The organism is Paenibacillus sp. FSL R7-0216 (assembly GCF_037969915.1).
GTDB classification, from domain to species: Bacteria; Bacillota; Bacilli; order Paenibacillales; family Paenibacillaceae; genus Fontibacillus; species Fontibacillus rhizolycopersici.
The window spans coordinates 4,702,650-4,760,320 of record NZ_CP150222.1 but is presented as its reverse complement, the minus strand read 5'-3'; the positions used below and the strand labels follow the sequence as shown (position 1 = coordinate 4,760,320).

General features: G+C 53.5%; 52 protein-coding genes and 1 pseudogene (2 of these 53 cut by a window edge). 34 read left to right on the top strand and 19 right to left on the bottom strand.

The features are described from left to right. Positions 1 to 528: the 5' portion of a nitroreductase family protein gene (locus MKZ15_RS21900; protein ID WP_213622261.1), read on the bottom strand. The gene continues 123 nt to the left of window position 1, outside the view; the window shows 528 of its 651 coding nt (coding positions 1-528); its start codon is at positions 526 to 528; the stop codon falls past the left edge of the window. A gap of 180 nt (positions 529 to 708) precedes the next feature. On the opposite strand from MKZ15_RS21900, the gene MKZ15_RS21895 reads away from it, so the two are divergent. The 3 genes from MKZ15_RS21895 (at position 709) to MKZ15_RS21885 (ending at position 4,879) form a co-directional block, all read left to right on the top strand. Further along, the gene (locus tag MKZ15_RS21895) at positions 709 to 1,686 is read left to right on the top strand and encodes a Gfo/Idh/MocA family oxidoreductase (RefSeq protein ID WP_339818139.1); all 978 of its coding nucleotides are present in this window, start codon (positions 709 to 711) and stop codon (positions 1,684 to 1,686) included. Between the two features lie 136 nt (positions 1,687 to 1,822). After that, the gene (locus MKZ15_RS21890) at positions 1,823 to 4,132 is read left to right on the top strand and encodes a nitric-oxide reductase large subunit (RefSeq protein WP_193417053.1); all 2,310 of its coding nucleotides are present in this window, start codon (positions 1,823 to 1,825) and stop codon (positions 4,130 to 4,132) included. 12 nt (positions 4,133 to 4,144) lie between these two features. Next, positions 4,145 to 4,879: a Crp/Fnr family transcriptional regulator gene (locus MKZ15_RS21885; protein ID WP_155604883.1), complete on the top strand. Its 735-nt coding sequence runs from the start codon at positions 4,145 to 4,147 to the stop codon at positions 4,877 to 4,879. A gap of 312 nt (positions 4,880 to 5,191) precedes the next feature. Here the strand turns inward: MKZ15_RS21885 and MKZ15_RS21880 are convergent, their stop codons facing one another. The 4 genes from MKZ15_RS21880 to MKZ15_RS21865 form a co-directional block, all read right to left on the bottom strand. Next, on the bottom strand, positions 5,192 to 6,610 hold the full coding sequence (locus tag MKZ15_RS21880; RefSeq protein WP_339818135.1) for a copper amine oxidase N-terminal domain-containing protein: 1,419 nt from the start codon (positions 6,608 to 6,610) through the stop codon (positions 5,192 to 5,194). 30 nt (positions 6,611 to 6,640) lie between these two features. Continuing rightward, on the bottom strand, positions 6,641 to 8,029 hold the full coding sequence (locus MKZ15_RS21875; protein WP_193417056.1) for an MBOAT family protein: 1,389 nt from the start codon (positions 8,027 to 8,029) through the stop codon (positions 6,641 to 6,643). Positions 8,030 to 8,202: 173 nt separating this feature from the next. Continuing rightward, positions 8,203 to 8,886, bottom strand: a complete 684-nt coding sequence (locus MKZ15_RS21870; protein ID WP_155604886.1) for a CidB/LrgB family autolysis modulator — start codon at positions 8,884 to 8,886, stop codon at positions 8,203 to 8,205. Continuing rightward, the gene (locus MKZ15_RS21865) at positions 8,883 to 9,263 is read right to left on the bottom strand and encodes a CidA/LrgA family holin-like protein (RefSeq protein WP_339818133.1); all 381 of its coding nucleotides are present in this window, start codon (positions 9,261 to 9,263) and stop codon (positions 8,883 to 8,885) included. Before MKZ15_RS21865 ends, MKZ15_RS21870 begins: the two co-directional genes overlap by 4 nt. Positions 9,264 to 9,395: 132 nt before the next feature. On the opposite strand from MKZ15_RS21865, the gene MKZ15_RS21860 reads away from it, so the two are divergent. The 6 genes from MKZ15_RS21860 to MKZ15_RS21835 all read left to right on the top strand — a co-directional run bounded on the left by MKZ15_RS21860 (position 9,396) and on the right by MKZ15_RS21835 (position 17,000). Next, entirely contained in the window at positions 9,396 to 10,289 is an 894-nt protein-coding gene (locus MKZ15_RS21860; RefSeq protein WP_155604888.1) for a LysR family transcriptional regulator, read from the top strand. A gap of 121 nt (positions 10,290 to 10,410) precedes the next feature. Further along, complete coding sequence (locus tag MKZ15_RS21855) at positions 10,411 to 11,808, top strand: amino acid permease (RefSeq protein ID WP_213622257.1); 1,398 nt, start codon at positions 10,411 to 10,413, stop codon at positions 11,806 to 11,808. Positions 11,809 to 11,909: 101 nt separating this feature from the next. After that, positions 11,910 to 12,701, top strand: a complete 792-nt coding sequence (pdaA, locus tag MKZ15_RS21850) for a delta-lactam-biosynthetic de-N-acetylase (protein ID WP_339818130.1) — start codon at positions 11,910 to 11,912, stop codon at positions 12,699 to 12,701. A 172-nt stretch (positions 12,702 to 12,873) separates the two neighbouring features. Beyond that, entirely contained in the window at positions 12,874 to 13,344 is a 471-nt protein-coding gene (locus MKZ15_RS21845; RefSeq protein ID WP_213622256.1) for a MarR family transcriptional regulator, read from the top strand. A gap of 30 nt (positions 13,345 to 13,374) precedes the next feature. Continuing rightward, on the top strand, positions 13,375 to 15,102 hold the full coding sequence (locus MKZ15_RS21840; RefSeq protein ID WP_339818126.1) for an ABC transporter ATP-binding protein: 1,728 nt from the start codon (positions 13,375 to 13,377) through the stop codon (positions 15,100 to 15,102). Beyond that, complete coding sequence (locus tag MKZ15_RS21835) at positions 15,099 to 17,000, top strand: ABC transporter ATP-binding protein (RefSeq protein ID WP_339818123.1); 1,902 nt, start codon at positions 15,099 to 15,101, stop codon at positions 16,998 to 17,000. The genes MKZ15_RS21840 and MKZ15_RS21835 overlap by 4 nt, the downstream gene beginning before the upstream one ends. A 269-nt stretch (positions 17,001 to 17,269) precedes the next feature. Here MKZ15_RS21835 and MKZ15_RS21830 read toward each other — a convergent pair whose 3' ends face one another. Next, positions 17,270 to 17,980, bottom strand: coding sequence for a Crp/Fnr family transcriptional regulator (locus MKZ15_RS21830; protein WP_155604893.1), 711 nt, complete (start codon positions 17,978 to 17,980; stop codon positions 17,270 to 17,272). Between the two features lie 195 nt (positions 17,981 to 18,175). Here MKZ15_RS21830 and MKZ15_RS21825 point away from each other — a divergent pair, with 195 nt between their 5' ends. Both MKZ15_RS21825 and MKZ15_RS21820 read left to right on the top strand, forming a co-directional pair. Next, positions 18,176 to 18,628 carry a V4R domain-containing protein gene (locus MKZ15_RS21825; protein ID WP_155604894.1) on the top strand — a complete coding sequence of 151 codons (453 nt, stop codon included), beginning with the start codon at positions 18,176 to 18,178 and terminating at the stop codon, positions 18,626 to 18,628. Between the two features lie 121 nt (positions 18,629 to 18,749). Then, positions 18,750 to 20,240: a methyl-accepting chemotaxis protein gene (locus MKZ15_RS21820; protein WP_193417064.1), complete on the top strand. Its 1,491-nt coding sequence runs from the start codon at positions 18,750 to 18,752 to the stop codon at positions 20,238 to 20,240. 62 nt (positions 20,241 to 20,302) lie between these two features. Here MKZ15_RS21820 and MKZ15_RS21815 read toward each other — a convergent pair whose 3' ends face one another. From MKZ15_RS21815 to MKZ15_RS21790, 6 genes are all read right to left on the bottom strand, one after another. Beyond that, positions 20,303 to 20,647 (bottom strand): EamA family transporter, encoded by a 345-nt coding sequence (locus MKZ15_RS21815; RefSeq protein ID WP_155604896.1) that lies wholly within the window; start codon positions 20,645 to 20,647, stop codon positions 20,303 to 20,305. Further along, complete coding sequence (locus tag MKZ15_RS21810) at positions 20,631 to 20,984, bottom strand: DUF2304 domain-containing protein (protein WP_193417065.1); 354 nt, start codon at positions 20,982 to 20,984, stop codon at positions 20,631 to 20,633. Before MKZ15_RS21810 ends, MKZ15_RS21815 begins: the two co-directional genes overlap by 17 nt. Then, positions 20,985 to 21,710, bottom strand: coding sequence for a glycosyltransferase family 2 protein (locus MKZ15_RS21805; RefSeq protein ID WP_339818110.1), 726 nt, complete (start codon positions 21,708 to 21,710; stop codon positions 20,985 to 20,987). It lies immediately after the preceding gene. After that, on the bottom strand, positions 21,707 to 23,005 hold the full coding sequence (locus tag MKZ15_RS21800) for a glycosyltransferase family 39 protein (RefSeq protein ID WP_339818107.1): 1,299 nt from the start codon (positions 23,003 to 23,005) through the stop codon (positions 21,707 to 21,709). Before MKZ15_RS21800 ends, MKZ15_RS21805 begins: the two co-directional genes overlap by 4 nt. Before the next feature lie 96 nt (positions 23,006 to 23,101). Beyond that, the gene (locus tag MKZ15_RS21795; RefSeq protein ID WP_339818104.1) at positions 23,102 to 23,782 is read right to left on the bottom strand and encodes a DNA-3-methyladenine glycosylase; all 681 of its coding nucleotides are present in this window, start codon (positions 23,780 to 23,782) and stop codon (positions 23,102 to 23,104) included. Positions 23,783 to 23,795: 13 nt separating this feature from the next. Further along, positions 23,796 to 25,814, bottom strand: coding sequence for an ABC-F family ATP-binding cassette domain-containing protein (locus MKZ15_RS21790; protein ID WP_339818101.1), 2,019 nt, complete (start codon positions 25,812 to 25,814; stop codon positions 23,796 to 23,798). 436 nt (positions 25,815 to 26,250) lie between these two features. Between MKZ15_RS21790 and MKZ15_RS21785 the strand changes: the two genes are divergently transcribed. From MKZ15_RS21785 to MKZ15_RS21775, 3 genes are all read left to right on the top strand, one after another. Further along, a complete protein-coding gene (locus MKZ15_RS21785; RefSeq protein WP_339818099.1) occupies positions 26,251 to 27,108 on the top strand; it encodes an amino acid ABC transporter substrate-binding protein in 858 nt (285 codons plus the stop codon). Positions 27,109 to 27,169: 61 nt separating this feature from the next. Then, the gene (locus MKZ15_RS21780; protein ID WP_193417071.1) at positions 27,170 to 27,838 is read left to right on the top strand and encodes an amino acid ABC transporter permease; all 669 of its coding nucleotides are present in this window, start codon (positions 27,170 to 27,172) and stop codon (positions 27,836 to 27,838) included. A 15-nt stretch (positions 27,839 to 27,853) separates the two neighbouring features. After that, positions 27,854 to 28,609 (top strand): amino acid ABC transporter ATP-binding protein, encoded by a 756-nt coding sequence (locus tag MKZ15_RS21775; RefSeq protein WP_213622244.1) that lies wholly within the window; start codon positions 27,854 to 27,856, stop codon positions 28,607 to 28,609. Between the two features lie 47 nt (positions 28,610 to 28,656). On the opposite strand, the gene MKZ15_RS21770 is transcribed toward MKZ15_RS21775, so the two are convergent. The 4 genes from MKZ15_RS21770 to MKZ15_RS21755 all read right to left on the bottom strand — a co-directional run bounded on the left by MKZ15_RS21770 (position 28,657) and on the right by MKZ15_RS21755 (position 32,394). Then, positions 28,657 to 29,607 carry a DUF4097 family beta strand repeat-containing protein gene (locus MKZ15_RS21770; protein WP_155608872.1) on the bottom strand — a complete coding sequence of 317 codons (951 nt, stop codon included), beginning with the start codon at positions 29,605 to 29,607 and terminating at the stop codon, positions 28,657 to 28,659. Positions 29,608 to 29,609: 2 nt separating this feature from the next. Next, on the bottom strand, positions 29,610 to 30,239 hold the full coding sequence (locus MKZ15_RS21765; RefSeq protein ID WP_193417073.1) for a DUF1700 domain-containing protein: 630 nt from the start codon (positions 30,237 to 30,239) through the stop codon (positions 29,610 to 29,612). After that, positions 30,236 to 30,562 (bottom strand): PadR family transcriptional regulator, encoded by a 327-nt coding sequence (locus MKZ15_RS21760; protein WP_155608870.1) that lies wholly within the window; start codon positions 30,560 to 30,562, stop codon positions 30,236 to 30,238. The genes MKZ15_RS21765 and MKZ15_RS21760 overlap by 4 nt, the downstream gene beginning before the upstream one ends. Positions 30,563 to 30,825: 263 nt before the next feature. Further along, complete coding sequence (locus MKZ15_RS21755; RefSeq protein ID WP_339818091.1) at positions 30,826 to 32,394, bottom strand: FAD-dependent oxidoreductase; 1,569 nt, start codon at positions 32,392 to 32,394, stop codon at positions 30,826 to 30,828. 184 nt (positions 32,395 to 32,578) lie between these two features. Here MKZ15_RS21755 and MKZ15_RS21750 point away from each other — a divergent pair, with 184 nt between their 5' ends. From MKZ15_RS21750 to MKZ15_RS21740, 3 genes are read left to right on the top strand one after another with little or no spacing between them, the layout of a single operon-like run. Then, a complete protein-coding gene (locus tag MKZ15_RS21750) occupies positions 32,579 to 34,258 on the top strand; it encodes a spore germination protein (RefSeq protein ID WP_339818089.1) in 1,680 nt (559 codons plus the stop codon). Then, positions 34,248 to 35,456 (top strand): Ger(x)C family spore germination protein, encoded by a 1,209-nt coding sequence (locus tag MKZ15_RS21745; RefSeq protein ID WP_213622241.1) that lies wholly within the window; start codon positions 34,248 to 34,250, stop codon positions 35,454 to 35,456. Before MKZ15_RS21750 ends, MKZ15_RS21745 begins: the two co-directional genes overlap by 11 nt. 13 nt (positions 35,457 to 35,469) lie before the next feature. Continuing rightward, complete coding sequence (locus tag MKZ15_RS21740) at positions 35,470 to 36,573, top strand: GerAB/ArcD/ProY family transporter (RefSeq protein ID WP_339818086.1); 1,104 nt, start codon at positions 35,470 to 35,472, stop codon at positions 36,571 to 36,573. Here the strand turns inward: MKZ15_RS21740 and MKZ15_RS21735 are convergent. Next, positions 36,490 to 36,879 carry a hypothetical protein gene (locus MKZ15_RS21735; protein WP_339818083.1) on the bottom strand — a complete coding sequence of 130 codons (390 nt, stop codon included), beginning with the start codon at positions 36,877 to 36,879 and terminating at the stop codon, positions 36,490 to 36,492. The two genes, MKZ15_RS21740 and MKZ15_RS21735, sit on opposite strands and share 84 nt — an antisense overlap. Positions 36,880 to 37,035: 156 nt before the next feature. Between MKZ15_RS21735 and MKZ15_RS21730 the strand changes: the two genes are divergently transcribed. The 16 genes from MKZ15_RS21730 to MKZ15_RS21655 all read left to right on the top strand — a co-directional run bounded on the left by MKZ15_RS21730 (position 37,036) and on the right by MKZ15_RS21655 (position 53,894). Continuing rightward, positions 37,036 to 37,425, top strand: a complete 390-nt coding sequence (locus MKZ15_RS21730) for a transcriptional repressor (RefSeq protein ID WP_155608864.1) — start codon at positions 37,036 to 37,038, stop codon at positions 37,423 to 37,425. After that, on the top strand, positions 37,407 to 38,222 hold the full coding sequence (locus MKZ15_RS21725) for a winged helix-turn-helix domain-containing protein (protein ID WP_155608863.1): 816 nt from the start codon (positions 37,407 to 37,409) through the stop codon (positions 38,220 to 38,222). The genes MKZ15_RS21730 and MKZ15_RS21725 overlap by 19 nt, the downstream gene beginning before the upstream one ends. A 126-nt stretch (positions 38,223 to 38,348) precedes the next feature. Then, positions 38,349 to 39,599 (top strand): methyl-accepting chemotaxis protein, encoded by a 1,251-nt coding sequence (locus MKZ15_RS21720; protein WP_155608862.1) that lies wholly within the window; start codon positions 38,349 to 38,351, stop codon positions 39,597 to 39,599. Between the two features lie 130 nt (positions 39,600 to 39,729). Further along, the gene (locus MKZ15_RS21715) at positions 39,730 to 41,253 is read left to right on the top strand and encodes a spore germination protein (RefSeq protein WP_339818081.1); all 1,524 of its coding nucleotides are present in this window, start codon (positions 39,730 to 39,732) and stop codon (positions 41,251 to 41,253) included. Beyond that, entirely contained in the window at positions 41,240 to 42,433 is a 1,194-nt protein-coding gene (locus MKZ15_RS21710; protein WP_339818079.1) for a Ger(x)C family spore germination protein, read from the top strand. The genes MKZ15_RS21715 and MKZ15_RS21710 overlap by 14 nt, the downstream gene beginning before the upstream one ends. After that, on the top strand, positions 42,426 to 42,647 hold the full coding sequence (locus tag MKZ15_RS21705) for a hypothetical protein (RefSeq protein WP_155608858.1): 222 nt from the start codon (positions 42,426 to 42,428) through the stop codon (positions 42,645 to 42,647). Before MKZ15_RS21710 ends, MKZ15_RS21705 begins: the two co-directional genes overlap by 8 nt. Before the next feature lie 37 nt (positions 42,648 to 42,684). Further along, positions 42,685 to 43,761, top strand: coding sequence for an endospore germination permease (locus MKZ15_RS21700; protein ID WP_193417079.1), 1,077 nt, complete (start codon positions 42,685 to 42,687; stop codon positions 43,759 to 43,761). 74 nt (positions 43,762 to 43,835) lie between these two features. Next, positions 43,836 to 44,675, top strand: coding sequence for a uroporphyrinogen-III synthase (locus MKZ15_RS21695; protein ID WP_339818075.1), 840 nt, complete (start codon positions 43,836 to 43,838; stop codon positions 44,673 to 44,675). Positions 44,676 to 44,752: 77 nt separating this feature from the next. Next, positions 44,753 to 45,061: a phasin family protein gene (locus MKZ15_RS21690; protein ID WP_339818073.1), complete on the top strand. Its 309-nt coding sequence runs from the start codon at positions 44,753 to 44,755 to the stop codon at positions 45,059 to 45,061. A gap of 4 nt (positions 45,062 to 45,065) precedes the next feature. Further along, positions 45,066 to 46,736, top strand: coding sequence for an AarF/ABC1/UbiB kinase family protein (locus MKZ15_RS21685; RefSeq protein WP_339818071.1), 1,671 nt, complete (start codon positions 45,066 to 45,068; stop codon positions 46,734 to 46,736). Between the two features lie 45 nt (positions 46,737 to 46,781). Then, positions 46,782 to 48,230 carry a DEAD/DEAH box helicase gene (locus tag MKZ15_RS21680; RefSeq protein WP_213622233.1) on the top strand — a complete coding sequence of 483 codons (1,449 nt, stop codon included), beginning with the start codon at positions 46,782 to 46,784 and terminating at the stop codon, positions 48,228 to 48,230. Positions 48,231 to 48,362: 132 nt separating this feature from the next. Beyond that, on the top strand, positions 48,363 to 49,256 hold the full coding sequence (locus tag MKZ15_RS21675) for a M15 family metallopeptidase (RefSeq protein WP_213622232.1): 894 nt from the start codon (positions 48,363 to 48,365) through the stop codon (positions 49,254 to 49,256). Between the two features lie 204 nt (positions 49,257 to 49,460). Next, positions 49,461 to 50,324 carry an ABC transporter ATP-binding protein gene (locus tag MKZ15_RS21670; RefSeq protein WP_155607620.1) on the top strand — a complete coding sequence of 288 codons (864 nt, stop codon included), beginning with the start codon at positions 49,461 to 49,463 and terminating at the stop codon, positions 50,322 to 50,324. A 14-nt stretch (positions 50,325 to 50,338) separates the two neighbouring features. Beyond that, complete coding sequence (locus tag MKZ15_RS21665) at positions 50,339 to 51,142, top strand: (2Fe-2S)-binding protein (protein ID WP_339818068.1); 804 nt, start codon at positions 50,339 to 50,341, stop codon at positions 51,140 to 51,142. A gap of 360 nt (positions 51,143 to 51,502) precedes the next feature. Further along, positions 51,503 to 52,864, top strand: a complete 1,362-nt coding sequence (locus MKZ15_RS21660) for an FAD-dependent oxidoreductase (protein ID WP_213622231.1) — start codon at positions 51,503 to 51,505, stop codon at positions 52,862 to 52,864. Positions 52,865 to 53,054: 190 nt separating this feature from the next. Beyond that, complete coding sequence (locus MKZ15_RS21655) at positions 53,055 to 53,894, top strand: formate/nitrite transporter family protein (protein WP_339818065.1); 840 nt, start codon at positions 53,055 to 53,057, stop codon at positions 53,892 to 53,894. A 510-nt stretch (positions 53,895 to 54,404) separates the two neighbouring features. Here the strand turns inward: MKZ15_RS21655 and MKZ15_RS21650 are convergent. Beyond that, a complete protein-coding gene (locus tag MKZ15_RS21650) occupies positions 54,405 to 55,070 on the bottom strand; it encodes a hypothetical protein (RefSeq protein ID WP_339822585.1) in 666 nt (221 codons plus the stop codon). Positions 55,071 to 55,127: 57 nt separating this feature from the next. Then, positions 55,128 to 55,307 (bottom strand): annotated as a pseudogene (locus tag MKZ15_RS21645) (transposase); the annotation flags it as partial. Positions 55,308 to 55,796: 489 nt separating this feature from the next. Between MKZ15_RS21645 and MKZ15_RS21640 the strand changes: the two are divergent. Then, positions 55,797 to 57,671, top strand: the 5' portion of a protein-coding gene (locus MKZ15_RS21640) for a molybdopterin oxidoreductase family protein (RefSeq protein WP_213622227.1). The gene runs 195 nt beyond the window's last position; 1,875 of the gene's 2,070 nt are visible here — the first part of the coding sequence; the start codon lies at positions 55,797 to 55,799; its stop codon lies beyond the right edge, outside the window.

Here is a 57,671-nt window from a genome sequence, read left to right as displayed (position 1 = left end):
GAAAGCTTCAACGAATTTTTCGGCGTTATATCCGCCCATTGGAACCGTATCGTAGCCTTTGGCTTTGGCGATCAGCATCAACTGCATCGACACCAATCCGGCGTCCAGTAAGTTGATTTGGTGCAATCGTTCCGGGCCCATGCCGCCATAACCTTTGTGCAGACGCTCGACAAAATTGGTTTTGATCTCTTCCGTCATGGCGCCAAGCTTAACGGCCTCGGCGTAGATTTCCTCGGCGCGCTCGTAGGATTGGAGATCGCCCAGTACGGCAATCACGGCCGCGGAATCAACGACCTGCTGCTGATTGTTGGCGATCGGGAGCAGCTTTTGCTTCAGCTCAGGCTCATCGATAATCAGAAAACGCCAAGGTTGCAGATTGGATGAGGACGGAGCGGACAAGGATAGCTCTACGATTTCCTTCAGCTCTTCCTTGGAAATTTTCACGGATGGGTCGTAAACGCGAACGGAATGTCTTTCCTGCAGTACGGTATAAAAATCATTTAAATCAACTTGATTGAGCGTGCTCATTTTCAGGCTCCACCCTTTCTATATTTCATTCTTCATGTGATCAGTATAATTCTCAACTGTTATAAACACAAGTACAGTTAGAAGTGAATGAAGGATTCGAAACTTGTGGTTAGTTAGGATAACCATTATCTTAAAGAGGTAGTTCATCGACTTTGAAATTTATTTCCAGGGAGGTTTCACATGACATTGCAGATCGGAATCGTAGGTACGGGTTGGTTTAGCAAGGTGCATGGTGACATATTGGCAGGAATGGACGGCGTCCGGGTGACGGCCGTTACCGGAACGACGGCAACCAAAGCGCAGGCCCTCGCCGACCGTTATCCGGGGGCGATCGGATTTGGCAGTTTAACGGATATGCTGGACTCGCAGAAGCTGGATGCCGTCTATCTTTGTATCCCGCCTATGGCGCACGGAGACATCGAAGCCGAGTTGATCGAACGAGGCATTCCCTTCTTCGTGGAAAAGCCGCTTGCTGCGGACCTGGCCACACCTCAGGGAATTCTTGCGCGTTTAGAGCAAAAGCCGCTCGTCCACGCGGTAGGCTATCATTTTCGTTATAAAGAATCGATACGCAGGTTAAAGGAATCGCTGGAGGGCCGGACGATTGGTATGGCGCTGGGAGCATGGATGGGCGATATGCCGCAGGTGGCCTGGTGGCGAAGCCAAGAGGGCTCAGGCGGGCAGTTCGTGGAGCAGACGACCCATATCGTTGACCTGCTTCGCTATACAGCTGGAGAGGTTACGGAGGTTTATGCCGCCTATGGGAATCGCGTTGTACAGGAACACTTTGATAACGTGACCGTGCCGGACGTCGGTACCGTCACGATGAAACTTCAAAGCGGGGCGGTGGCCACGATCTCCAATACCTGCATCTTACCGGGGGGCGTATCCGAAGTAGGGCTGCATCTATATACGGATTCTGGCATTCTGGCCTGGAGCCCAGAGCGGTTGGAGATCCATCTCCCGGGAACCAAGACGGCCTACACCGGACAGGATAATCCCTATGTAGCTGAGACCGAGGCGTTTATCCATGGCCTGCGTACCGGCGACACCTCGCGGATCTTGTCTGATTATGCCGATGCCGTGAAAACTCAGCGGATCACCTGCGCCGCCTTGGAGTCGGCTCGGACGGGGAATCCCGTATCTATTCACGAGTAAAAAGAAAATTTGAACTAAATGTGATTTTTTTCGTTGTGGAAAGATAAAGAATTACGCAATTGTAATCCGAATCACAATTCCCCTCGTGCCAAAATCTTATCCTGAGTCTGTCTAGAAGGAAAGGAGAGACGAGGGGATGAAGAGAAATCAAGCCCAAAACTCATTTTTGAAAGGGATTCTAATCTGTGTCCTTTTACTAAGCTTCACGGTGCTCATTGCCGGAGGATATTGGATTTTTAAATCGCAAGCGCCTACGCCGCTTAAAGTCGTGAATACCGCAGGCGAGGTATTGACGACCCAGGAGCAGATAACCGGCGGGCAAGCGGTATTTCAGAAGTATGGCCTGATGGATTACGCCACCGTGCTAGGACACGGTTCGTATTTGGGACCGGATTACACGGCCCAATCGCTGAAAATGGTCACGGACGCCATGCACGATCAACATGCGCAAGCGGAGTACGGTACGACTTACGCCGAACTGGATCCGGAGCAGCAATCGTTGATTTTTGAGAAGGTTAAGGCGGAGATGAAGCAGAACCGCTACGACAAGAACGCCAAGACCTTGGTGTTGACCGATGGCCAGGCCGAAGGGTTGGAGCGAGTCCGCGCCTATTATGACCAGGTCTTCACGGAAGGTGACGGACGCGGCATCCAGCCGAATTTGTTCGAAAACGAAACGATGCCGGAGGAAGGGCGCGCTTATGTGGCGCCGGGGGATATGCGCAAGCAAATCGCCGACTTCTTCTTCTGGACCGCTTGGTTATCCGGTACAGAGCGGCCGGGCGACACGATTACGTATACGAATAACTGGCCGTATTTCGAAGATGCGGGCAACACGATGAGTTATTCCGCCGTTCTTTGGAGCGGCATCAGTATGACGCTTTTCGTTTTGGTGCTCGGATTGGTGTTGTATTTCTACAACCGTTATAAGCTGCACATGCATGAAGCCTATGAACCGGGCAAATTCCCGGTGTTGGACCTGAACCGCATGCCGGTGACGGCTAGCCAGGTGAAGACGGCAAAATATTTTCTCGTTGTCGTGCTGCTATTTCTGATTCAAGTTGGTTTCGGCGCGCTGCTGGCGCATTATTACGTTGAACCCAACAGCTTCTTCGGGTTGGACTGGATCGTCAAACTATTCCCGTTCAATATCGCTAAATCCTATCATTTGCAACTGGTTATCCTTTGGGTAGCGACGGCTTGGCTGGGGATGGGGATTTATGTAGCACCGCTCGTTGGCGGCAAGGAACCGAAACATCAGGGGTTACTGGTGGATATCCTGTTCTGGGCGCTGGTAGTGCTTACAGCGGGGAGTACAATCGGCGAATGGCTCGGAGCGAAAGGCTATCTCGGCAACCTGTGGTTTTGGCTGGGTCATCAAGGCTGGGAGTACCTGGAGTTGGGCCGTTTCTGGCAGGTCCTGCTTGTTATCGGGATGGGGATCTGGCTGTTCATTGTGTATCGCGCCATTCGAAGCGCTTTGCGGAAGGAAACCGATAAGGGTGGCTTAACGCACTTGCTGTTCTATTCGGCGATCGCCGTTCCATTCTTCTATATCTTTGCGTTCTTCTTTAATCCGTCGACGTCCTTCACCTATGCGGACTATTGGCGCTGGTGGATCATCCATTTGTGGGTGGAAGGGATTTTCGAAGTGTTCGCCGTCGTTGTCATCGGCTTCCTCATGGTGCGAATGAAGCTGGTTACTAAGGAATCTACGGTGCGCTCCTTGTTGTTCCAGTTAATTTTGCTGCTGGGCAGCGGCGTGATTGGGATCGGCCATCACTATTACTACAATGGCTCGGCCGAAATCTGGATTGCCTTGGGTGCCGTATTCTCGGCGCTGGAAGTGATTCCGCTGACGCTGTTAATTCTGGAGGCTTACGACCAATACAAAATGATGAAAGACGGTGGTCAGACGTTCCCGTACACTTCTGCTTTCCGGTTCCTGGTATCGACGGCCATTTGGAACTTGGTCGGCGCAGGGGTGCTCGGTTACTTAATCAACCTGCCGGCGGTGAACTACTTCATGCACGGCTCTACGTTGACGACGGCTCATGCCCACGGTTCGATGATGGGCGTATACGGGATGTTTGCGATCGCTGTACTGCTGTATACAATGCGGAATATCGTGAAACCTGAGCAGTGGAACGACAAGTTGCTGCGTATCTCCTGCTGGGGGCTGAATATCGGTCTAACGGGGATGATCGTGATTACCCTGTTGCCAGTGGGTTTCATCCAGCTGAAGCATTCGTTTGATTTTGGCTTCTGGTCGGCGCGAGACTTCTCGTTCTATCAGCAGGATACGGTAAGCCTGCTGCTGTGGCTGCGGATGATTCCGGATACGATCTTTATTGTAGTGGGAATTCTGCCGCTGGTTTATGTGGTTGTACGTTCCATGTTCCACCTGCGCAAACCGAACGTCGCTGAAGAAGAAGTATTTGAGTAGGGGGCGGGGAGTATGGAGCATTCAACCCATATGTTGCGCTCCTTCCCCTTATTTCAGGGGCTGTCCCTGGACGAGGTGGCTCGGATCGGAGCGCTTACTGTTCCTAGGCTGCTAGGACGGCGTGTGGCCGTATTCCGGGAAGGAGACGAGGTAGAGGCGGTTTATTTTGTGGTGAACGGGCTCATTAAGACGAGCCGGACGGACGAGAAGGGCAATGAGCAAATCTTCTCGTTTCTGAAGCACGGCGACATGTTCCCGCTCACCGGCCGATTCGATGCAGAAGCCTCGCCGGTGACGGCCTCGACCGTCGTTGAGACCAGCCTGCTCGCGATCCCGCTCCGCTCCTTCGAGCAGCTTCTGGCGGGCTCGCCCGAGCTGGCATTTAAAATGATGGGGCTGATGAGCGGTAAAATCCGCGAGCTGCAAGGTAAACTGCTTAATTTTAATCAGCGGAGCGTAGAGGATCGGGGGATCTCGTTTCTGATTTACCTCGCGGAGCATTTTGGCATAGAGCGGGGAGGAGAAGTCGTCGTACCGATCCCTGTAACGCACCAGGAGTTGGCCAGTACGATTGGATTTGCCCGGGAAACGGTGAGCCGTCTGTTGACTAGCCTGCGCAGGGAAGGCATCGTTCAGGTCAGCCGCAAAGGGTTCGTCGTTCGAGATTTGCAGGCTTTGAAGGAAAAGGTGTGCGTCAAGGAGAATTGCCCCCATTGCCGGGAACTGAAGCGTCTCGAGCAAGGGTGAGGTATCGAGTCGTTATGCACTTGCTTCACAAGTTGGGTGAGCGCTAACGCCTGCCAGAAGCCTTATTTAGGCGAAATCAGGGTGGAACTATTTCTAACGCTGATCGGGAGTCTTAATGGGTGCGAAACCAGCCGTTTTAGCATAAAAATGGTTGAATAAACGTTGTGACAAGCGTTACATCTTTTTAGATGGGGTTTTGCGGCAAATAACGATGCTCATAAGCGTTACAGCCGGCGTAGGAAGCAGGCCCCTGTGTCCAACTATACGCACAAAATAAAACCCCTCGCTAACTCGCGAGGGGTTTCATTTATTTTATTCCAACGTGATGTTATACGTTACGATGTAGGACTCCTGTTCCGATTGGTCCACCTCTACATCCCCTTGCAGCAGGTGAATGATTTGGAGCAGCGGACCGGTCAGGCGGCCGTTGTAAATCTTCGTAGGCGCCTCTATAGGCGTCTCCGTGCCGTTCACGGTGGCCGTATCGGCACCGACAGCAACCTTGACCTCACGTTCGCCTCGGGTCAAACTGGCCGTCTTGTCGGCGGCGTTGTAGTTGAATTCGATGCCGGCGGCCAAAGCGAAGTCCTTGAGCGGAACGCGAACCTGATCGTCATCGGCTGGCGGCAGCTCATCGAAGGTGATCTCCTGGCCGTTCACATTGACGACTACAGAATACACCGGGCCATCCTCGTTGATTACGAGGCTTTGCACCTGCTCCTGCAGCAACTTGTTGTTCAACTCCACGTTTGCTGCGGTGACCTGATGGGTGCCGGCAGCGATTTCCTCGATGATCCGGCGATTGATAGCGGCGGAGTGATGCGACAAGTCTTTGTATTCGTCCAGATCATAAGTTAGGGTACTGTCACTTTGGAAATCATACACACGGACATTGGCAAAGGCGCTAAATCGCTCATACATGTATTTCTTCATTTCGAGCTGGTTTTCGAAACGATCCGGGTTCAGACTGTACCACATTTGCTGGCGTAATACGGAGTAAGGCGGATAGTAGATGATGAACTCGATATCCGGATGCGCCTCAATGAAGCTCATCGTATTGTCCTCGAAATTTTGCTTTACGACCTCCAAAGCGGGCTCGTAATCTGCCGTCAACTGCTCTGACAGCTTAGCTTCCTGCCATTTGGCAAACACCTGGGTTGGACCGTAGCTGGCAGAGACGTCCCAATTGTTCAGCAGGTCGAGATTGCGCAATTGGGGCATTTGACTTTTTGGCAGAAACAATGCGCCGAGGGCGTGCTTAACATCGGACACGTTGAGCAGATATTTATAATCGTTCCAGATCTTATCGTCGTATAAATAAAACGGGAAATTGGCCTCGTCCCGCACCGCATTGTCCCGGAACGAGAAATAGTCGATCCCCCACAACACCTTCTTCACCTGACCGGTTCCGACCGCGACATCGGCGATCATCCGCTGTTCCTTGGCGGTAGAGCCCTCCATCGACAACTTCATGACCTGGCCGCCAAGCCGTGCGCCGACTTCCGAAGGAACAAAGTTCTCGGTCATGGAGCTTCCGAGGATGATGGTGTCATAGGCGTAATTTTTGGCCAGACCCGGGTTTTGATATCGTTGCTGCTTGGTGAACAGCGGCGAATAGGAAGCCTTTCGGTAGAGCTGCAACGGATCGACGGCATACACGAATGAGCCGACCAGCACTGCGAACAACAGGACAAAAGCCATGAACCAGACGACGAAACGAATATTTTTCAAGGGAGATTCTCCTTTAACCAACGTCAAAAATTAGAACGTAAAATACAAGAATTCGCTGACCTGGTTGAAATACAGAATTGAAAACACAAACAGTCCGGCGATAAAGGCGGCATAACGCAAGTTCGGCTTGAACTTCAGCTTGAGCTCCATCGAATTCCGCGCGAACAACGCCAGGGCAAAAGCCGCGAGGACCAACAGCGCTTGGCTGGCCAAAGTGAGGGACACGTTAATGTCTCCGACACGAAACATGCCGCGCAATACCTTAAGCGCATCATCCCAAGAGGTAGCTCGGAAGAATACCCAGGTGAAGTTGATGAACAAGAAGGTGATCAGCCAGGCGCACCAGCGCGGCAGGACGACGCCTGTCTTTTGCCATAACCGCTGAATGACCTGAGCGATGCCGTGCATCAAGCCCCAGACGATAAATGTCCAACCTGCGCCGTGCCAGAAACCGCCGATCAGGAAGGTCGCCACCAGGTTAAAATAAGTGCGGAACGTCCCTTTGCGGTTTCCGCCAAGCGGGATATAGATGTAATCCTTCAGGAAACGGCTTAAGGTCATATGCCAACGGCTCCAGAAATCCTTAATGCTCAAGGCTTTATAAGGCGAATTGAAGTTGATTGGCAGCTTAATGTTGAACAGCAACGCGATCCCGATGGCCATATCCGAATAGCCGCTGAAATCAAAATAGAGCTGGAAGGTATAGGACAACGAAGTGATCCAGGCTTCAACAAATCCCAAATGGTTCGAAACATCAAAGCCCTGGGTGGCAATAGGTGCCAACGTATCGGCGATGACGACCTTCTTGAATAGCCCGACACAGAAAATAAAGAACCCGCGAGCCACATTGCCCGGAATGATCCGTTTGCTCCGAGGCCGATCGAATTGGGGCATCATTTCCTTGTGGTGCAAGATAGGGCCGGCGATCAGGTGCGGATAAAACGTAACGAACAGCACGTAGCTGACAATACTGTATTCTTTCGCCTTCCCTCGGTAGGCATCGACAAGGTAAGCGATTTGCGTAAAGGTGAAGAAGCTGATCCCAAGCGGCAATGCCAGCTCCAGCAGCTTGATATGCGAGGCAAACAGCGAATTGATATTTGTAATGAAAAAATCGGCATACTTGTAATAGCCCAGCAACAGTACGTTGCCGGTGATACCCAGCGTAAGCAGCAGTTTCCGCAGCCGGATCGGCTTGTCGGCGGAATGGTTAATCGAGCGCCCCATCACGTAGTTGAAGGCGATCGACGCCAGAATGAGCGGCAGCGACTTGATGCTCCAATAGCTGTAGAAGAACAGGGAAGCCGCGGCGAGCCAGAGCTTGCCGAATACGGGCGGGCATAGCCGGTTCAACAGAAAGTAAACGATAAACGAGATCGGCCAAAACGCAAAAATGAATTCGTAGGAATTAAAAAGCAAGACTACCGGCACCTCTCTCAATGCGAGAATCATAACTAATTAATCATATAATAGATCATGAGGGGCGGCAATGACATTTCCGCCCAGAAGTCGACAAAAAAAACGGCCCCGCCAAGGCGGAGCCCAAAGAAACAAGATATGAAAAATTAGGAGGAACCACATAGGAATAAAGCTTAAAAGTGCAGAACGGCGATAAGCATTGGAGCAACCCCTAACGTAAACAGGGCGGCTAAGATCATGGAGATGCTGGAAATGGTTCCAGTCAAGGAGCTTAGCTCGAACGCTTTGGATGTCCCCGTGCCGTGAGCACTGGTGCCGAACAGTACGCCACGGGCAACTTCGCCTTCGATGCGGAACAACTTCATGACCAATGGCCCCAGCATGGCGCCTAGCAAGCCGGTCAGAATAACGAATACGGCGGTTATATTCGGTACGCCGCCGATCACCTGCGATACGTTCATGGCAATCGGCGTCGTGACGGAACGGGGAATCAAGCTGGTAATCAGCTGGTCGTCCAGATGCAGCCATTCGGCCAAGAACGCCGAGGAGAACATGGCGACCACGGAGCCGCTTAGCACGCTAATGAGAATTTCCACAGCATGTTTTTTCAGCACATTGTAGTATTTGTACAAGGGAATCGCAAACGCGATCGTGGCCGGCTGCAGCATGCTGCTCAGCCACTTACCGCCGGAATGATAGGTTTCATAGGGAATTTGTGCCCACAGCAAGCCGATGACGAGAACCAACGGGGTGATCAGCAGAGGGGACAAATAGACCTTCGGCCGAATCCGATACAACCGTTTCGATAAACCGTAGATGATCAGGGTAGAAGCTAAACAAAATATGCCTACAATCATGAGATTCGGCCCTCCTTTCGTTTTTCGATACGCGAGGCGATCAGCCCGGAACAAGCCATGACGATAACGGTACTGAGGATCACGACGATCAAGATCCGAACGCCTTCGCTTTCGAGCAAGGGAATATATTGCATGACGCCGACAGCGGAAGGAACAAAGAACAGGAGCAGCTCGGCTAGCAGCCAGTTCGCGCCTCGTTCTATCCATTGCAGTTTAACGACGCCTGTTTTCAATAGGGTAAACAAGACGGCAATACCCAGAATTGATCCTGGAATCGGTAAATGGAGCAGCTCCGCGACCTTGTTCAGGGCAAATGAGACGAAGAACAGGATGGCGATCTGAAGGATCCCCATGCCGATCTCTTTCATCTTGTTCATATGAGCAGCTCCCTTCTGTTTTTGGTTGGTAATGAAATCTTACACCGATTGTTTTCATGAGTAAAATGAATATACTGAATGAGAAGCATTCCATTTGGTTATAGATAAAATGAATTAAAGGAGCGCAGGCTGTTGGATATCCGACAAATGCAGGTTTTAATTGAAGTCGCACGGCAACGAAGCTTTACCAAGGCAGCCGAAGCGATGTACATTACCCAACCGACCATCAGTAAAACCATCAAAGCCATGGAAGAGGAACTCGGGGTCGTGCTGTTCGATCGGGTCGGCAAAAAAATCGAGCTGACCGACGCCGGACGGATTATCGCTACGCAGGCCCAACAAATCGTGACCTCCTTCCAGAACCTGATGGCCGAGCTCGACGATTTGCGTAATTTGAAGAAAGGACATCTCCGCATCGGGCTTCCGCCGATGGTGGGGGCGAGCTTTTTTCCGAAGGTGATTGGGGAGTTTCATCAACGCTATCCCGATATAACGATCCAGCTTTTTGAGGACGGGGCCAAAAAAGTAGAACAGGACGTCGCCGGCGGATTGCTGGATGTGGGGGTTGTCGTGTTGCCGACGGTGGAAGCGGAGCTTAGCTGTTTTCCTTTTGTCGAGGAGAAGCTGAATCTGGTCGTACATCCCTCGCATCCGCTGGCGGAGCAGGAATCGGCGGAATTGTCCGAGCTGTCCCAGGACGGCTTCGTGTTGTTCCGCGAGGACTTTACGCTGCATGACCGCATCATCGGGGAATGCGCGAAAGCCGGGTTTCAGCCGCATGTCATCTACGAGAGCTCGCAGTGGGACCTGATCAGCGAGATGGTGGCCGTTGGCCTCGGCATCACGCTGCTGCCGGAAACGATCTGCCGCGAGATCGACGACGAGGGTGTACGGATCATCCCACTCGTGAAGCCGGTGATACCTTGGAAGCTCGGCATCGTATGGCGTGACGATCGATATCAGTCTTTTGCCACTCGGGAATGGATTCGGTTTGCTCAGGAAGTGTTGGCGCCTCATATTGGGTAAAAATACCCGAATTGTCTGAGTTCTGACAAACAATGGGACACTAGACTACTTGTGCAACCTGTAGAGCCTGCCTATAATAGCGAAATGATTCACAAATTGTTGATTAGGGGATAAAGCATAAATGAGTTTGCTGCGAAAAAAATCGATTTCTTTCATGTTGCAAGAGAAACAGATGGCCGGCTCCAGTCCGGGGGGGATGAAAAAGGAGTTGGGCGTTTTTGACCTGGCTATGCTGGGGATCGGCTGTATCGTCGGTACGGGAATCTTCGTGCTTACCGGAGTGGCTGCCGCCCAACACGCCGGTCCAGGCCTAATCTTATCCTTTATTCTGGCCGGTATCGTCTGCGCGTTCTGCGCGTTGTGTTATGCCGAATTTGCCTCCATGGTCCCCGTGTCAGGGAGTGCCTACACTTACAGTTACGCCACCTTTGGCGAGCTGATCGCCTGGATCCTCGGGTGGGACCTGATCCTGGAATACGGCTTTGCCGCTTCGATGGTGGCGAGCGGATGGTCGGGATATTTCCAAGGCTTGATCTCCGGCATGGGAATCACGTTGCCGACGGCGCTCAGCAGCGCCTTTGATCCGGCGAACGGCACCTATGTTGACGTCCCGGCGATCTTGATCGTGCTGGTGCTGACATTTATCGTCTCCCGTGGCTCCAAGGAGTCTTCGCGGTTGAATTCGATCATGGTTATCGTGAAAATCGCCGTGATCCTCCTCTTTATCGTGGTGGGTGCGTTCTACGTCAAACCGGGCAATTGGACGCCCTTCATGCCTTTTGGCTTCAGCGGAGTTGTGACCGGGGCGGCGACGGCGTTCCTATCCTACATCGGGTTCGATGCGGTGGCCACCGCCGCGGAAGAAGTGAAGAATCCGCAAAAAGATCTGCCACGCGGCATTATGTGGTCCTTGGTCGTGTGCTCCCTCCTGTACGTTCTCGTGACGGGTGTGCTGACAGGGATTGTTCCTTATGCCGAATTAAATGTGAAAAACCCGGTGGCCTTTGCGTTGCAATATATCAACCAGAATTGGGTTGCCGGCTTTATTTCCCTGGGGGCGATCGTCGGGATCACAACCGTTTTGTTCGTGCTCCTGTTTGGACAGACGCGACTGCTCTACGCCATCGGACGCGACGGCCTGCTGCCGAAGCCGCTGGCTCGATTGAATCCGAAGACCGGCGTCCCGGCGAACAGCACCTGGGCGACGGGAGTTATCGTTGCGATTTTTGCGGGTTTGATTCCGTTGCGCAAGCTGGCTGATCTCGTCAGCATCGGGACCTTGTTCGCGTTTATTTCGGTGTCGCTGGGCATCATTATTTTGCGCAAGTCTCGTCCGGATCTAGAACGGTCGTTTAAAGTTCCATTGGTACCATGGATTCCGGTGCTGGCCGTGCTGACCTGCGGTTATCTGCTGATCAGCCTGCCGGCGGTGACTTGGATCGCTTTCCTGATTTGGATGGTTATCGGACTCATTGTCTACTTTGCCTACGGCTACAAACATAGCGAGCTCTCGAAGTAAACACAGTGGCATCGCGGCTGCATATTTCCCGGGAATTTAGCAGATAGTAAAGGGGCATGTCGAAATTTGCATAGCCCTAAAGCTACGAAGGAGAGACAGCCGTGAAGTATGCCTTAATCTGTTCATTGCTGGTCAGCCTGCTGTTCGGAACGGGATTACCCGTTGCATCAGCCCAAGCGGACGTTACCCACCATTTCGGATTCAAAAAAAGCGTTGGCGGCCAGCTTCCCTCGATTAACGAGGAAGGGTTCAAAGATATTATCGATAAGAACGGCGCGATTTTCCTCGCAGATCCTTCGCGCAAAGAATTGTTCTTAACGTTCGACAACGGTTATGAGAACGGTTATACCGCCCCAATCCTCGACACGCTGAAGGCGAAGAAGGTCCCGGCGATCTTCTTTGTGACCGGCCACTACATTAAGGACCAGCCAGAGCTGCTGAAGCGCATGGCTGCAGAGGGCCATTTGATCGGCAATCACTCTTGGAGCCACCCGGACATGACGACGATTTCCGACGCGCAAATCCGGGAGGAGCTGGAGAAGGTAAAAAGCGCAACCGCCCAGGTGACGGGGCAGTCCAAGATGGAGTACCTGCGCCCGCCACGCGGCATTTTCAGCGATCGGACGCTGCGCGTGACGAGGACGCTCGGGTATACGAACGTTTTTTGGTCCGTCGCTTATAAGGATTGGGATGTGAACGACCAGCACGGGGCGGATTATGCCTACCAGAAGGTCGTATCGCAGTTGCATCCCGGCGCGGTGATCCTTCTGCACTCCGTCTCCAAGGACAATGCGGCGGCTCTCGGAGCGATCATCGATGAAGCTCGCCGGCAGGGATACGAGTTCAAGAGCCTCAATGAGCTGAAACCGGAACAACCGCGTCCACAATCCTAAAATCCAGACCGTTACAGGCGGGCGAAATGCCCCGATGTACGGTCTTTTTTTGCCTTATTTGTCTGAATTTTGACGGCGCTTGACTTCACATTTGCAGGCTCTTATAATTAGGCATGCAAATTAATAGTCGCACTAATTATTAAACAATGAAAATAAATAAGGGGGGATTGGTTTGTTCACCGGTGATAACCCGCAGGCGCATAGGCTACTGAAGGCTTTTCACCGCTTTCGGAGGCTCGATCTCAGCAAACTGACGCCGTCGGAGTTTAAACCTAGCGAAGTCAGATTGATGTTTTACATCTTACATGGCATGGAGAAGGATGAACGTGGGGTAACCGTGTCAGAGCTCAGCGCGATGATGGAGGTTGCTTCTCCGACCGTCACGCCGCTCGTTCGCAGTTTAGAGGAGCGAGGACTGGTCCTGCGTTACAACGACAAGGAGGATCGCCGGGCGGTTCGAGTTAAGCTGACGGAGCAAGGGCTGGACCATGTCAAGGAGACGGCCAAGAAACGTTCGGCCCAAATCCAAGGGTTGGTAGAGTTTCTAGGCGAAGAGAAGAGCCGGCAGCTTATTGAGCTGTTGGAGCAGGTGTACGATTACGTAGATATGAAGCTGCATACAGACAAAAGTCAAGAGGAATGAAATGAATAGAACAAGTGGAGTTGATGGGAATTGATTAAACTATTCCGCAATTTGAAACCATACCGCTGGCTTGTGGCCGCGGTGCTTATCTTCGTCTTCTTCCAGACGTTATCAGAGCTGTACTTACCAACGCTGATGGCGGACATCGTAGATAAAGGGGTAGTGAACGGAGATACGCCGTATATCTGGCGAATCGGCGGGCTCATGCTGGTGGTTGCGCTCGGAGGGATGGCCTGTTCGATCGCAGCCAGCTATTTCTCGTCTAGAGCCGCAACCGGCTTCGGGAAGCTGCTTCGGGGCAAGGTATTCAAGCATGTCTCGAACTTCTCGCTGGAGGAGTTTGACACAATTGGCACCGCCTCGCTGATTACACGCACGACCAACGACATTACTCAAGTGCAGCAGGTATTGATCATGATCCTGCGCATGATGGTTATGGCGCCGATGATGTGTTTGGGCGGGATCATTATGGCCGTTTCCAAAGACGCGACGCTGTCGCTGGTGCTGGTGGTTATCTTGCCGGTGCTGGCCGGGGCGATTTTCCTGATCGCCCGCAAAGGGTTGCCTTTATTTAAGGCGATCCAGAAGAAAATCGACAAATTGAATCTCGTTATGCGCGAAAGCCTGACCGGGATTCGCGTCATTCGTTCTTTTAACCGGACCGACTACGAAAGCAAGCGTTTCGACGCGGCGAACCTCGATTTGACGGATACATCGATCAAGGTCAACAAAATCATGGCCTTTATGATGCCGATTATGATGTTGGTCATGAACTTGTCTTCCGTGGCGATCATTTGGTATGGAGGGCTGCGGATTGACGCTGGAGATATGCAGGTCGGCGATCTGATGGCGTTCCTGCAATACGCCATGCAAATCATGTTCTCCCTTGTCATGGTGTCGATGATGTTCGTGATGATTCCGCGGGCTTCGGCTTCGGCCATCCGGATCAACGAGGTGCTGGACATGGTGCCGGTGATCAAGGATTCGGCAGCTAGCAGCCGGCCGACGGAAGCGAAGGGACTCGTCGAGTTCCAAAGCGTCTCCTTCAGCTATCCCGGGGCGGAACAACCGGCGGTTCAGGACATTACGTTTACCGCTAAGCCGGGCCAAGTGACGGCCATCATCGGCGGGACGGGTTCCGGGAAATCCACGATGATCAGCTTGATTCCGCGGTTCTACGACGTGCAGGCTGGCAGCGTAAGGGTTGACGGTGTAGACGTCCGCGATATGACGCAGGAGGAACTGCGCAGCAAAATCGGCTTTGTCCCGCAAATGGCGGTGCTCTTCTCGGGAACGATCAGCGAGAACATCCGCTATGGCAAGGAAGATGCGACCGACGAGGAAGTGTGGCGCGCTGCGGAAATTGCTCAGGCGAGAGATTTCATCGGTAAAATGGAACAAGGCTTCGAGTCGCCCATCGCCCAAGGCGGCACCAACGTGTCGGGCGGACAGAAGCAACGGCTATCGATTGCCCGCGCTTTGGTGCGGCCTGCGGAAATTTATATCTTTGACGACAGCTTCTCGGCGCTCGACTTCAAGACCGATGCGAAGCTGCGGGCCGCCTTGAAACAGGAAACGAAGGAATCTACCGTCATCATCGTCGCACAACGCGTCAGTACCGTGCTTGATGCCGATCAAATTATCGTGATGAACGATAGCCAAATCGCCGGAGTCGGTACGCATCAAGAATTGATGGAAGCTTGCGACGTCTATAAAGAAATCGTCTATTCACAGCTTTCGGAGGAGGAGATCGCATGAGTCAAGAGCAAACTGAGAAAAAACGCGGATTCGGCGGCCCTCGCCGCGGGCACGGCGGACCCGGCGGACACGGGGGTCCTGGTATGGGAATGCCAGTGGAGAAAGCGAAGGATTTCAAAGGAACCTTAAAACGGTTGATCCGATACTTAAGACCGCATAAGGTTCAGTTGGCCGCGGTACTGGTCATGGCCATTTTGAGTACCGTGTTCAGCATCTTCAGCCCGAAGGTGATGGGGAAGGCGACCACCAAGTTATTCGAAGGCATCGTAGCTAAGTTTCAAGGCGTTCCCGGTGCGGAGATCGACTTCCAGTATGTCTGGCAAATTATTATGATCCTAATTGGTTTATATGTACTGAGCGCGCTATTTGGCTATGTCCAACAGTATTTAATGGCCGGCGTCGCCCAGAAGACGGTTTACGACCTGCGGAAGGACGTCAATGCCAAGCTGAACAAGCTGCCGCTGAAATACTTCGACGCCCGGACGCACGGGGAAATCTTAAGCCGGGTCACCAATGACGTCGACAACATCGCCGGTACTTTGCAGCAAAGCTTGACGCAGTTGATCACGTCGATCCTGACGATCATTGGCGTTATCGCGATGATGCTGTCCATTAGTCCGCTGATGACCTTGATTGCGGTCCTGACGCTACCGCTGAGCGTCGTGGCGATCACCTCGATTGCCAAACGGTCGCAGAAACAGTTCGTCCGCCAGCAAAAAGAACTCGGACAGCTGAACGGTCATGTGGAGGAAATGTATACCGGTCACAAGATCATCAAAGCGTTTGGCCGCGAGACCAAGTCATTGGAGCAGTTCGACAACATTAATGAACGCCTGTATGAGGCGGGCTGGAAGGCTCAGTTCATCTCCGGCGTCATCATGCCGATTATGAGTTTTATCGGGAACATCGGATATGTACTCGTTTCTGTGGTCGGCGGGATTCTCGTGACTAAGAGAACGATCGAAATCGGCGATGTGCAGGCGTTTATCCAGTACTCCCGTCAATTTACGATGCCGATCACGCAAACGGCGAACATCGCCAACATCATCCAGTCGACCGTAGCTTCGGCGGAGCGGGTGTTTGAAATCCTGGATGAGGAAGAACAGGTACCGGAAACAGCGAATCCCACTGTATTGGAACAGCCTCGCGGCGATGTGGCGTTCAATCATATCCAGTTCGGTTACGATCCGGAACATCTGTTGATCGAAGATATGAACATCGACGTGAAACAGGGCCAAACGATCGCCATCGTCGGGCCAACCGGCGCCGGCAAAACGACGCTGATCAACCTGCTGATGCGCTTCTATGAGGTGAACGGCGGATCGATCACGGTGGATGGGGTCAACATTGCCGAGATGAAACGCGGCGACTTGCGCAGCCTGTTCGGGATGGTCCTGCAGGATACGTGGCTGTTTAACGGTACGATCCGCGATAACATCGCCTACGGCCGCGAAGGTGCAACGGAGGAGGAAGTCGTGCGTGCCGCCAAAACGGCGTACGCAGACCACTTTATCCGTACGTTGCCGGGCGGGTATAACACGGTCCTGAATGAGGAAGCGTCGAACATCTCGCAAGGGCAGAAGCAATTACTGACGATTGCTCGCGCCATCCTTGCCGATCCGGCGATCTTAATTCTCGACGAAGCAACAAGCAGTGTCGATACCCGGACCGAGGTGCATATCCAGAAAGCGATGAATGAGCTGATGAAAGGCAGAACGAGCTTTGTCATCGCCCACCGGTTGTCGACGATTCGGGACGCCGATCTCATTCTCGTGATGAACCATGGTACCGTGATCGAGAAGGGCTCGCACGAAGAACTGCTGGCACTTGGCGGCTTCTATGCCGATTTGTACAACAGCCAATTCACCAAAGGCGACTTCGAGCCAGAAGCGGTATAAAGCTGTCGATTCACAAAAAACGCCCCCGCATATGCGGGGGCGTTTGCTATGGACGTGCACTCTTCGCGCAGGGGCCGTGGGCCGGGGCCGGGTGTACCTTTATGGCCCCTTTGCATCATTATCCCTTTTGTTAAGGGAACATGGAGTGTGGGGTGTCGTCTTTACCCTATCCGGTTCAGTTCGCAGCGAGCTGATCCAACGGGATAATCGTGCAAAGGCCCGGACAGAGGGTATCATCTGCTCGCGAACCGTCCTAGTTACAACTGCGTTCAGGCTTCCCCGGCCAGGTGGCGTAGCGCCGCCTCATCGCGGAGGAGCAACTGCCGTCCCGAGACGGTAAGCACACCGTCATTGCTCAATTGACGCAGCTTGCGGCTTAGCGTTTCCGGCGTGGCGCCGATCAGGCCGGCGAGTTCTTTTTTGGACACAGGGAGTGCGAATTCCTGAGAATCCGGAGCGGCTTTGCGATGGAAATATAACAGCATTTTGGCTAAACGCCGATCGGCCTCAAGCAAGGTCAATACGGCCGCCCAAGCATCGGCTTCCTCCAGCTGCGTGCTGAGTGCGGTCATGAATCGGGCCGCCGTATCTGGATCGCGTCGTAAGATATCGAGAAAATCGCTGCGGTGAATCCGGCAGACGCCAGTTGAATCGGCTGCGATGGCGCTGGCGTAATGGGGCTTCTCCTGCAGTAAGGCAAACTGGCCGAAGAAATCTCCGGGGAACAGCAGTCGAATGATATGCTCTTTGCCGTTATCCTCCAGCTTGGTCAGCTTAATGATTCCGCGATTGACCACGAACAGCGCATCCGAGAGGTCGCCTTCTCGAAAGATGGTCTCGCCCTTGTGGTACTGCGAGGTACGCATCACGGAATGGAGCAACTCGACCTCCGCTTCGCGCAGCTGCGCAAAGACGGGAACGTGTGCTAGACAGGATGGAGCGTTGGCTGCATTTTGGGCGTGGCAAGCGCAGGAACTCATTCGTGACCCCTTCCTTTCTTAAAATGACAGCGTATTTTACCTATAACTTAACAGTCTATCGGTCAAGGTATAGTGATCATTATCACAATATTTCTGTCGAATTCTTGATCCATATCAAGGTGTATTGAGGGCAGATATGGCAAATTAAACCTATCAACGGCATGCGCCGGTTATCCAAGGATAGGGGGAAGTACAATGAGAGGATTTACGTTTAATGAATTGAAACAAATCGACCGTTCTCGGCTGGGAGGTGAGGTGCCGCTGGAGTTGTTTCGGGCGATCCGCCTGATCGGTATGCAACAAGGGCTACCTTTGGAAGGGAAAGGGACAACCGCTTCGATCGGACGCAAAATCGGCGAAAGCCTGCCCGTGGAATCGTTGGATGAGCTGCTTGGCTTATTCGCTGAACTGCGTATCGGATTGCCGCGGGTTTTGGAACAGGGTGAACGATTGATTCGGATCGCCATAGACGATTGCTTTTGCAAGGGATTGCCTTTGATTGAGGAGAAGAAGGTATGCGATCTGGAGGGTGCGATTCTGGAAGGGGCGCTCGGCAAAATGTTAAACCGGAAGGTTAGCGTACGGGAAACGAAATGTAATGTTTGCGGGGACGAACACTGCGAGTACGAAATCCGGATCTATGAATAAAATCGAATTATGTCGAATATAACGCTAAATAAAGTAAATTATTCTACATAATCCGACACCTCCTGCCGATATTGATTTCATACGTCAATACTTCTAAAGAGAAGCGCAGGAGGTTATGGAAATGACAGGTCAAGATGTCAACGATTTTCTGTACAAAGATTTACGAAAGAGGAACCTGTTGATCTGTTCGACTTTAACGACGACGGTAATTCTCAGCCTCGCCATCCTTTTGGGACTACATACGAGCGCAAAGATTATCACATTGATCGTTATCCCGAACTTGTTGATATTGTTGCTGGTTTGGGGGGGGCACGTGACCCGGAAGAAGGAACATTGGATCCCGTATATCTCTATCGTGGGCATATTCATTACTGCGATGATCACCGTTTTTCAAGGAGGCGGAGGCCCGCTTGGAGCAGTATCCGCATTCTTCGTCCTAAGCGTTGGTATCATGTACCATGATTTTAAGGTAACCATGACGGGTTTAGTCGCGGCATTGGTGGTCATCCTGGTCAAATATACAGTGTTCCATGAACCGGCAGGGGAAGGTTCCAATATTGCGGTGCTGATGTATTTCTTCATCGTGACCGCTTGGGTATTGTTGGCCCAATCCTCGCTGGGACGCAAAATGCACGCACATTCGGCAAGTATGTTCAAGGAAACTTCGGAACTCTTAGCACGTGAATTGGAACGGGAGAAAGTGACTTCCGAGGCTACCCAGACGATCGCGGCCAGCATCGGAGAGATTCGGGGGAACAGTCAGGATAACTACCAGGCGTTTCAAGAGATGGCTACGGCATTTCAAGAGATGGCTTCGGGTGCGGCGGTACAAACGGAGACTATCGGGGGGATTTCGGAGAATATCGTCACCTCTAACGGGTATATCAACCGGATGACGACTGCCCTGGGCGAACTGGTCGAAACGGTGTCGGAAACGAAAACGGCTTCCGACGAAGGGGCGGCAGTGATCGGGCAATTGACAGGCACCATCGATCGTTTCCACACAAACATGAATGGCATGAAGGAAGATATCGGAGCGCTGATCGGAAATATCCACCTGATTGCCGAGCTCACTGCCTCCATCCGTGAAATTGCAGAACAGACGGGGCTGCTGTCTTTAAATGCGAGCATCGAGGCGGCTCGAGCGGGTGAGCAGGGTCGCGGGTTTGAAGTGGTGGCGAATGAAATTCGCAAGCTGGCCGATTTAACGAACGAATCCGCGAAACAGATTACGGACAACGTGGGGCAAGCTACTCGTCAGGCCGATTTGTCCCAGGTGCGGCTGGAGGAAAACGTCAACGACATGGAACAAAGCTTGGCATTGGTCAGAAAAACGGAAGGCGCGTTTATGTCGATCAACGCTAATGTGGAGGATCTCGCGCAGGGAGCGGCCGACATCAGCAGCGTTGCCAGTTCGGTGCATGAGAAAACTGACGAGATCGAGCAGGCGGTCAACGACTTTGTGGCCGTGGTGGAACAGTCCTCAGCTACCCTGCAAGAACTATTAGCCACCGTCGATACGTTGACTTCGCAAAACCTGCCGATGGTTCGCCGGATCGAGGAAACCGACCAGGCTGTCAAACAGTTGGTCGCAATGAAATCGCAGGCGTAATCATAAAAGGATATGCTTAGAAATAAACGGCTTGATCCAAGGGATCAGGCCGTTTGTGTTTGTTACTTTGCCAGCAAATACACGCCAAGTAATATGACAGCCACACCGGCCAGTTTGGTTAGGGTGATCGATTCGTGGAACAGGAAATAGGCCGGAATCAACGCTAGGACGTAAGCGAGTGCTTGAAGCGGGTAGGCGACGCTTAGCGGAAGGCGGGACAACACCGCGAACCATAACAACGTAGCTATGCCGTACAACGCAACCCCTCCGATGACCGCCGGGGAGGTCGCAAGCTTCCCCCAGTGAAGGCCGCCAGAACGCCCTAAACCGATTTTGAACAGGATTTGCCCGGTCACGAGGAGCAGAATATTGCCTAATAGCAGGATGTAACTAATGGTTTTGTCCATGTTCGTGGACCGCCTCACGTTCTTTAAGGATGACGATTTCTTGAGTTAAGCGCAGTACTTGGGTCGTCAGCCGGGTTATGACGATCGTTAGGTGCAGGATAAACGCAAAACAGAAGAGCAAGCCGAACAGAAACAGCACGGCCGGTGCATACTTAACACCTAACTGTTTAGCGATCCATTCGATGAGAGGGACGTTCATCGAGCAGATCAGCAGGATCGCGCTGAACAGGATCCAGAGCAGGGAATATTGCTCCCGCAGCTTTTGCCGACGGACCAGTTCCAGGACGAATAGGAGAAACAACGCGGCAACAAAAACCGAGAGGATATAAATCGCCATTTATTCGGTCACCGCCGTTCGCTGGAGCGGGCGACGCAGTGCGCTCATGAGTACGGATAAGGTCACCTTCACCATGTAATATGCGGAACGCAACGGCGTAATGGACGATCTCCCGGTTATTCGGGGACGCATTTCGACTGGGATTTCCGCTATCCTGCAGCCTTGGCGTTTCAAATACACGATCGACTCCACTTCGGGATAATCGGTTGGATAATACCCGGCATACAACTCGATGACCTTGCGTCCGGCGGCGCGGAATCCGCTGGTCGTATCGGTGAAGCGTTCGCCGGTAACCCAGGAGACAAGCCGGGAGAAGAAGACGATGCCCACCCGTCTTGCCGCAGATGACCGGAAGGACGCGGCCCCCAGGAATCGGGAGCCAATGACGAGGTCATGCTCCTTAACTCCGGCAATCAATCTTCGCAATTCTCCGGCCGGATGCTGGCCATCGGCGTCCATTTGCACGGCGATGTCATAGCCCCTTTGTTTGGCGTAAAGATAACCGGTTTGCATCCCCCCGCCGATTCCCACGTTGTAAGGAAGCGTCAGCACCTTGGCTCCGGCTTCTCGGGCGCAGCTTTCCGTGCGGTCGGAGGAACCATCGTTAACCACGAGGATATCGGCCTCCGGTACGTGCTCCCGGACATCCCGGATTACTGAGCCGATACTGGCTTCCTCGTTGTATGCGGGGATGATAACGAGAATGTGCTGTGAGTCCAAGTTCATGAGGCGACGGCCTCCTTTCGTTCCGGCCGATGATGAGAGCGGCGCTTGAATCGGGAGGCTAGGTCGCCGAGAAGAAAAGATCCGAATAGAATCAGCATGGTCATATTAGGATAACCGTAGCGGTTAAACGCAACGAACGGTATGTAAATTAACGTGAAGTAAGCTAAAGCCAACAAGAGCGGCAGCAAGCGGTCCAGCTTCAAGCGATGCGTTGTTACGGCCCACAGGATGCCAGCCGTGTTCACGTACATCAGCACTTCTTGGACAACGTTCATCACGGGACGGCTCACCGGCCAAAACGGCCGGGAATAAAACGGATGGACATAGAGCTCCACCCATCGCCCCAGGGTATACCAATACAAGTATTTCATCGGCTCATGCGCAAAACCGTAACGGAGGATGTCCAAACCTTTGCGGATCGCCGCGGAATCGGCGCCTTCGAATATCGTTTTGGGATCATACTGGGGGTAGGCCTCGAAGAAGCCAGCCGGAGGCAACTGCCAACGGATTCGCGTGCCCAACAGGAACGGGCTTCCGCCGGAATTTGTAAACAGGATGAATTCATGAAACGTCACCCAGTTGCGAATCCACCAAGGCGTCAGCAGCAATGCATAGGTACTTCCCATTAGCAGAGTGTATTTCAACATCGTCCGCCAAGGAAGCTTCACTCGTAGCCATAAGACCAGAAGAACGGCAGGGTACAGAGAAGCGTGAGGCTTCAAATAGGCCGCCGTGGCAGTAAGGCCGCCGATGAGGATGTATAGGGCAGATCCGCCGCGGTCCTTGGCCAGGATCGTGCAACAGACGAGGAGCAGCAGTAAGGTGCGGAAAGTTGTTTCCGAGAGAATGACCCCGGAAGAGAAGTAATCTGGTGGATACAAAGCAGACACCGTGCAGGCGATCAAAGCCGCACGGGTGTTGAAGATCCGCCGGCCTATCCAGAAGATGAGGTAAATACACAGTGTTTGCTGAAGACATTGGAACAGGCGAAAGGCAATAATGCCGCCCTGATCCTGGCCGAAAACGGCCATGAACCCGGACAGCATGAGCGGCAGCCCGGGCATGATGAAGGCGGAAGGCGCCTCTTTGGTATTGTAAGCAAGTACACCTTCGTTCAGCAGAAGGCGGGAGGTCTGAATGTACTTCACGTCATCGTTGTTCGGGCGAACCGGGTCGCCTAATAGGAAGTAATCGTTGTACACCAGGACGACAAGACACGATACAATTCCCACAAATGCCATCAGACCGAACAGATACCACTTGACCGGGCGATGGACTTCGGATAACGAGAACACAGCGATTCAACCCCACTTTAATTTTTATTTTATCTCTAAAAACAGGCATGATCCCCTTCTAATTTATAATATATCCAATATCTTCCTGTGACAAGCTCAATCTATTTGGACGCCATTTAGCCGCTCGCTGAAGGTCTCCCCCGAATCGACGTGGCCCCGATTAATGGATTCCCACAAATAGAGCGAGGCAATGGAACCGTAAGACGGCCACCGCGTGGCGGCTTGCTGCAAGTATTTACGGTCAGCGCGCTCTTCCATGTCGTACACCCATTTGGCAGCCCTCTGTAGACCGGCATCCCCGTAGGACACAACATGCTCCCGGCCCAGGGCGAAGATGAGGAACATTTCTGCCGACCAGCGACCGATGCCTTTGATGGAGACAAGCTTCTCAATGACCTCCTCATCGTTATGCTCCTGCAACCTGTCGAGGTCAATTTGCCCGGATCGTACTTTATCGCTTAAATCCTTCAGGTAGGCGACCTTTGAAGCGGACAACCCGGCCGCCCGCAGGTCGGTGTCGCTTTGGGCCAACAGGGCGGCCGGGGATAGCTCCCCGGCCAGCTCGATGACGCGGCCGCGAATGGTGGAAGCGGCCTTGACCGAGATCTGCTGGCTGATGATGGATCGAGCCAGCTCCGTGAACAAGGGGCCTTGCGGTTTGGTTGCAAGGCTTCCGATCAGGGCGATCAGCCGGCCCATCCGGGGATCGGCGCTGGCTAGCGCCTGGACCCGGCGTTCGTTCGGGTGCAGCTCGAATACGGGTTTCCCGTGGTTCATGGGATAACCTCCTTCAGTTTGGATTCTCCTCCAGCAGCGTCACGTACTGCTGGAGGAGTTCGTCGGCGCGGAGCTGCAGGGCGTCTCGCCGCTCCTGCAGCTCCGCGAGCCGCGCGGCGTCGCAGGCAGCCTCCGGTGCCTGCATTGCCGCGTCCACCGCCGCCAGCTCCGCTTCGGCGGCGGCGTAGTCGGCCTCCAGCTTGCGCACGGAGGCCGGGCCCGCCCCGGGCTTGCGCGCCGCTCCCGCGGCCGCATCGCCCCCCGCGCCGGCGGCGCTTGCCGCGGCACCCGCACTCGCGCGCGGCGCGTCCGTGCCGCCGGCACTGCCGCCCGTGGCGGCCGGGCCCGCTGCGCCGGGCCGATCGGCCGCGCGGCCCGCAGGCCCCGCGTCCCCGGTGGCGTCGGTCTTCCGGGCGAGCTCCGCCCGGTAATCCTCGTATCCGCCGAGGGAGACGGTCAGGCGGCCGCCCGCCAGCGCCCACACCTGCCCCGCTACTTTATTGATGAAGTAGCGGTCATGGGACACCGCAAGCAGCGTGCCCGGGTACTCCTCCAGCGCCTCTTCCAGCGCTTCGCGCGAATCGATGTCAAGGTGGTTGGTCGGCTCGTCGAGCACCAGCAGGTTAGGCTTCCGGTACATCAGTACCGCCAGCCGAAGCCGTGCCCACTCGCCGCCCGAGAGACTGCTCACCTTCTTGAACACATCGGCGCCGTAGAACAGGAAGCGGGCCAGCTGCCCGCGGGCTTCGCCCGCTTCGAGACCGATCTCGTCGCGGAAATATTGCAGCACCGTCTCGTCATGATCGGCGGGGGCGGCCTGCTGGGCCAGGTAACCCGGTTCGATGCGCGAGCCGAGTCGGACTTCGCCCTCCTGCGGCGGTTCCTGGCCCAAGATATTCTTGAGCAAGGTACTTTTGCCTGCTCCGTTGTCGCCGATCAGCACGGCCGCCTCGCCATAGCGCAGCGTGTGGGTCAGGCCGCGGTACAAGACGCGCCCGCCGCGGGCGTCGCCTACCTCCTTGAGGACGATCGCGTCCTTGCCGGAGCGATCCGCATGATCCAGCTCCAAGCCGATGCGTTTACGTTCCAGTATCGGCCTTTTGAGTTTGACCATACGGTCTAAGGCTTTTTGCATCGAAGCCGCCCGTCGATGAAAGCCCGGATTCGGCGGGTTTGAGCGGTTGCCCCACTCGATTAACTGTTTGATCGTTTCCTGCATCTTCTTGATCTTCTTCTGTTGCTCCTCGTAATCGGCAAACTGCTGAAGCAGCCGGCGTTCCTTCTCCTCTTTGTAGTAGCTGTAGTTGCCGTGGAACGTGAAAGCTTCTCCGTCCTCCAGCTCAATGATTTTGCCGACAACGGCATCGAGGAAATAGCGGTCGTGGGAAATGACCACGCAGGTTCCCGGAAACGCACGGAGGTATCCCTCCAACCACTCTGTCGCCGCCATGTCTAAATGATTCGTGGGCTCGTCGAGCAGCAATAGATCCGGCTCCCGCAGCAAAATCACCGCTAAACCAACCTTCGTCTTCTCGCCGCCGGACAGCGAGGCGAACGGACGGGCGAACTGCTCCTCCGAGATGCCGAGACCACCGGCGACCCGGAAGATCGATGTATCGATGTCGTAACCGCCGCCGCGTTCGAACGCCTCCTGCACCTGGCCGTATAGCTTGAGAAGCGAATCTAACGCTCCGGATTCACCGCCTCCCGCCATGTCGGCTTCCAGCCGCCGCATCTCTGCTCCCAGGCTACGAAGATCCGAAAAGGCTCCAAGCAGGACGTCGTACACCGTTTCTTCCCGAGAATAATCAGGGATTTGCGCCAAACTTCCGATTCGGGCATTCCTTCGAACCGATAATAGCCCTTGATCCGGCCGCTCGCTGCCGGACAGCAGCTTCATCAGGGTGGTCTTCCCCGCACCGTTGCGGCCAATCAGCCCGACCGTGTCGCCAATTTTAATTTCGAACGTTACATCTCTCAGCACCAGCTCGGCACCGTAATACTTCTGTATATTTTGACTCTGGATCATCATGAACCGTAATCTCCTTCAGTCCCATGCCGTCCATACAAAAAAAGAAGGCAGCAGGAAATCCTGCTGCCTTCAAAGCTCACGCGTAAGTGAGGTTAAGGTAGGAGCGGCATTTCGCAATTTGGTTTGGATATCGAGTTTCCGAAAAAGGACAGACTTCTCCCATTGTCGGCTGCTGCATGAACATTGCCAAACATTGCCATCGGCAGTTGGCTCACTCGACTCCACGCAAATTTGCGATCCACTCTACCCACCTCCTTCACGAAATAATTACGACAATTATATTCGTAAACTTTTGGGAAATCAAGTCTTCATCTATTGAGCATACTAAGGCAGAAAAAACATTTGACGATTCGTAGCGAAATGTGTAATATTCAATTAAACCTAGTTGTTTTGTAGGGAATTAAAATACGAAATAGATAGATGGGGGATGAGCTCGATGAAAAAATGGAGTTTACTATTATTGACGCTGGTGTTGACCGTGGTGGTTGCAGCCTGCGGCAACAACAATAATACAAATAATCAGGCGGCAGGGAATGAAGGGGCGAGCCAAGGCAGCGCAGGGAATGCGGCCAATGAACAGCCGGCGGAAACCAACTCGCTGGAATCCGTGAAAGCCAGCGGCAAGCTGCGGATCGGTACAGAAGGAACCTATGCGCCATTTACGTTCCATGATAAGGATGGCAAGCTGACAGGCTTTGACGTAGAAATCGCCGAAGAGGTCGCTAAACGGTTGGGAGTGGAACCTGAATTTATCGAGACGCCGTGGGATGGTATTTTTGCCGGACTAGATGCCAAACGGTTTGACGCCGTGTTCAACGAAGTGACGATTCGGGATGATCGTAAGGAGAAATATGATTTCTCGGATCCTTATATCGTATCCCGCGCTGTATTGATCGTCCCGGAGGACAACGAGGATATTAAGGTTTTCGCCGATTTGAAAGGGAAGAAAGCCGGACAGTCCCTAACCAGTAACTTGACGGATATCGCGAAGGAGAACGGGGCGGAAATCGTTGCGACGGAAGGCTTTAACCAGGCCATTGACCTGCTGTTGTCCAAACGGATCGACGCGACGGTGAATGACGGCTTGTCCTTCTTGGACCTGAAGAAGCAAAGACCGGACGTGAAGCTGAAAGTGGTAGACGAAATGCCGGATGCGGCGGAGAGCGCGGCCTTATTTAACAAAGGCAACGAAGAACTGGTGCAAGCGGTAAACGAGGCGCTGACGGCCATGAAATCCGACGGGGCTTACTTGAAAATCTCGGAGAAATACTTCGGAGCAGACGTTTCGAAATAAGTGCTTAAACTACGGATGCGGCCCGCAAGGGCCGCTTCTTTCGGAAAAGGATGCTTGAGCGATGGATGAACGCATTTGGAATATTATCGTGGACTCTTTTCTGCCTCTGCTCAAAGCAGGGGTAGCTTTTACGGTACCGCTAACGTTGATCACGTTTGCGCTAGGGCTGGTGGTGGCTGTCCTGACCGCGCTTGCGCGGTTGTCGAGCATCGGGCCGCTGCGGCAGCTCGCCAGATTCTACGTTTGGATTATTCGGGGGACGCCGCTGCTTGTCCAGCTATTTATCATTTTCTACGGTCTTCCGTCGATCGGCATTATACTGGACCCGTTTCCAGCGGCAGTGATCGGTTTTACGCTCAGCGTCGGCGCTTACGGCTCGGAAATCGTGCGTGCGGCGATCCTGTCCATTCATGAAGGTCAATGGGAAGCGGCTTATTCCCTGGGGATGACCCGGCTGCAGGCGCTGCGGCGGATTATATTGCCCCAGGCTTCGCGAGTTTCCGTACCACCGCTGGCCAACTCCTTCATCAGCCTGGTCAAGGATACCTCGCTGGCCGCCACTGTCACGTATACGGAGATGTTCCGTACGGCTCAGCAAATCACGGCGACGACCTATGAACCGCTGATTGTTTACACCGAAGCGGGCTTGGTCTATTTATTCTTCAGCACCATCCTTTCGGCGCTGCAAAATCGGTTAGAGAAGCGGCTGGATCGCTTCACTGCCCGATAAGGAGGCCTGACAATCATGATACAAATCCAAAATTTGCACAAATCGTTTGGTACGCAAGAGGTACTAAAAGGGGTAGATCTTGAGGTACAGCAAGGTAAAGTGCTGGTGATCATCGGGCCTTCCGGCTCAGGGAAAACAACCCTACTGCGCTGTCTGAACCTGCTGGAAACTCCGACAAAGGGGGTTCTCCGGATCAGCGACGTCCAACTGGAATTTGGCGAAGGCCGTAAGCCGAAGCCAAGCGAAGTGCTGGCCCTGCGCAAGAAGACCGGGATGGTGTTCCAGGCCTATTACTTATTTCCGCATATGACGGCGCTCCAGAACGTGATGGAAGCCCAGGTTCAGGTGCTGAAGAAGAGTAAGGAAGAAGCGCGCCGGGTCGCCTTGGAGCTACTGAATAAGGTGGGGCTGGGCGATCGGGCCGATTTCTATCCGCATCAGCTATCAGGCGGACAACAACAGCGGGTTGGGATTGCGCGAGCCATGGCCGTAAGCCCGGACGTGTTGTTATTTGACGAGCCCACATCGGCGCTGGATCCGGAGCTAGTCGGCGAGGTGTTGAAGGTGATGAAGGAGCTGGCGCGAGAGGGCCGGACCATGGTTGTGGTCACCCATGAGATGAAGTTCGCCGCCGAGGTTGCCGACCGGGTTGTGCTCATGGATGAGGGCATCATCATCGAATCGGGGACGCCGGACCAGGTACTGAATCACCCATCCAGCGATCGGGCACGATCCTTCCTGAACCGAATTGCGCAGAGGGAAATCGAATAACAAAGAGGGGGCGGAGTTCACATGAACTCCGCCCCCTTTTGATGTTCTTAGCGAATGCGAATGTTACCGGAAGTCGCCCGAACCTTGATCAGGTCCTGCGTCTGGCGCAAGGAATCCGGAGCCGTGGTATCCCCGGATGCGGTATGCAGGTCATAGAACCCCTTGAACTGCGCATCGGTTGATAACGTCGCATTACCGGAACCTACGTAAATGTCCAGGTTATCCGAACGTTGTTCCGACAGAGTAATATTTCCAGAAGTTGCTTTGAAGCTACCGTCCCCCGTAAACCGCTCGAATCGGATATTTCCCGAACTGACTGTAGCTTGGACGTTCCCTTGCACCTGGTTGGCGGTGATATTGCCAGAGGTCGATTTTGCGGTTAATACACCTTCTAGTTTATCGATACGGATGTTTCCAGAAGTCAACTTTATCTCTGTATTTCCTTGAATGTTCTCCGCTGTAATATTGCCCGACGTACTGGCCAATTTCAGCTGACCCGCCGTGACATTCTCTGCGCGGAGATTTCCAGAGCTGATGGACAAGTCGATGTTGCCGGCGCGAAGACCGCGGAACGTACCGTTGCTGGAATTGGACTTGTAGTCGATCCGATCCAATTCGCTCCTGTCGCTTAGCGCTACAGTGATCCGCTGCTTGGTGGACTGGAAGTTGACCGAGAAGAAGCTCCAGTCGAAATCATCCTGCAGATCTAACTTCAGCGTGTCTCCGGAGATTTGAGTTGCTTTCAACGTGTCGATCGTCTTCTGTTCCATATTCCCGCTGATTTCCACGTAATTCGTCCCGTCGGGGCTGTCGATAAACTCCAACTCAACGTCATAGTCGCTACCGACAAGCAGCGTCTTTAACGCGCCTGATTCAAAAGCCCATTTCTGCTGGTGAGTTGGTAGTTGTCCCCCAAAATCAAAGTGCTGGTAAGCCATGCCGGCAAATCCGGCCAAAATCAGCAAAATTCCAATGAACGACCATCTCTTCGTATTCATGCCTAGTGATCCCCTTTCGCCACCCGGACATTCCAGCGCAGGTAAGCGGCGCTCAGCCGGAGCAATCCTTTATAAACGTATCGCGTGACGACAGCAAGCAAAATGCCTAATCCGACGGCTGCGACCGAGGCAAAGATTTTTGCTGTGAAAATATCCCCATGCCATATATACTCAAGTCCGAGAAGCAGGGGACTGATTATTCCAGCCGCTGCACTGGCCGCTAGGCTGACGGCTACGGCCCAGAAGGAGATCAACAGCGGAACAACGATGATATTCATAAAGAACAGGCCGATGTAAACCATCACGCTGGCAAATCCGCTGCGTTGCCGGACGCCGCCCCCGTTCCCATAAACTCCTGAATTTGTAGAGGCAACTGGAGCATCCGGCACCGCAGCGGGCTCCGCACCTCCAAACCAGTACACATGCTCCCGAGGCACGTAACGGTTGCCAATGGCCTCCTTCGCCAGCTCCGCCGGGTCGCCTAACTCCAGAACGATTTCTTCCTCGGTCCGGCCGCTTTCCAAGCCAAATGCGAAGTGGGCCTCATAATCCTCTAGCAATTCGTTTTGCTCCTCCGGTGGGAGAACCGACAAATGGGCCCGGAGATTCGCCAAAAACTCGCTTTTATTCATAAACGGCTTCCTTTCTCGATTAATGTCGAAACATTGTGCACGAACTGTTTCCACTCTACGACAAGTTTCTGGGTGTACGCTTCGCCTTCGGGAGTCAGCTTGTAATATTTACGCGGAGGTCCGCCTGTGGATTCTTGCAAGTACGTTGTGCAATAGCCTTCACTGACCAGTCTGCGGAGCAGAGGATACAGGGCTCCTTCGGCTACTTCGATATGCTTCGATACCGATTGGGCCAGCTCGTAACCATACCGGTCGCGGCCTTGGATCAACACCAGCACGCATAGCTCCAAGGCGCCTTTCTTAAACTGGATGCTGATATCCAACCATGCTTCGCCTCGTTTCCTCTGAAATTGAATGTTCGTTTTTGTGATTCACTAGTACTGATCATTGATTAGTATCTCTGAAAGCATAGTACCATACGGTACTGATTAAAGCAAGGTAGTGAATAAAAAAAGGCATCTGTTCCGCTTGTTCCCTTTACGTTCCAGGAAACCGGTTGGACAGATGCGCTTCATAGCATGTTCAGAAAAGCCTAGGATCGGTGTTCTCGCTGGTTGGTGGATGTACCTAAAGGGCTTGCCGTTCGTTAACTTGGTGCTTGCTCAGGCTGTCGATGGAGACGAGGGAGCGCTTCGGTAGCCGGCCCTTCGATCACTTCGCCTTTGTAATCGAATCTGGATCCGTGGCAAGGGCAGTCCCACGAACGTTCCGCCTCGTTCCATTTGACCTCGCAGCCCATATGGGTGCAGGTCGTATCAAGCAGATAGAGCAGCCCGTTCTCGTCACGGTACGCCCCGGCTCGTTTGCCTTGGTGCTTCACGACGCCGCCTTGACCTGGAACGAGGTCCTCAGGTTTCAAGTGAACGATTTCGATTTTGCCGGTTACGAGTTCTTTGGCTACATCTGCGTTCTGCGTCACGAAATGCTTGATCGAGGGGTCCGCTTTAAACCGGGATGGGGTAAACAACTCGGCATAACGGTTCTCCTTCTCCAGAATGAGGTCTCGGATCATCATCGCGGACAACGCGCTGGTGCTCATTCCCCATTTATAGAAGCCCGTGGCAACGTAAATATTCGGATGTCTAGATGTAATCCGTCCGATATAAGGTACTCCATCCAGCGTGACTAAATCCTGCGCTGACCAGCGAAACGGAATGGACCGGATTCCCAATGTCTCGCGTCCGAATCTCTCCAGGGCTTCGTAGGACTGGAACGTACAGTCGTTTTTGCCGGTCTTGTGGGACTCGCCGCCGACGAGGACAACCTCTTTCCCGTTCAGCTCGGCGGAACGGAGCGAGCGCTTGGGGGAGCCGCAGTTGATGTACATTCCGCCAGGGTAAGCCTTCTCCGGTTCGATCGCGACGACATAAGAACGTTCCGCGTGCAGCCGGGTGAAGTAGAACCCCATTCCATCAAAGAACGGATAATGGGAAGCGGATACCGCATGGTGGCAAACGATGTGCCGCCCGTCTTCCGTGGTTAATCGAAGACGTCCGTCCGCCTCCGGTTCGGCGGCATCCTGCAGCGTTGTACTCTCATAAACGGAGCCGCCATGGGACGTGATATACGCGAGCAACTCTTTCAAGTAGTGCAGCGGGTGAAACTGTGCTTGATTTTTCATCACGATAGCACCTTTGGCTTTCAGCGGCAAATGGAGAGAATCCCGCCATTCCCCGGGTAGACCCAATCGTTCGTAAGCTTGCCATTCGGTTTCTAGCTTTTGGAGCTGCTCTTCCGAATCCGCATACAGATAAGCGTCCTCTTGGCGAAACTGACACTCGATCTTCCGTTCCTCGATTGTCTCGGTCATCCAACGCAATGCTTCCTCATTGGCTTCGAAATACAATTTTGCGCCTTCCTCACCGAAGTGGTTGATCAGCTTGTCGTAGATAAGACCGTGCTGAGCCGTGATTTTTGCCGTCGTATACCCGGTCGTGCCATCCAGGATTTTGCCGGCCTCTAGGATGGCGACTTTTACGCCGGCTTGTACTAGTAAATATGCGGTGGTGATCCCGGTGATCCCGGCCCCGACCACGGCCACTTCTGTCTCAATGTCCTCATTTAGCTTACCGAAGTCCGGCAAGGGTGTCGTTTTTCGCCACATCGAATCCGGGAACCGCGGAAGTCCACCGGACATGAAGGGGATTTCCTCCATTTTAAGCTTCCTCCTGTCAACTTGTTCTCCTGATAATAGGGAGCCGTTTCGGATACATTATTTCCCGCTCTAGTTCAGAAAAACCGCCGAATCGACGAAGGTTGTTGACTTCGGTTCCTGTCGCATGAAAAAGGCAGGAGAAGCAAATAATGGAGATAAGATATGCAGAACAGGAGTTGCTAATATGCTGCGCCACCTTTCCCGAGGCCGTTCCGGCCGGCAGAACAAAAGCAACGCACAATCCCAAATCACCGGTGACTTGCAGCAAATGCTGGATCGCGTCTTAGAGGAGTCCGGTCATAGCCCCGATATCGTCATTCGCCATCTCAAGCTAGGGGGGCCCGTTCCGGTTCCTGTGGAGGCTGCGATCGTTTATCTGAATGCCCTCAGTAACCAGCAAATGATCAATAACTTTGTGATCAAACCGCTAATGGGGCTGGAACCCGAGAAAGTTCACGCGTACAAGGCCGATCGGCTCATGAAATATATCCTCGAGAATGCGCTCAGCCTGGGAGAAACCTCGGTCGTGAAGGAATGGAACGACATTATGATGGCTGTCTTATCGGGGGACACCGTGCTGCTGGTGGAGGGGAGCGATCAAGGGATCGTCACGGGTACGGCGGGCGGGGAATGGAGAGCGGTTAACGAACCGACGTCGCAACTGGTCGTGCGTGGCCCCAAAGACAGCTTCGTCGAATCGATCGCGACGAACATCTCCCTGATCCGGCGCCGCATCAAATCGCCGGACCTATGGCTGGAGTCGATGAAGATTGGGTCCGTCACCCATACCCATGTGGCGATGATGTACATGAAAGGCTGCGCCGATCCTAATTTGGTGGAGGAAGTTCGGAGCCGATTAAAAGGAATTCGAATCGATGGCGTCCTGGAGTCGGCTTATATCGAAGAGTTTATTCAGGATAAGACCTTCACTCCCTTTCCGACAATATTCAATACGGAACGGCCGGATGTCGCCGCCGGGAATCTACTCGAGGGCCGGGTTGTTATCCTCGTTGACGGTACACCCTACACGCTGATCCTGCCGACCGTATTTGCCCAGTTCATGCAATCGCCGGAGGATTATGCCCAACGGTTCGACATCAGCATCCTGATGCGCATCATTCGTTACATCTGCTTCGTGATCTTGCTGCTCGGTCCTGCGGTATATGTTGCTCTGACCACCTTCCATTATGAAATGATCCCTACGCTGCTGCTGGTTAGCTTAATGGCGCAGCGCGAGGGGGTGCCGTTTCCTGCCTTCGTGGAGGCGATCATTATGGAGGTCGTGTTTGAGATCTTACGGGAGGCGGGAGTAAGGATGCCGCGAGCGATCGGTCAAACCGTGTCCATCGTTGGTGCGTTAATCTTGGGTCAGGCGGTCGTCGAAGCAGGGATCATCACGCCGATCATGGTGATTGTCGTAGCGTTGACAGGGATCGCGAGCTTTGCTTTACCCTCCTACAACTTGTCTATCGCAGGCAGGCTGTTCCGCTTCTATTTTCTCCTTTTGGCTGGTCTGTTTGGGTTTTACGGGATTACGCTGGGGCTCATCTTGATGGTTGCACATATGAACAGCATCCGTTCATTTGGCGTACCGTATCTGTCGCCGTTTAGCCCGTTTGTACCGCAAGCCCAAAAGGATGTGATTCTGCGGTTGCCGATTTGGATGCATGGATGGAAACCGCTGATGACTTCAAGCCAGCAGGATATAGAGAAAACTCGGGAAATTAAACCGCAGGGTTCGGGCAAATCCAAGTCTAGCGAGGATCAGACAGATTCCAATGAGGAGCAGAAGGATCGGAAGCAAGGCGGCAGCGGCAGCCCTGAATCGAGACGAGGAAAGCAGGAGGAGCCGAATGAGAATTAAAGGTTTATGGTTAATTGTCATTCTTTGCGCCATGCTGCCCCTATCCGGTTGCTGGGATGCGAAAGAACTGAACCGTCGGGCGGTTGTGGCCGGAATCGGAGTCGATCTGGCTCCCGGGAAGAAGGATTATTTCGTCTCCTTTCAAGTCATTATTGCCGATGAAATATCCGGAAAAACCGGGAGAGGCGGAACCCCGACCATGGTGTATAGTGCCCAAGGACGTTCAATTATGGAAGCAACCCGCAAGGTGTCTATGCTAGTGCCGCGCCAAGTATCGACCGCCCACACCCGGATTATCGTTATATCGGAAGAGCTGGCTCGCCAGGGGATTTCCGATATTGTCGACTTTCTGGACCGGGATTCGGACATCCGTCTCACGGCCAAAATTTATGTGGCGAAAAAGGAAGCACGAGCGCGTGATATCCTCTCCGGGCTTTCGGCTATGGGAAAGATCTCCGCGTATACCCTTGCTCAAAAAACCGACATCTCCTCTCAGGAATACAGCTCCCATTATCCAATTGAAATCGATGACGTGATTCGGGATATTCTGGTTCCCAACTCGGGTCCGATCATTAACGGCGTTGATATTTTGGGAAATGTCGAAGATGCTCGAAAAAAAAGTAACTTGGAGAAAACGGACGCCCTTGGCCTTCTTCGGATGTCCAATTTGGCGGTGTTTAAAGGGGATCGGTTAAAAGGTTGGTTGAATGAGGAAGAAAGCGTGGGGCTAGTCTGGATCAAAGGGAAGCTTAACAAGACATCGATCGTGATCACACCGGATGACCTGGGAGAAATCACGCTGGACGTACGTAGAAGCAAGACCTCGATGCATGTGTCTCTCAAGGATCCGGAACATCCCGTCGTCTTGGTGAAGGTCACGGCCCAGTTGTCGGTTCGAGAAATGGACAGCACCATCGATTTGCGCGACCCGGCGGCCTTGAATGATTTGGAGACCTATGTTAATCAGGAAATCAAAAAGAAAATGAAAGCGGCCGTCGACAAGGCCCAATCCCTGAATAGCGACATCTTTTGCTTCGGACAGACGCTCGAACGTCAGCATCCAAAGGCATGGAAGCAATTGAAAGGGCAATGGTCCGATCTCTTCCCCGAGCTGACGGTTGAATACCACGTCGATTCGATTGTCCGCAATTCCCAAATGAGGGACCGCTCCTTCAAGTACGATATGAACCAAGAATAGGAGGCGGGATACGATGGAAACTACGAAGTTCAGCCCGTTGCAATTTTTCTCCCTGCTCGTTTTGTTCCAACTGGGGACCGCTCTGGTTGTTAATCTGGGCCTGGAAGCACGAAAGGACGCCTGGATCGCCGTATTGACCGGTATGATAATCGGAATGCTGCTCTATCTAGGGTACGCCTTCCTGTACACTTCGTTTCCGGATAAGTTGCTCACCCAATATAGCCGAATTCTATACGGTAAATATGTGGGCGGGGCGATTGGTTTTGCTTACACAGTTTTTTACATGAATAAGGCCTCGCGCGATTTGATGGACGGCGGATTGCTGGTATTTGCCTCGACCCTGAAGGAAACCCCGCTCTTCATCATCAATACGATGATGATGCTGACCGTCGTCTACGTCCTGCATAAAGGGGTCGAAGTGCTAGCCCGAACCGCGTTTATCCTTCTATGGGTCGTTTTTCTCATCGGGATGATCATCTTGCTGCTGGTGTTGTTTTCCGGAATCCTGGATTTCACACGGATTCTTCCGGTGCTCAGCAACGGAGTTCAGCCTGTGCTGAAATCCGTCTATCGCCAAAACTATCAATTTCCGTTTGGGGAGATTATATGCTTTACCATGATCATGCCTTTTTTGAGCAATCAAAAAGCGGGGCTACGAGCGGGACTCCTATCCATCCTGTTGTCCGGCCTTATTTTGTCGGCAACGGTGGTGATAACGATTTCGGTGCTTGGCGTGGAAATCGCGGGACGTTCGATTTTTCCGCTGCTGACGATGGTCGGTAAGGCCTCCATAGGTGACTTTGTTCAACGGATGGACATCTTAGTGGTGATGGTGCTGATCATCGGCGACTTTTTTAAAATCTCGGTGTACTTTTATGCCGCGGTGATCGGGATTTCGGACCTCATGCAGATTCCCTACCGCAAAGTTCTGTATCCGCTGGCCTTAATCGTGTTGTTTTCTTCGTTAACCATCGCTCGAACCTATAGTGAGCACGTTAAAAAGGGCGGGGATGTCTTATATAAAATGGATCCGTTATTTTACGTTATTCTGCCCGCTGCTCTGATTATTGCTGCCTTGATTTATCGATTCCGCTCCCGTAGGCAGGCCGGAGCCTGAATCTTTAAGCGCCGTAGAGGAGTCATTGCCTGCCGAGGCGGACAACGATTCTCCGTGTAAGCCTAACTCTTTGCTAGGGTTTTGGCTCCCTTTCCGTTTACGGCTTACGAGATGTAGAATATCCGGCACAATCAGGAAGAGGATCAGGATATAGGCAAAGATGCGTTCGGCCGGATCCGTCAATGAATAGTTCCAGTTAATGAGGAAATTATTCCATGGAAGCCCGATTAGTACATCAACGTAAACGGTGTATCCTATCGTAAACGCGGCAATCAGGAAGGTAATCAGATATTTTCGAATCAGCATGGAGGAACGCTCCCTCGTCAATAGGTGATATGGTGTGGTTTTAGTATGGGGGAAAGCACTATGGAACATGCAGGGAATGGGGAATATCGAGGAATTGACGGATCCTAAAATAAGACTTATACTAATTCTAAAAATAACTACAGGGATTGATGAGATATGAAGGCCTTAAATTTGACGACTCAGCGTCAAGCGGTATACGATGTCGTCCGCAACGCCAGCGACCATCCGACGGCAGCGGAAGTCATGAACCGTTTGGTTGAACGAGGATATAATTTCGCTTATGGTACGGTCTACAACTCGCTGCGGTATTTGACCGACAAGGAACTGATTCGCGAGTTGAAGCTAGGTGAGGCGGCCAGCCGGTATGATGCGAAGCTCGACGATCATCAGCATATCCTGTGCGAGGTATGCGGCCGCGTGGATGAAGTGATGTCTCATGTGCCGGAGGAATGGAACCATACTGTGGCTAAGGAAACGGGATATGATGTACACCACGCCCATGTCGTATTCGGGGGGGTGTGTCCGAATTGTCAGCAGAAGAAGTGATTAAGGAAAGCATTTCCGGTAAAACCGTGCCCATTCGCAGGCCAGCGGGAGTCGAGGTTGCTGAGCAAGAGGAGACAACATCCGAACGCGTGGCATGTCCGGTCACGCAACGTGTCATTCTGATCAGCCCGTTCCCGAGCGATGTTCATGAACTGGTTCGAGATTTATCCGAAAATTGTTTTGACGTCCTCGTATTCCATCACTGGGAGCAAGGGATTCGCAACGCCTTGGCGGCTGACTTGTTGATCTTCGATCTGACCTCCTACCGGGAGGATGAAGAAATGGCGGCAATCCGCGCACTTGTGGGGCAGGAAACCGGCGGGACTCCATCGCTCTTACTTGTTAGAGAATCGATGCTGGGGCAACTGGACCAAGGCTTGATGAACCAGGAGCTCCTGGTATGGCCAACTCGGCCGATGGAGATCGTTTACCATACGCAGCGAATTATTCGCAGCAGCGGACCGCGGCCGTTGTCATCCCGTCTGCTCGCCGGCACGTCACCTGCGATCTTCAAGGATTTGTGGATCGACCGTAAGAAAATGGCCGTTTATCGGAGCGGCGCTAAAATTGAACTGACCAAAACGGAATACGAGCTGTTGATCAAGCTGCTTGAGCAGGAGGGGACGGTGTTGTCCCGTGAAGAGCTTCTATCTGAGGTTTGGGGGACTTCTTTCCTTGGAGGCAGCAATGTCGTCGACGTTCATATCAAGAGTCTGCGCAAGAAGCTAGGGGATAACGCGACGAACCCGACCTACATCACCACGGTCCGTGGGGTCGGTTATCGACTGGCTGATTAAGGCACTATCGGGTTTTAAACGAAACCGTTTGTCAAATGACAAACGGTTTTTTTGATATTCAAGAGTCAGAGGAGCGAGTATAATTTTGGTTATAAACCTATTAATATGTCGAAAGAAGGATCTGCTATGAAAAAACGCGTAAGGCTATCACTGTTACTGACAACCATTTTTGTGGCTATCATCCCATGTATTCTAGATGTGGTGCTGAACGGTGAAATCGAGCCGACCTGGTATCTGATTGCGGGCATATCCGTTGTACTAGCGGCCTTCGCGGCTTGGTTTACGATTCGTATGATTGCCGTTCCGCTTGATCGTTTGACGGAAACCACCCGCCAAATCAGCGAAGGGGATTTGACCAAACGCGTAGATTATTTGAATCGGCCTGATGAAATCGGCGCTCTGGCGAACCAATTTCAACGGATGGTGGACCATCTTCGGGGGATGATCGTAAACGTCCGAGATACGACGAATCAGGTTGTGTTATCATCTGAGCAGCTGTCGGCCGGGGCAGAGCAGACAACCAAGGCGATCGAGCACGTGACGGTGTCGATTCAGGAGATGGCGGCCAGCAGCGAACGGCAGCTGTCGGAGCTTGAAGCCGGGGCCCTTGGCATGGGAGAGATGTCCCACCAGGCCAGCATGATGTCGGAGCAAATTCATGCCGTTAGCGAAAGTATGGAGAAGACGACCGCAGCTGCAGAGGAAGGGAACTCTTCCGTACTGAGCGTGGTGGAGAAGATGGAGCGCATCCAGCAAACGGTTGATGAACTGGGAGAGGTCATTCAGGCGTTAGGTCTGCATACGGCTAACATCGGCGGGATCATCGAAGTAATTACAGGCATTGCCCAGCAAACCAATCTATTGGCGTTAAATGCCTCCATTGAAGCCGCCCGGGCCGGTGAAGAAGGCCGGGGATTTGCCGTGGTTGCTTCGGAGGTACGCAAGCTGGCAGAGGGCTCCGAGCAATCCGCGAAGCAGATTGCTGAGCTGATCGGCAGCGTTCAAGCTGAGGTTGAGCGGGCGGTTGGTTCCATGGAGGACGCTAAGCAAGGCGTTCAGGAGGGGATTCTCGCCGTTGATACTTCCGGACGATCCTTCTCTCGGATTCGCAAGGCGGTTCGCAGCGCTGCCGACAAGATGGAAGGAATCGTCGCAGATGCCAAGGGAATGGCCGCCGGGACTGAAATTGCAAGGGAATCCATTAAAGGAAGCCGGCAGGTATCCGAGGAGCATGTGGGTAATACTCAATCTATCTCCGCCGCTGCTGAGGAGCAGCTCGCTTCCGTCGAGGAGATCGCGTCCTCCGCTGCCGATTTATCCCGAATGGCCGAACAATTAAAGGGTATCGTGGACAAGTTCCATGTCGATATGAAGTAATCGATCATTTTTTCTTACATCGCTCTTCGGCGGATCGCCGGGGGGCTTTTTTTATCTACATAGATTTCCCCAAATGGTACATTCTACATCATGACAACGACGAATCGGCAGAGTGGCAAGGAGTGTGCCCATGAAAACCAAGGAACGTAAACAAGAAGATAAAATCAGCCGAGATTTGGCGGTAAACATCAAGCAAGTGAAAAAGGTATTTCAGGACTGCTCCGACGTGATCTACCGCGAGCTTCAATTGACCGAGCAGATTCGGGGGTTACTGGTTTACATCGAGGGGATTATCAAGGTCGAGGATGTTCAGCAGCACATTCTGCGTCCGTTGATCGAGGGTTTGGCCCAACATCCGCAAGCGGAGGGGGACATCTATCCGTTGTCGTTCACGCGAGTCTCCTTGAGCCAAGCACAGTCCGCCACCGACTGGCCGGCGGTGATTAACGGAGTGCTGACGGCGAATGTCGCCATTTTTGTCGAGCGAATGGAAGAGGTGCTGCTGTTCAGTGTAAAAGGCGGTTCGCGGCGGAGCGTTACGGAACCGCAGACCGAAGCGGTGATCCGCGGCCCGCGCGAAGGATTTACGGAGTCGCTCCGGATCAATACCGCCTTAGTTCGGTTCAAAATCAAAACGGAAAAGCTGAAGCTGCTTGATATGGTGATCGGTAAGGTGACCAAGACAGACGTCGCGTTAGCCTATATCGAAGGCTTAGCCGAGGAGAAGCTGGTCGCCGATGTGAAGGAGCGATTGGAGAACATCGATATCGACGGGATCTTGGAATCCGGATACATCGAGGAATGGATCGAGGATAATCCATCCTCCCCGTTTCCGCAGATGCAGTATTCCGAACGTCCTGACTCGGTAGCTGCCCAATTGTTGGAGGGCAGAGTGGCCATCTTTGTGGACGGTACGCCGTTTGTGCTGATCGCGCCAGTAACGTTATGGCAGCTTCTGCAGGCCAGCGAAGATTACTACGAACGGTTTTTCATCAGCAACATGATCCGTTGGATTCGGTTCTTCTTCCTGTTCCTGGCCTTGTTCCTGCCGAGTCTGTACATTGCGGTAACTACGTTTCATCAGGATATGCTTCCATCGACCTTGATCTTGAGTATCGCGGCCTCCCGGGAAGCAATTCCTTTCCCCGCCTTGGTAGAGGCTTTTATTATGGAAATCTCGTTTGAGGCGCTGCGTGAAGCCGGTATCCGGCTGCCGAAGACCGTGGGCCAAGCGGTCAGCATCTTGGGCGCGCTGGTGATCGGACAAGCCGCCGTACAGGCCGGGATCGTATCCGCCCCGATGGTCATCGTCGTCTCATTGACGGGAATCGCTTCCTTTACAGTCCCTAGGTTTGGCCTCGCGGTGACGGTTCGTATGCTGCGATTTCCGCTCATGCTGCTGGCTAGCGCATTCGGTCTGTTCGGTATTGTGATTGGAGCGGTCTGGATCGTTGTTCATCTGACGCAACTCAAATCGTTTGGCGTTCCGTATATGAACGGGATCGCCCCCTATGATCGCGGGGATACGAAGGACATCTTCAGCCGGGTACCGATGTGGAAGATGAAGAATCGGCCTTCCGACGCTAGCGGGAACAATACGCGACGAATCGGAAAATCCAGACCATTGGGGAGTGATTCCAATGAGGGTTGGTAAACTCATTCTAGCGATCTTACTTCCTGCGCTCGTACTGACAGGCTGTTGGGATCGCATCGAAGTGAACGATGTGGCCTTTGTACTAGCCACCTCGACGGATCTAGATCAGGGCCAGATCCGCTCCACCGCCCAAATCGCCTTACCCAGCTCCTTTGGCGGCGCGGGCAGCCAAGGCGGAGGAGGTGGGACCTCAGGCAGCAAGACTTACCTGATGGTGTCCCAAACGGCTCCGACACCGTATCAGGCCAATAAATCCATGCAGAGCAATTTATCCCGGATCCTTAACTTTTCTCATCGTCGCGTAACGATTTTTGGAGAAGAGTTCGCCAAATCGGGGATCGGTGAGATGGTTGATGCTTACGCCCGGTTTCCGCAAAACCGACTAACGACTTACATCGTACTGACCCGCGGCCCGGGTTATAAATTGTTGGGAGTCGACGCTCCCATTGAGCAATCGCCCTCGGAAATGATCCGGGAACTGACCAAATCGGCAATGAAGGACCCGGTTTGCATTCAAACCATGGCCAACACCTTGCTGACGGAAGGCATCGATTTAGCCATCCCCGTCATGGAAACCAAGGAGAGTATTCCGAAGAAGGTCGGGGATGGGCAAAGCTTGGTCAAGTTGGACGGGCTAGGGATGTTTCGTGATAGCAAGCTGGTGGGTTACTTGAACTCGGATCAAACCCAAATGGCTTTGATGGCAATGGGCCAAGCGATAAACCCCAAAGTGACGGTCACGGTCGATGAGAAGCGGCCGAATGAGGCGGTTACGATCGTGCTAACCCAAACCGGAGCGAAAATCCGACCTCACCTAAAGGGTTCCGCCATTTCGTTTGATGTTAAGGTGAAGGCTAAAGGATTGATCCTGGAGAATACGACCCGCCAGAATATTCAGTCGACGATGATGGGGATCGTCGAGAAACGCTGCAATGAGATGATTAATGAGGATATTCACGCCGCGATCAGTGAGGCGATACGCAAGAACCGGTCCGATATTTTCGGCTTCGGCGTTGCCTTGAATAATAAGTACCCTAACGAGTGGAAGAAGATTCATCATCGTTGGCATGACCTGCTGCCGGAAGTTGAGGTCAATGTCAGTTCCGATATCCGACTGGAAAGCAGCGGTGAAATCATCAATTCGTTTGGAGTGAGGGAGGATCGTCTCGAGAATGACTAGTACCCATATTTCGTTGCTGCTGTTGATCGCCTTCAGCTTCTGGCGGGACAAAGAGGCACTAAGGGAAGGAGGGGCGCTGAGCCGTTCTGTGTTCTATACCGTTATGGCGGTTTCCTTCTTGATTTTGATCTATACCTCATGGGTAACCGGCCCCTTCAATCCCGTGGATTGGCTGGGCAGGGCGTTAGCGCCTCTTGCCTTCGCCAAACCCTAGAGCTCGCGTATGAAACCTCGAGGAGTGAAGCCTTGTAATGAAAATAACCAAACGGCAAATTTTTCTGCTTGGACTCTTGTGCATCGGGTCGATTACGTATATGCAAACCTTCTCGATGGTCAGTCAAACGGCGCATCAACATGCGTTTATCTCCTATATCGCCAGCGGATTGGTTTGTCTCTTCGCGTTGTGGCTCATTTCGTTCACGCTAAAGCGGTTCTCCAATCGTAATTTATTGCAGGCTTTAACAGAACGTTTTCCGATTATGGGCCGGGTACTGCTGGCGCTGTACCTGCTGTTCCTGTTGTTTATCAGTGCGAGGGATATTCGAAGCATCGCCGATTTCACGAATACGGTGCTGCTCAATCGCACGCCGATTCCGATCCTCGGTTTATTGGTTACCGCGACGGCGGTTTATATCTGTCAAGGGGGGATCCGAGCCTTTTTAGGGCTTAGCGAGGTCTATGTTCCCATTTTCATCTTGGTGCTGGGTTTCGTGATTCTGGTGTTGGCGAGGGATTTTCACCCTCAGTATCTCATTCCTTATTTCTCGCCGGATTGGACAGGCATCCTGAAGGGAGCCTGGTGCACCTTCCCTTATCAGGCCGAGATTCTAGTGCTCCCGCTCGTCATCTCCGGCAAATATTTTAAGGCATCCGCAGGCTACATCAGTCTGGCTGTGGGCACGGGAATGATGATCGTCTTGCTGCTCCTGACGCAGCTTGTTCTCGGTGTGCCGTTGTCAGGGAAGCTGATTCATCCGGGCTACGAGATGATTCGCCACATTCAGATTACCGATTTCATCGACCGCTTCGACTTACTGCTGATGGCCCTATGGTATCCGATGGCGCTGGGGAAAATCGCTTTTGATCTTTACGCATTATGTTACACGCTGCAAATGGTCGTTCCCAAGTTGTCCGGCCGTTTGATGACGGCCCCTGTCGGGGCGTTTGCCTTCGCCTGCTCCATCTGGTTCTTCAAAAACGCCCTGCAGCTCTTTGATTTCAATTTTGTTTGGCCGGTCATTGCCATCGTCTTTGACTTAGCTTTTCCGATTCTGTTCTTTGCGTTGCTTCGACCGCGCCGGAGTAAACCCGAACCGAAGGCGGGATAATCCGCAATTTACTTCGCCCTCTCCCTCGTATAAGCTGAAGGTAGTAGAAATAGGATAAACTTGGGAGGTAGACGATGGCACGGAGACTGGAAGGGAAAAGAGTCGCGCTGACAGGGCCCCGTCGTGCGGAGGAATTAGGTAAGCTGGTGGAAAACATGGGCGGTACGCCGCTATACCGTCCGGCACAGGGAACCGTGTTGTTGGACGATGTAGCCTTGCGAAACGGCATTGTCGACTGGGTGGAGCATCCGCCGGAATGGTCCATTTTTACGACAGGGATGGGCTTGGACGCATTGTTTGATATGGCCGGGGACATGGGCGTTGCCGAACGTCTACGAGATCATCTTCGGGCGGGAAAGATTGCAGCGCGAGGGTACAAGACCGTGAATGCCCTGAAAAAGCGAGAGTTAACCCCGATCGTCCGCGACGACGACGGGAGTACAGAGGGACTCATTCGTGGACTGTCGGAATATCAACTGCGCGGAGCCAGCGTGTTGTTGCAACTGCATGGGGATCCGGCCCCGCGTTTGGTCGCCTGGCTGGAGGAACAGGGGGCGCAGTGCCGTCAGCTTCTGCCGTACCGGCATATCGCTCCGCCTACCCCAGAGCTGGAGCAGCTCTTGAGCGATATCCTAGCCGGCGAGGTGGATGCCGTGACGTTTACAAGCGGACCGCAGGTGCGTTTTCTGATGGAGCATGCGGAACGTCAGGGACAGCTCGAAGCCTTGATGGCGGCGCTGGAGGGGCCGGTGCTGGCGGTGGCCGTCGGCAAGGTGACGGCCGCGGGTTTGTACGAAGCGGGGGTGCCCCGGGTACTGGCGCCCAAGGAGGAGCGGATGGGCAGCATGATCGTTGAGTTGGCCCGATATTATGCGGGCGATGCCGAGCCGCTCTTCAAGGCCAAGCACGGATAGGATGCACACCAAGCCTGATATTGGGTAATGATAAGTGTAGGCAATATCCAAACCTCGGATGGAAAGGATGATGGGCAATGAGCGATTTACTGAAAAAAGCGATTTCCCTGGGATGGGGTTTGACGATCACGAGTAAGGAGAAAGTCGAGAGTATCGTGGATGACTTGGTTAAACGCGGTGAACTGGCCCCTTCCGAGTCGAAGCAACTCGTGGAGAAGCTGATTGATCGCGGTGCCGAGGAGCAGGGCAAGTTCAAAGAACTGGTGAATGAGCAGGTTCGGTCTGCACTGCAAGGGATGGGTCTGGCCTCGGCTAAAGAGGTGGAGGAATTAACGCGGCGAGTAGCAGAGCTGGAGATTAAGCTCGCCGAGATGCAGCAGCCGTAAGCGTATGAGCAGCTTTGTCCGACATACCGGCCGTTATCGTGAAATTGCCATGGCGCTTGGGCGCCATGGCTTTGGCTATTTAGCCGAAGAAATCGGTCTAGCCCGGCTGATTCGGCTGCCGCTGCGCCGATTACGCAAGTCCGAGCCGGGCTCCCCGACCTTGGCCGAAAGGATCCGTTTGGTGCTGGAGGAGTTGGGTCCGACCTTCGTCAAGGTCGGCCAATTGGCTAGTACGCGCTCGGATTTACTGCCGGAGGCGATCATTCAAGAGCTCGTCAAGCTGCAGGACCAGGTACCTCCGTTTCCGGCCGAGGAAGCCCGCCGAATTTTAGAGGCGGAATTCCACCAGCCGCTGGGTGAGCTGCTAGAGAGCTTTGATGAAACGCCGCTCGCCGCCGCCTCTATAGGCCAGGTGCATCGAGCCCGGTTGACGACAGGCGAGCCGGTCGCGATCAAGGTCCAACGGCCCGACATCGTGCCGGTCATCGAGCTGGACCTCGATATTCTGCAGCACTTGACGGCGCTGGCAAACAAACGCTGGGCCTGGGTATCCCGATTTCAGATTCCGCAGATGGCCCAGGAATTCGCCCGTTCGATCCGCGCGGAACTGGATTATAGCTTCGAGGGCCGGAATATGGAGAAGATTCGCCGTCAATTTAAAGCGGATGAAGGCATTTATATTCCCGGGGTGCATTGGTCCCTGACAACCTCTCGCGTGTTGACGATGGACTTCGTGGAGGGAGAGCATCTGAACCGGCTGCTGGAGATCGATGAGATGGGGTACGACCGCAAGGAGCTGGCGGAGCGGCTAGTGAACGCTTTGCTTCGGCAAATCTTCGAGGGCGGCTTTTTCCATGCTGACCCTCACCCCGGCAACCTGCTGGTGACCCGCACAGGCGAGCTGGCCTTCATCGATTTCGGGATGGTCGGGCGGCTCAGCAGCGAGATGAAGGATCATTTGTCGTCGTTGGTGATCGCCTTGATGCGGCGAAGCACTGAGGGAATGGTACGGGCGATTCTGCGCATGGGCCTCGTCGGAGACGATGCCGATACCGACGGACTTCGCCAGGATTTGGAACGGCTTCGTGAACGATATTATGACATTCCGTTTGCGGAGATTCAGATCGGGCAGGCGTTACAGGATCTGTTCGCCACGGCGCAGAAGCACCAGGTCGTGCTGCCTGCTGACCTTCTGCTGCTTGGCAAGGCGCTCTTAACGGTCGAAGGAGTAGCGCTGGCGCTCGATCCTCACCTTCGCATTCTCGATTTGGCGGAGCCCTTTGGGCGCAAGCTGCTTCGCGAGAAATACGCCGCACGCCGGCTCGGTAAGAAGCTGTTTGACGAGGCCGCCGAGCTGACGGACTCCCTGATTGATCTTCCGCATCAGGTGCGCAAGCTATCTAGCACGCTGGCCCGCGGCAAGCTAAAGATGGACATGAACTTGCCGGAGATGGAGCAGTTTCTCCGCAAGCTGGACCAGATCAGCAATCGTTTGTCGTTCAGCATTGTGCTGCTGGCCTTCAGCATTATTATGGTCGGGCTCATCATTGGCTCCTCCCTTGCGCGAATGCCAACCCTGCTCTGGGACATTCCGGCGATCGAGATCGGCTTTATCGTTGCAACGCTGATGTTCTTGTGGCTGCTCTTTTCCATCTTCCGTTCGGGAAGGTTCTAACGATGTGTTACAATAAGGAAGCTGAAGAATATGAGGTGAAACCTGTTGACAACTTTTGAAAATTTAAATGTATCGCCCATCCTGCTCCGCAAGCTGCAGGGACAAGGGATCGTGAACCCGACACCGGTACAGGCTGCGGCGATTCCCGTCCTCCAGTCAGGCGAAGACGCTATCGTACAGGCGCAGACCGGCACGGGCAAGACGTTGGCGTTCCTGCTTCCGATCCTGGAGAAAATCCGGCCTGATCGCCCAGAGGCGCAGGCGTTGATCATTACCCCAACGCGGGAACTGGCGATTCAAATTACCGCGGAAGCCCGAAAGCTGGCGGAGGCTCGCGAGGGATTATCCGTATTGGCCGCCTACGGCGGCCAGGATGTGGAGCGGCAGCTGCGCAAGCTGAAGAATGGCACTCAGTTGGTCATCGGCACGCCGGGCCGGCTGCTCGATCATTTGCGTCGGGGTTCTCTGACGCTAGGTGCGGTCCGCATGCTGGTGCTGGATGAGGCCGACCAGATGCTGCATATGGGCTTCTTGACCGAGGTGGAGGAGATTATTTCGCTCGTTCCGCGCAGCCGCCAGACGATGCTGTTTTCGGCGACGATGCCCGACAATGTGAAGCGTTTGGCCAAGGCTTATATGGACAAGCCGCGGGACATCCGAATCGCCGAAACCTCGCGCGTTACGCTGGACAGTATCCGGCAAATCCTCGTGGAATGCACGGACCGGACCAAGCAGAACGCGTTGATCGAGACGATCCGCAGCCAGCGGCCATATTTAGCGGTGATCTTCTGCCGCACGAAGCGCCGGGCGAGCACGTTGAACGAGGCGTTGCAGGCCGCGGGCTTCCAGTCGGACGAGCTGCACGGCGACCTGTCGCAGGCGAAGCGCGAGCAGGTGATGCGCGCGTTCCGTGACGCGAAGCTGGAACTCCTCGTCGCGACGGACGTAGCGGCGCGCGGAATTGACGTGGAAGGCGTTACCCACGTCTTCAATTACGATATTCCGCACGATGTGGATAGCTACATCCATCGCATCGGGCGGACGGGCCGCGCCGGGGAAAAAGGCGTGGCCATCACGTTCGCGGCGCCGAAGGACCTGGAGGCGCTGCGTCAGATCGAGCGGGGCATCGGCCGCAAGCTGGAGCGGCAGCGCTACGAGAAGAGCGGCGCCGGTCCGGGCGCCGAGAAGATCGTCGCCGTAGGCCGCACCGGTACGGGTGCGGACAAGGCGGGGGGCCAGGGCCGCCGCAGCCGCGACGAGCGCGGCGGCGCACAGCGGCCCGCAGGCCGCCGCAGCGATGCAGGCGGCGGGCGGGGCCGCTCGGCCGGCGGCGCAGGGGCGCCGGCCAAAGGAGGCCGCGGCGCGGGAAGCCGCCGCGGCGATGACGCGCGCGCTCAGCGCGGCTCCGCCGGAGGCGCCTCGCGCGCGCAAGGGCCGGAACGCCGCGGTCAAAATGCACGCGGCGACGGAGGGCGCGGGCGCCGGGGGCGGTAGCCGGCGCCCCCGCTATTTTCCATGTAACTTCTTGCTCGCCTAATGCGTTTAAAAGGATAGGATCAAGGAACAAATACAGAGGTGCCTCTTGATACGTCATGACAGGGCACTGGCCATAGGGGAGGAACCAGGATGTACAGCAAGAAAGGCGCGGTAACCGCAACGATTGCTCTATTGCTAGCGGCAGTCGTATTTGCAGGCTGCGGGAATCAAGCGGCAAACGCACCGCAGACGCCAGTTCAGAACGGTACAAACGCAGCCGGCTCAAATACCGGTTCGGAGAATGGCACCGTGAACGATGGAGGCGCTAAGGATGATCAGGCGCCGGAAGGGAACAATGCGGCCAACGGCGGCAATGCCGAAACCGGGAATTCCGCCAATCAAGCTCCGGATCCTGCCGATTCGGATAAGGGCAGCGGAGGGGACAAAGCTGCGATGACCGACTCTGAGAGCGTGGCTGTGTTAATTAACAAACAGTTTGCTCTGCCAGACGACTACGAACCAAAGGATCTGATTTATCCAGACGTTCGATTCACGTTTAAAGACAAAATTGAGAAACGTATGATGCGCAAAGAGGCTGCGGCAGCGCTTGAGGAGTTGTTCGAAGGAGCCGAGAAAGACGGCGTCTATTTGGCAGGTGTGTCGGCGTACCGCTCGCATCGTACACAAACGGCGTTGTTTAACCGTTATGTGGAGAAGGACGGCGAGGAACTGGCTAAGACTTACAGCGCGGTGCCGGGCCATAGCGAACATGAGACAGGACTGGCAATCGACGTTTCGGGTAGCGACGGCAAATGCGCGGCGGAAAGTTGCTTCGGCGATACGAAGGAAGCGGCTTGGCTGGCGGACCATGCAACCGAATACGGCTTTATCATTCGTTATCCGGAAGGTAAGGAAGACATTACCGGCTATAAATATGAGCCATGGCACCTACGCTATGTAGGGAAAGAGATCGCAGCTGACATCGGGGAACGGGACATCACGTTGGAAGAGTACTATGATGCCGTACCGGTTTCGGGTCAGTAACTTCTTCTTACACCACCCGGGCCGTGAGCTATGAAGGAAAAGACGCCTGGAGGCGTCTTTTTTGATTTTACGGTCAGCCGAATTCACCCGACGCAAATTAACAGTTGACAGATGATAATGATTATCAGTATCTTTAAGATGATGAAATTTAAATGAACTTACGATGAAGCCGTTATTCAGTTGGACACGGAAAGGAAGAGTGCCATGGTCTCCTTAAAAACTTCGCATCTGGACATTGCTTATGAGGATCGTCTGATTGTCGAAGACTTAAATATTTCGATTCCCGAGGGGAAAATCACGGCGTTGGTCGGAGCGAACGGCTCCGGTAAATCGACGGTCTTGAAAACGATGGCTCGGATCCTTCAGCCGAAGTCCGGCAGTGTGCTGCTGAACGGTAAGTCAATCCATAAGCAGTCGACGCGGGAAGTGGCCAAACAAATGGCCATACTTCCGCAAAATCCAACCGCCCCGGAAGGGCTGACGGTCTATGAGCTCGTTTCTTACGGGCGTTTTCCGCATCAAAAAGGGTTCGGCGGTCTGAAGTCCGAGGACCGGAAGATCGTGGATTGGGCGATCGAAGCAACCCGTATGGGCGAATTCAGCGACCGCGCCCTGGAGCAGTTGTCCGGCGGTCAACGTCAGCGGGCCTGGATTGCAATGGCGCTGGCGCAGGAGACGGATATCCTGTTCCTTGACGAGCCGACAACATTCCTGGATATGGCTCACCAATTGGAAGTGCTGCAGCTGCTAGAAGAGCTGAACGATACTTCGAATCGGACGATCGTGATGGTCGTGCATGATTTGAACCATGCCGCCCGATATGCCCATTACATGATCGCAATTAAACAAGGCCAGGCAGTTGCTACCGGTACACCGGAAGAGGTTGTGACCTCACCAGTGCTGCGCGATGTATTCGGTATCGAGGCGGATATCGTCACCGATCCGCGGAGCGGTGTGCCGCTTTGTCTCCCTTATGAGCTGTATAAGGCTGCATCTGAAGGCAAAGTCCGCAAAGGCAAAAACGATGGACCGGAAGAGGCTTCACCTAAAGTGGTCTCGTTCCTATAGCGGAGGAAGCTAAAATGCGCTTAGATTATCAGCTGCTGGAGCAGCAATTGGGAATCGTCACGCAGAACCGAACGGACGCGCTGTTCACGATGCCTGCAGCAAAGCTGTTGGATCGTGGACAGCTAGTTTCTTTTTTGGAACTGTATCAGGAGAAGATCAAGGGACTTGACCTTCAGGTATCGGCTACTTATTTCGCTACGAGCTGGCGGGTCGTGTGTGCGGCGCTGCAGTACATGGTATCCGTAACGGCGAGCAGGATCCAAATTTCGCTGGAAAATCTAACGATTCAACTCGTGATGGTTAACGGGTTCCCTTGGGTTTATTTTGTGCTGAACGATCAGGCGGAGCAACCGTGGCCAGCGGGGGATCGTACGTCCTGGCAGAGAGGCGAACTCTGCCGTTTTTACGGGGAGGTGCTGCGTCCTGTAATGGAGAGAATCGCTGCGGTCTCAGGGTTGCCGGTAGCCCAATTATGGGGGCAGTTGCCGCTTGGCGTTCAATTCTACGTTCGCTCCCTGGCGGATCGTCTTGAGGATGACATATTGCGTTCTCGGCTCCTGGAAGATTACGAGCTTGTGAAGCAACTGTCAGCAGAGGAGTTTGGTCTGAAGCGCAATCCCTATCTCATCAAAGAAGTGCTGCTTGATGACCCCTATCGGCCGGGTGAAAAATCGCCGATGAAGCCAACCTGCTGTCTGGCTTACCGGACGGAGACGGACCATGGCTACTGCTACGGATGTCCTAAACTCTCCAAGTCGGAGCGGGAGGCTAAATACGCCGAAATACGAAAACAACTTACCTCAGTCCAAGCACAGTAACTCACCCGTAATGACTTTACATTTACATATGATCATCGCGGATATGCTTAGCAAGCAAGCACCTGGCAGTCCTGAAGACAATTCAGGAGGTTCCGACCAGGTGCTTTGTTTTATCCAAAAATCGATCTCCTCAACCTTCCAGCTTATTAACCCCCAAATAGGGAAACCTACAATTTAAATTGTGAAATTTTTAAAAAGTATCTTTTACCTCTTGCAATGTGAAAAATGTCACACTATAATTAGGGACATGAGGTGAAATATTTCACAAGTAAATGGATTTATAAGTGATGAATTTCACAAATATCGAGTTGTTTATGACAAAATACAAAACGAGCAGTGAATTTGGAGGAGGAAGAAATCATGAAAGTAGCAGTTATCGGATGTACCCATGCAGGCACGGCAGCGATCGTCAATACAGCCAAACTTTACCCGGACGCGGAAATTACCGTATATGAACGGAACGACAACATTTCTTTTCTGTCGTGCGGCATTGCGTTATATGTCGGAGGGATGGTTCAGGATCCGCAGGGATTGTTCTACTCGTCGCCACAGCAATTGGCCGAACTTGGTGTAAATACGAAAATGCTTCACGAGGTAGTGTCGGTCGATACGGACGCTAAAACACTTCAAGCTCGCAACCTGGAGACCGGTGAGGTGTTCGAAGATACGTTCGACAAGCTGATCGTAACGACCGGGTCGTGGCCGATTGTTCCGAAGTTCGAAGGAAGCGACTTAGAGAACATCGTGCTTTCGAAAAATTTCAACCATTCCAACACGATCATTGAAAAAGCGCAGCAAGCCAACCATATTGTGGTGGTCGGGGCCGGATACATCGGCGTTGAGCTTGTTGAAGCGTTCCAGTTGAACGGCAAGCAAGTGACGCTGATTGATGCGGAGGATCGCATTTTGAGCAAATACCTGGATCCGGAATACACGGATAAGATCGAACAATCGCTTAGCGAGCATGGGATTGAGTTGGCTTTAGGCCAAAAGGTTACGCGCTTTGAAGGTGAGAACGGCAAAGTGGCTAAGGTGATCACCGACAAAGGCGCGTACGCCGCCGATCTCGTGATTATGTGCATCGGATTCCGTCCAAACACGGAGCTGTTAAAGGGGCAAGTCGACATGCTGGGCAATGGTGCAATCATCGTAGACGAATACATGCGCACCAGCAAGCCGGACGTATATGCGGCGGGAGACAGCTGTGCGGTATTTTATAATCCGACCGGCAAGCATGCGTATATCCCGTTGGCCACGAACGCCGTTCGCATGGGTACGCTGGTGGCTCGAAACCTGGTAACGCCAACCGTGAAGTATATGGGCACTCAGGGCACCTCGGGGATTAAAATCTACGAAGATAATATCGCGGGGACCGGGTTGACGGTAACAGCGGCGAAGGATGCCGGTCTGGAGGCCGAAGCGGTAATGATTACCGATAACTACCGGCCGGAATTCATGCCGACCCACGAACCGGTTATGCTGAAGGTGGTTTACGAGAAGAACACCCGCCGGATCCTCGGGGCGCAAATCATGTCGAAAGTGGACCTGACCCAGTCGATGAATACGATCTCGGTGTGCATCCAAAACGGCATGAAAATGGAGGAACTCGCCTTCGTCGACTTCTTCTTCCAGCCGCATTACAACAAACCTTGGAATTTCCTGAACAGCGCAGGCTTGGGAGCGCTGCCGGAAGTGCCGCAGCGGGAAACCGTTCACGTTTAACGGCAATATTGCAGGCGTAAGAATCCAACTATCCAGCCGGTCAAACGGGGCGTTCGCCTCTTTGGCCGGCTTTTCGTATTGATGTGAAATATTTCACCATATGAAAACGTTATCGTGATCTTTGTTACTTATCCAACATAAATCGGCACGCTACAATAGACACGGATCTACTTATAAAGGAGACTAGAACATGGCTTACTATAAACCTGCGCAAATTGCTGACGTAACCGTAGAAAATGGCATCAAAAAAGCGCATAATCCTTTGTTGACCGTACTTATTCTCGGATTTTTGGGCGGGGCGTTTATAGCGCTCGGTTTTTTGCTCGATATTCGCGTCATCAGCAGCGCTCCGGCAGAGTGGGGTAGTTTCGCAACCTTCATCGGCGCGGCGGTATTCCCTATCGGATTAATTCTCGTACTTTTGGCCGGTGGGGAGCTTTTGACCGGCAACATGATGGCTGTGCCGCTAGCACGGATGGCGGGGCGAATTTCCACAGGGGAAATGTTCAAGAACCTCGTCCTCATTACCTTAAGCAATTTTGTGGGTGCTTTATTCGTCGCATACTTTTTTGGACATGTGGTTGGCTTGACGGCCAGCGGACCTTATCTCGATAAACTGGTTGATATGGCCGGCCACAAGCTGGATGATAGCTTCCTGCAAGCATTTGTGTCTGGCATAGGCTGCAACTGGCTGGTTGCGTTGGCGGTATGGCTCTCTTACGGCGCAGACAACATGAGCGGCAAAATACTCGGCATCTGGTTTCCGACAATGGCCTTCGTTGCCATCGGCTTCCAGCACGTGGTCGCCAACATGTTCCTGATTCCGGCGGCTATTTTTGAGGGCTATTTCTCCTGGGGCGAATATTTAAAGAACTTTGTACCGGTATGGTTGGGCAACTTGACCGGCGGCGCCATCTTCGTGGGAGCGGCATATTGGACTGCTTATTTGAAGGATAAAGGGCAAACGGCTGCTCCGGCTGCCGAGCATGCAACAACACCTTCGTCCGCAACGGTAAGCAAAACCATATAACAGAATAAGCAATCAACAGGCTTTATTAACTGCTTCTCCATTTGGAGGAGCAGTTTTTTTGCTATAGGGGAGAGTATTGGATCATGGTTGGGTGGCAGCCAGGCCAGTACATGTTGTATCGGCCCTTTGCACGATTATCCCGTTGAATCAGTTGACAAAGAATGAGATCAGACGCGCTTGGGGAGCCAATTAGGTGTTGCAAAGAAGCAGATCGATAGGGCAGCATTAGGTAAAAAAGCAGATAGCTAGAGCAGAAAACAGGAAGAGCAGCAGACAGAAAGAGCAGCAGGAAGTAGAGCAGTAGACAGTAGAGCAGTAGACAGTAGAGCAGTAGACAGGAAGAGCAGCAGACGGAATAAGAAGCGGGTAGATAGTGGAGCTAATGGTTAGGGTAGCCAATTGGATTAGATAGATTGTGTAGCTGATGGGTAGAGTCATAGATTGGATCAGCTAGATGATGACAAAAAGGCAGAAGCCGATTGGCCTAAGCCCCTTGGTTCAGGCACCTCATCAGGCGGCGGTCGCCAAAGGCAACTTCGGTTGGCGTGCGATTAGTTGGTAGTAAGAAATGGCTTGAGTCGCCACACACATACTCAGCAATTTCTGATGCATCGTCTTCCTTGCCCCAGGCAAGTGCAACCGGCGGCGTACGGTGTATTCGTTCAGATATGCTTGCAGATACTTTGGTCCCAAAGCTACATATGTACTCTTCAGCGACTCCCATGCGTCTCTCACTACTTTCCGCAGGGGCGAATACAGCTGAAAGGCCAGAGGAAACGAATGAACCGTGGATGTATCGACATCCACATGTTCGTTGATGAAAGCGGAGAGCTCGTGGCGGGTTGCCCGGTTACCCGTTCCACGTTTATTGGGTAACAGGTGAATTTTGATCTGTTCCAGTTCGCCTGACTCCATCAGCGTACAGCCAGCTACGACTGCCGAAGCAAACGGATGTGGATACTGACAACGGGACGGATTGGCCCCATATTGATCGGAGTTGACCTTTACGTCTCCGCTCAACCGTTCACGGGCATCAAATTCGCCAACAGCATGGCGTATTTTGTGCAGCATCAACCAAGCGGTTTTGTAGGTGACCCGGATCTCCTGGTGCAGCCGCATTGCGGAGATACCATCAGGAAGCAGAAACAACTCTATCGCCTGGAACCACTTCAACAAGGGCAGATGCGTTCCCTCAAAAAGGGTCCCAACCAAAGGCGACGTTTGATGCCCACAGATGTCACATTCAAATAAAGGAATACGACGGGAGGTTAGGTGGCTGCACCCGGTATGAGCGCATCGAGGGCAGACAAAGCCGGTTGGCCACTTCGCAGCGACCAGCGCATCCATGCAATCTTGCTCGCTCGTATAGTGTTTATTGAATAGGTGATGAATCGAATCCGTAATAACCTCCATATTCCCATGCCTCTCTCAATGAGAGTGTATGTTCGTTTGATTCCATTATATACCAAACATATGTTCTGTGCAAGCTTGTTTTTTTACCCTAAAAAAATGATATTAATTAGCAATCGGCTAAGCCCAGACTCTATCTGAACGAAAGGGATAATCATGAAAAGGAGTGTAAAGGACAGGGCATGAGACACGAGTCACATGGTACGAGACACTAGACACATGGCACGATATGCAGGGCTCAGGACACGAGTTACGAGACACGAGACACGTGACACAGGACACAGGACACGGGACACGGGACACGGGACACGGGACACTGCAACAAGTCACGAATACACAGTGAAAGCAATCCTGAGGCCCATTGGCACGGCTGTCGACCCGTCCGTCCATCGCTTCGTCTTCTACCTACCGCTCGAAAGCAAATTGCAACCGGGGGTTTACGCCGGGGGGCGTTTTTCCTTACAATAGGCTACAGGATAGGAGGGGTGGAACATGATCCATGAACCAAACGGGGTGTTTCCCGCGGTGTGCCCGCTGGATTGTCCCGATACGTGCAGCTTGCTGCTCCATAAAGAGAACGGAAAAATCGTTAAGGTGACCGGCAACCCCGATCACCCGATAACGCAAGGCGCTATCTGCAACAAGGTTCGCAATATGGCGGAACGGGTCTACCATCCCGAGCGGGTGCTGTACCCCTTGAAGCGGGTCGGAGCTAAAGGTGAAGGGAAATTTGAACGCATCACATGGGAGGAAGCGGTCCAGGAGATCGCTAAACGCTACAAGGGGCTGATCCTTGAGCACGGACCGGAGTCGATCCTGCCGTACAGTTTTTACGGTAACATGGGGATCCTGAGTGTCGACGGCATGGACCGGCGGTTCTTCAACCGTTTAGGCGCTACTCAGCTACAGCAAGGCATATGCAACTCCGCAGGCAACGCGGGGTGGAGATATACGATGGGGTTTGGCGGCGGGACGAGCCCGGAAGAGACGGTCAAGGCGAAGTTGATTATCGTGTGGGGCGGCAACCTCGTCAGCACGAACATGCACCAAATCACCCTGATCGAAAAAGCCCGCAAGCAAGGCGCGCAGCTTGTGGTGATCGACGTGCATCGGAACCGGACGGGACAGCGGGCGGACTGGTTTATTCCGCTCCATCCCGGCACGGACGGGGCATTGGCGCTTGGGATGATGCATGTGCTGTTCGAGCGTGACCTGGTAGATGACGCGTTCCTAGAACGCTACACGCATGGCCATGCCGAGCTGCGCGAGCATGTGAAGCAGTACACGCCGGAGCGTGTGGCGGCGATCACCGGCGTACCGGCGGAGAGCATTGTGAAGCTGGCCGTCCTGTACGGCGAAACTTCGCCTGCTTACATCCATATCGGCAATGGCCTGCAGCATCACGACAACGGCGGCATGACGGTTCGCACGATCAGCTGCCTGCCGGCGCTTACTGGGCAATGGCTCGTGCCGGGCGGCGGCGCCTTCAAGTCTAACGGCGCTTACGGCAAGATGAATGCGACTGCGCTGGAACGTCCCGACTTGCGACCGAATCCGGGCGCTCGCACGGTGAGCATGAACCAGTTGGGGGATGTGCTGCTGACGTTGGATCCGCCAATCCATGCGTTGTACGTCTATTGCTCTAACCCGGCGGTGGTGGCTCCGGATACGGGCAAGGTAGAGCAGGGCCTTCTGCGGGAAGATTTGTTCACCGTCGTGCACGATCTGTTTCTGACGGACACGACGAAATACGCCGATATCGTGCTGCCGGCGACATCCTCTTTTGAAAATACGGACTTATACAGCTCTTACTGGCATCATTATATTCAACTCCAGGAGCCGGTCATCGCGCCCAGGGGGGAAAGCAAAAGCAACGTTGAAACGTTCAAGCTGCTTGCGGAGGCGATGGGCTTCAAAGAAGAGGCATTCCGCGACACAGAAGAAGATATGATCCGGCAGGCGCTGGAGTTCCGGCATAATCCATATCTCGAAGGCGTCAAGTTGGAGAAGTTAAAGGAGCAACGGGCGGTGAAGTTGAACATGGAGCCGCAGCAAACCTGGCTTGATCATCTGCCGACGTCGTCGCGGAAGATTGAGCTATACTCTGCCACACTGGAGCGGGCCGGGCTGCCGCCATTGCCGACCTATGTACCGCTGGTGGAAGGTTATGACGGCGAGCGCCGTCCCGGCAAGGATACGCCGTATCCACTGATGTTCGTTTCGCCGCCAAACCACAGCTTCCTTAACTCGACGTTCGGCAATGTAGAGAAGCTGACGGCGCTGGAGAAAAGCCCGCTGCTGCAGATTCACCCCGAAGATGCGGCGGCGCGCGGAATTACGGACGGCGATGAAGTCACGGTGTGGAAC

Coding starts and splice junctions, on each gene's coding strand:
- MKZ15_RS21895 (WP_339818139.1), top strand. CDS start 709: ATGACATTGCAGATCGGAATCGTAGGTACGGGTTGGTTTAGCAAGGTG.
- MKZ15_RS21890 (WP_193417053.1), top strand. CDS start 1,823: ATGAAGAGAAATCAAGCCCAAAACTCATTTTTGAAAGGGATTCTAATC.
- MKZ15_RS21885 (WP_155604883.1), top strand. CDS start 4,145: ATGGAGCATTCAACCCATATGTTGCGCTCCTTCCCCTTATTTCAGGGG.
- MKZ15_RS21870 (WP_155604886.1), bottom strand. CDS start 8,886: ATGATTGTAGGCATATTTTGTTTAGCTTCTACCCTGATCATCTACGGT.
- MKZ15_RS21865 (WP_339818133.1), bottom strand. CDS start 9,263: ATGAACAAGATGAAAGAGATCGGCATGGGGATCCTTCAGATCGCCATC.
- MKZ15_RS21855 (WP_213622257.1), top strand. CDS start 10,411: ATGAGTTTGCTGCGAAAAAAATCGATTTCTTTCATGTTGCAAGAGAAA.
- MKZ15_RS21835 (WP_339818123.1), top strand. CDS start 15,099: ATGAGTCAAGAGCAAACTGAGAAAAAACGCGGATTCGGCGGCCCTCGC.
- MKZ15_RS21830 (WP_155604893.1), bottom strand. CDS start 17,980: ATGAGTTCCTGCGCTTGCCACGCCCAAAATGCAGCCAACGCTCCATCC.
- MKZ15_RS21825 (WP_155604894.1), top strand. CDS start 18,176: ATGAGAGGATTTACGTTTAATGAATTGAAACAAATCGACCGTTCTCGG.
- MKZ15_RS21820 (WP_193417064.1), top strand. CDS start 18,750: ATGACAGGTCAAGATGTCAACGATTTTCTGTACAAAGATTTACGAAAG.
- MKZ15_RS21815 (WP_155604896.1), bottom strand. CDS start 20,647: ATGGACAAAACCATTAGTTACATCCTGCTATTAGGCAATATTCTGCTC.
- MKZ15_RS21810 (WP_193417065.1), bottom strand. CDS start 20,984: ATGGCGATTTATATCCTCTCGGTTTTTGTTGCCGCGTTGTTTCTCCTA.
- MKZ15_RS21805 (WP_339818110.1), bottom strand. CDS start 21,710: ATGAACTTGGACTCACAGCACATTCTCGTTATCATCCCCGCATACAAC.
- MKZ15_RS21795 (WP_339818104.1), bottom strand. CDS start 23,782: ATGAACCACGGGAAACCCGTATTCGAGCTGCACCCGAACGAACGCCGG.
- MKZ15_RS21790 (WP_339818101.1), bottom strand. CDS start 25,814: ATGATGATCCAGAGTCAAAATATACAGAAGTATTACGGTGCCGAGCTG.
- MKZ15_RS21785 (WP_339818099.1), top strand. CDS start 26,251: ATGAAAAAATGGAGTTTACTATTATTGACGCTGGTGTTGACCGTGGTG.
- MKZ15_RS21780 (WP_193417071.1), top strand. CDS start 27,170: ATGGATGAACGCATTTGGAATATTATCGTGGACTCTTTTCTGCCTCTG.
- MKZ15_RS21775 (WP_213622244.1), top strand. CDS start 27,854: ATGATACAAATCCAAAATTTGCACAAATCGTTTGGTACGCAAGAGGTA.
- MKZ15_RS21770 (WP_155608872.1), bottom strand. CDS start 29,607: ATGAATACGAAGAGATGGTCGTTCATTGGAATTTTGCTGATTTTGGCC.
- MKZ15_RS21765 (WP_193417073.1), bottom strand. CDS start 30,239: ATGAATAAAAGCGAGTTTTTGGCGAATCTCCGGGCCCATTTGTCGGTT.
- MKZ15_RS21755 (WP_339818091.1), bottom strand. CDS start 32,394: ATGGAGGAAATCCCCTTCATGTCCGGTGGACTTCCGCGGTTCCCGGAT.
- MKZ15_RS21750 (WP_339818089.1), top strand. CDS start 32,579: ATGCTGCGCCACCTTTCCCGAGGCCGTTCCGGCCGGCAGAACAAAAGC.
- MKZ15_RS21745 (WP_213622241.1), top strand. CDS start 34,248: ATGAGAATTAAAGGTTTATGGTTAATTGTCATTCTTTGCGCCATGCTG.
- MKZ15_RS21740 (WP_339818086.1), top strand. CDS start 35,470: ATGGAAACTACGAAGTTCAGCCCGTTGCAATTTTTCTCCCTGCTCGTT.
- MKZ15_RS21735 (WP_339818083.1), bottom strand. CDS start 36,879: ATGCTGATTCGAAAATATCTGATTACCTTCCTGATTGCCGCGTTTACG.
- MKZ15_RS21730 (WP_155608864.1), top strand. CDS start 37,036: ATGAAGGCCTTAAATTTGACGACTCAGCGTCAAGCGGTATACGATGTC.
- MKZ15_RS21720 (WP_155608862.1), top strand. CDS start 38,349: ATGAAAAAACGCGTAAGGCTATCACTGTTACTGACAACCATTTTTGTG.
- MKZ15_RS21715 (WP_339818081.1), top strand. CDS start 39,730: ATGAAAACCAAGGAACGTAAACAAGAAGATAAAATCAGCCGAGATTTG.
- MKZ15_RS21710 (WP_339818079.1), top strand. CDS start 41,240: ATGAGGGTTGGTAAACTCATTCTAGCGATCTTACTTCCTGCGCTCGTA.
- MKZ15_RS21705 (WP_155608858.1), top strand. CDS start 42,426: ATGACTAGTACCCATATTTCGTTGCTGCTGTTGATCGCCTTCAGCTTC.
- MKZ15_RS21700 (WP_193417079.1), top strand. CDS start 42,685: ATGAAAATAACCAAACGGCAAATTTTTCTGCTTGGACTCTTGTGCATC.
- MKZ15_RS21695 (WP_339818075.1), top strand. CDS start 43,836: ATGGCACGGAGACTGGAAGGGAAAAGAGTCGCGCTGACAGGGCCCCGT.
- MKZ15_RS21690 (WP_339818073.1), top strand. CDS start 44,753: ATGAGCGATTTACTGAAAAAAGCGATTTCCCTGGGATGGGGTTTGACG.
- MKZ15_RS21685 (WP_339818071.1), top strand. CDS start 45,066: ATGAGCAGCTTTGTCCGACATACCGGCCGTTATCGTGAAATTGCCATG.
- MKZ15_RS21675 (WP_213622232.1), top strand. CDS start 48,363: ATGTACAGCAAGAAAGGCGCGGTAACCGCAACGATTGCTCTATTGCTA.
- MKZ15_RS21670 (WP_155607620.1), top strand. CDS start 49,461: ATGGTCTCCTTAAAAACTTCGCATCTGGACATTGCTTATGAGGATCGT.
- MKZ15_RS21665 (WP_339818068.1), top strand. CDS start 50,339: ATGCGCTTAGATTATCAGCTGCTGGAGCAGCAATTGGGAATCGTCACG.
- MKZ15_RS21660 (WP_213622231.1), top strand. CDS start 51,503: ATGAAAGTAGCAGTTATCGGATGTACCCATGCAGGCACGGCAGCGATC.
- MKZ15_RS21655 (WP_339818065.1), top strand. CDS start 53,055: ATGGCTTACTATAAACCTGCGCAAATTGCTGACGTAACCGTAGAAAAT.